We start from the raw sequence: 57671 nt of genomic DNA on the forward strand, positions 1-57671 counted from the left end.
CGACGTCCACTCCGTCGATCCGTACGGCCTCGTCTCCAAGGCCGGCACGTGGTACCTCGTCGCCGACCTGGCGGGGCACCCCCGGCTCTTCCGTACCGACCGGCTCAGCGGCGTCGCCGTCACCACGGAGCCGGTGCGCCACCGTGACGGTGTGGCACTCGTCGAGGTCTGGGAGGAACTGCGCCGGGAGGTCGAGTACCGCGGTGGAGGCGTCGTCGTCCGGGCCCGGGTACGCCGGCATCGCCTGGACATGCTCCGCCGGATCACCCGCCCGCACTTCCTCGGGGCGACCGGGGAGGGCCCGCTGGACGCGGAGGAACCGATGCCCGGTGAGAAGCCGGTGGCGGGCGAGGAACCACCGACCGATGGGGAGCCGGCGGTCCGGGGCGTACCGGCGGGAGAGCCGGTACGCACGGCGAACGGAGGGAACGGCAAGGGCGATGACGGCCGTGACGGCACGGCGGCCGATGACACATGGCTGACGGTCGAGCTGGAGTACCCGGTGCCGGCCGCGGTCTGCCAACTGCTGCAGTTCGGCACGGACGTCGAGGTGCTCGGACCGCCCGAGGCCGTCCAGGAGATCTCCCGTGCTGCCGCCGCTCTCGCCGCGCTCTACTCCCGCACCGGCTGAAGACTCCCCGCCGGCGCGTCGACGTGCTCCCGCAGGCCCGTCCGCGAGGCGACGCCGAAGCGTGGCAGCCGGGTGCGGGCGGGGGCGAGCGCCGCGCCCCGTACGCGAAGTGAGCGTACGGAGGCGGAGGGGAGTCGGTGCGCGCGCCGGGTCCCCTACGCGACCGGGCAGGGCAGTTCGGGGACCGCGCGGTTCGGGGAGCACGTCACCACGGCCAGGGAGAGGTACGAGGGGCGTTCGAGGTAGCAGCCGTACGACACGTCGGCGCCCGAGCGCAGGCGTTCGGCGGCGGCGTCCACCAGCCGGGCCAGGCGTGCGGTGTCCCGGTCGCACTCCGCCGCGAACCGCGGGGCGTACTCGGCCAGCCGCTCACCGAGCCAGGCCGCCGCCTCCTTCGCCTCGTCCCAGGTGCCCCGGACCAGTGAGCGGGGCTTGACGAGCCAGTACGCCGTCTCCAGGGGCGGGAGGTCCGACGTGTGGAACTCCGCGGCCACCTGGCGGTAGCGCTCGATCAGTTCCGGCCTGCTCCCGGCCGGGGGCGGGTCGGGGTGCGGGGGCCGCCGCAGGGCCTCGTCGTCGAAGCGCGCCTTCGGGCCGGTCCAGAGGTAGGCGTGGTGGTGCACGATCCGTTCCCGTTTCGAGGAGCGCCGACCGGACGCGGGGAGGGACCCGGTCCGGTCGGCGGTGGGAGGGGAGGGGGAGGAGGGTCAGGCGCCGAGGCCGAAGCGCGCCGGGTCGATACCGGCGGCGCCCAGTTCTTCGGTGGTGAACCGCAGCGGCTGCGCGTCCGGCCGCTTGCTGTCGCCCAGGGCCCAGGCGTCCTCGCCGATCCGGGCCAGGGTCACGCACCCCTCGGTGCAGGGGCCGCCGCACGCCTTCGTGAACGAGGCCCCGCTGATGTCGAGCGCGTAGAGGTTGGTTCCGTTCTGCATGACTGCACCTTCCAGCTCGTCTGACGCGGCCGGGTCCGGCCGCCGCCGCCCGTGGTGGGCGGGAGTCCACGGGAGGGGAGATGGCCGCCCGGGTGTTTCCGCAGGTGAGCGGTGGACGCGGACGGTTCCTCCTGGCTCTCCGTGATCTCAGAGTGGCGGTCGGACGGGGGCGGGGACGAGTGTGGCACCCCGTACGTTGAGTCAGCGTACGGACACGAAGAGTGGACGGTACGTCTGATGATCCGTCAGCCTGGAGGTGGAAGCGGGCGGCGTGAGGAGCCGTCGTGGTGCGCGGTACGGAGGAGAGGAAAGGGGCGGCGGATGGACGTGGTCGGGGTCGAGGGGGAGGCGGCCGGAGGCAGCGCCGGTGCGCGGGCGGTTCCGGCGGGGGAGTGGGAGCGGGAGCCGCATCCGTCGGACAGCCTGCGGACGTTCGGCGCCGTCGTCCAGGCACTGCGCGAGCACGCGGGACTCAGCCGGGTCGACCTCGGCGCCCGGGTCCAGTACTCCAAGCACACGGTGGAGTCGGTGGAGTTGGGGCGCCGGATGCCGGACGAGGCGTTCGTGGAGCGGGCGGAGGAGGCGCTGGGCAACACCGGTGCCCTGCGGAAGGCCGCGCGGCATCTGACGCGGGGGGAGGCGGGGCTGGCGGCATGGTTCCGACGGTGGGCTCGGCTGGAGCGGGAGGCGGTGAGCCTGTGCACGTATGAGTGCCGGTTGGTGCCGGGGTTGTTGCAGTCGGAAGCGTATGCGCGGGCCCTCTTCGAGAACCGGATTCCGCTGCTGACGGATGAGCAGTTGGAGGCACAGGTCGAGGCGAGGATGGAGCGGCAGCGGATGCTGTACGAGCGTCCGACAGTTCCGTTCCACTTCATCGTTGAGGAAGCGGTCCTGCGACGGAGACTGGGCGGTGCCGAGGTACGGCGCGATCAACTGAACCACGTTCTGGAGCACACGTCGCCTCGCAACGTGACGTTGCAGATCATGCCGTTGGAAGCCGAGTACCACTCGTGCATGGATGGGCCTCTGCGTCTACTGGAGACCCCAGAAGGGCGTCGACTCGCATACTCGGAGGGTCAGGAGAGCGGGCGGCTGATTGGCGACTCGAAAGAGGTGAGAGTCCTTCAGCAGCGCTATGACACACTGCGGTCGCAGGCCCTGCACCCCAAAGATTCCCGGGCCTTGCTGGAGCGACTGCGAGGAGAGACATGAGCACGACGGAACTCGCCTGGTTCAAGTCAAGCTATAGCGGTAGCTCGGGCGACGACTGCGTGGAGGTCGCGATCACCGAACAGGCCGTCCACGTACGGGACTCCAAGGATGTGACCCGCCCGACCTTCGCCGTCGGCCGCGAAGGCTGGGGGCAGTTCGTACGGTTCGCGTCGGAGCGTTGAGCGACTTGAGGGCGTGCCGTCCGCTACTCCTCCGGCGGACGGCACGCCCTCACTGCGTTCGGGAGCCCTTGGTCTCGTCCGTGGGGCCGTAGCCGAGGGCCGCGCGGTTGATGAAACGGTCACCGAGGTCGCGCACAGGCGCGGGCTTCGGCTGCTGGGCAGTGCTCTTCGCCGTGGACTTCTTCGGGGCAGACTGCTTGCCGCCCGCACGCTTGGCCGGTGTCGCCTTCGCCTGCTTGGCGTTCTTCGCGGCCGGCGTGTTGCGTGCCGCGTACCTCTTGCGTGCCGCTGAGAGTTTCTCGCGTTCTCGAATGGTCACGTCGGCGGGGAGGGCGTTGGCCAGGGCGCGGGTCCGGCTGAGCGCGTAGCGCGCTGCGGTCCAGTTCTTCTTGTCGATGGCCAGGTTGGCCAGCCTGGTGGCCTGCTGCAAGGCCTTGATCTTCGCGGGCTGCCGTTTGGGTATGGGGGCCTCGGCCCCGCTGCTCCGCCGCTGCCCGGCGGCACGGGTGCCCCAGTCCGTACCCGAGGTCAGGACGACGACCGAACGGGGGTTGCTGCTCTGGCTTCGACGTACCACGTGCGTTGTTCCTTGGCTGAGCGGTGGGGCATGCCCTGGGGTGGCCATCAGGTGGAGCCACCCCAGGGGTAGGTCAGTCGTGTCGGGGACCCTGACCGGGAGACGGGGTGAGGGCGGAGCGGTAGGTACCGGACTCGCCCTCGGTGAGCGGGGTCTCCGGGGTCGGACCGGCGGCGGCCATGCGATCGTACTCGGCGAGGATCAAGTCCTTGGTGCGGCACTCGCCGTGTGCCTTGTAGCAGGTCAGCTGGTGGGGAAGTTGTCGGCGGTGCTGATCCGGCTCTTGATCAGCGCCCCGGACTCGGTCAGCACACCGCTGCTGCTGTAATCGCTGCCGTTGCAGGTCCCGGGCCTGAACGCCGCGCTGCCCTCGTTGGCGTCGGAGTAGGTCCAGTTGGCATAGCTGATCTTCAGCCGGTCGAGCAGGTCCAGCCAGGCGATGCTGCTCGCCCGGTCCACCGCTCCACCACCGGTGGCGCTCACCGTACCGAATTCGGACACGAAAAGCGGCAGTTGCGAGGCCGCCCGGCTCACCGTGGTGCGGTAGTTGTCCTTGTGGCTCGCGGCGTAGAAGTGGAACGCGTACATGATGTTGGTGGCGTTCACGGGGTTGGCGACGATCTCGCTTTCGTCGGAGCCGTCCGAAACGCCGAGCGAGGACCAGCCGCGGGTGCCGACGATGACGACGGCGTCCGGATCGGCAGCCCGGATCACCGGGATGACCTGCTCGGCGTAGTTCTTGATGGCCGTCCAGCTCACGCCGTTGGGTTCGTTGGCGATTTCGTAGATGACGTTCTTCTTGTCCGCGTTGCGGGCGGCGACGGACGCGAAGAACGTCTTGGCGCGGTCGAGGTTGTAGTTCGGGTCGCCCGGCGTCAACGTGTGGAAGTCGATCACCGCGTACATGCCGCGTGCCTCGGCCATGTCGACCAGGCTGTTCACCCGACTGGTGAAGCCGGCCGGGTCGGTCTCGTAGCCCTGCTCCTGCACGTACATGGCGACCCGGAACAGGTCCGACTTCCAGTCCTCGGCCAGCGCGTCCAGGGATGCGTTGTTGTAGCACTTGCTGAACCACTGGATGCCGTGCGTGCTCATGCCCCGCAGTTGGATGGGGCGGTTGTACTGGTTGCACAGGTTCACGCCGCAGACGTGCAGTTGTCCGTTCACGCTCACGGGGGTGTTGGTGCCCGGGACGGGCGGGGGTTCCTCCCCGCCACCGTCGACGGAGCCCGTGCAGACGACGTCATTGAGCGTGAAGGCCGTGGGCTTCGGGTTGGAGCCCGTGAAGGAGCCCACGAATCCCAGGTCGGTGGATGCGCCGGTGGCCAGCGTGCGGTTCCAGTCGGCGCCGACGGCGGTGACCGTGGGGCCGGAGGACTGCGACCAGGTGGCGTTCCAGCCCTGGACGACCTTCTGCCCCGCGTCCGGCAGGGTGAATTTGAGCGTCCATCCGGTGATGGGGTCACCCAGATTGGTGATTTTCACTCCGGCCTGGAAGCCGCCCTGCCACTGGCTGGTGACCGTGTAGTCGACCCTGCAGCCGGTGGCGGCCGCCGCCTGGGGGCTGAACAGTGCCGTGAGGCCCAGAAGCATGGCGCAAGTCGCCAGTAAGGCGAAAAAGCGTTTCAAAGCGTTCCTCCTCGTGTGAAGCGGGAACAGCGTGATGGGAGCGCTCCCAAGGTCCATCGGCCCGAGACCGTACACCGGGGTGCCGATGTACGTATAGACATGCGATGGCCGGACCATGCGGCGGTACGGCCGACCGTCGCTCGGGCGGACGCTGCCGGGGCCCACCGGACACCCGTTCACGATGTCGAACGGCCCGACGGGCCCGGCTTCACCACCGGACTCCAGCCGTCGATCGTGCAGGGCGACTGCCAGGCGTACGCCCCCTCGACGAGCTGCACGCGGACCCGGCCTGCGCCGGGCGCCGGGCAACCGGGCGGCCTCGACGGCCGGCCCCGCCGTGGTGGCGGAACCGGTCGCCCGGTACGGGTCAGGCGCCGGTCAGCAGGCCGTGTTCCGCCACGGCCGCCAGGGACAGCGTCTTGTAGCCGACCTGCTCGAACAGCACCACGACGCGGTCCTCCTCGATGCACATGACCGTGCCCTCACCCCATTCGGCATGACGGACCCTGTCGTTCGGCTCGTAGGGCGCACGGTGCCCGGGGGCGCGGGCGGGCTCCCGGCGCGTGGTCCCGGTGCGGCCGTCATGGTCCCGGTGGCACAGGTCGCACTGCCCGCAGGGCCGGTCGAGCTGCTCGCCGAAGTAGCCCAGGAGGTACTGGCGGCGGCACGACTGTGTCTCCGCGTAGCCGCGCATCATCTCGATGCGCGAACGGTCCATCCGGCGGCGCCGCTCGAACACCTCCGCCGCTCCTTCGACGGCCTCGTCCGCCGTGCGACCGGAAGACGCCCGGACCGCGCGGCGCCTGCCTTCGCAGGTCACCGCTCCCGCCTCTTCCAGCAGGTTCAGCAGGTCCGTGGTCCTGCGGCGGGACAGTCCGGATAGCTGCGCCACCCGGGTACGGCTCTGCGGGGCGTTCCGGCCGAGCAGCACGTTCATGATCTTTTTCAGTTCTTCGGTGTCCAGCGCCCGGGCGGTGAGGAATTTCTGGAGTCCCAGGTCCTCGGGGCGGTAGAACAGCACCGCACGGGCGGGCTCCCCGTCCCGGCCGGCACGCCCGATCTCCTGGTAGTACGAGTCCAGGGACTCCGGGACGGATGCGTGGGCGACGAACCGTACGTCGGGTTTGTCGATGCCCATCCCGAACGCCGAGGTGGCCACCACCACGGCAGGACGACCGGCCATGAAACCGTCCTGGATCCGGCGCCTGTCCACTGCCTTCATCCCGGCGTGGTAGGCCTCGGCCGCAACCCCGTCCTGCCGCAGTCGCGCCGCATGGGTTTCGGCGTCCCTGCGGGTGGCCGTGTACAGGATGCCCGGGCCGTGCGCTCCGGCCGTCCAGTGCGCGACGGCGGCGCGTTTGCCGTCGTCGTCGGTGAAGGTGCGCACGTCCAGGTGAATGTTGGGTCGGTCGGTCCCCGTGCTCACGACCTCGGCGTCGCGCATGTGGAGGTGCTCGAGGATGTCGGCCCGGACCGGGGTCGCGGCCGTCGCCGTCAGCGCCAGCACCGGTGGGCGGCCCAGCCGTTCGGCGGCCTCCCCCAGGCTCAGGTAGTCGGGACGGAAGTCGTGCCCCCAGGAGGAGACGCAGTGGGCCTCGTCGACGACGAAGAGCGAGGGGTTCAGGCCACGCAGCCTCTTCAGGACGGTGTCCTTGGCGAGTTGCTCCGGTGACATGAACAGGTACTCGGCATCGCCCTCCCGGACCGCCCGCCAGCCCTCCTCGGTGGCCGACTCCGGCTGCGCGGAGTTCACGGCCACGGCGTCCGGCGCCGCGCTCCGCCGCAGTCCGGCGACCTGGTCGCGCTGCAGGGAGATCAGCGGCGACACCACGACGGCGGGACCGCCGAGCAGGACGGTCGGCACCTGATAGATCGCCGACTTGCCCGAACCGGTGGGCATGACCACCAGCACGTCGTGGCCGTCCAGCAGTGCACCCATCGCCTCCGTCTGCTCGGGAGCCAGATCGCTCCATCCGAAACGTTCCCGGGCGATGCGGCGCAGCTCGGCGATCCGGTGACGCGGGCTCGTGGGCGTCCGGGGCGACGTGCTCCCGGTGCGCCCGGTCACGGCACGTCCGTTCGGCCGGCCGTCCGCCGACGCGGTCCGCGCCGGCGGACGGCGGCGACCGCGGCTCTTGCGTGCAGGGTCACGAAGCCTCCTCACGGCGGGACCCCGAGACACTTCCGGGAGTCCTCCCGCCCGGGTACCCCCGGATCTCCGGTCATGCGTCCCCGGGTGACGGGTGCCGGCCGAACCGTCCGCGGCAGCCGCCGTACGACTGCCCGGAGCCCGGTGGTGCGTGGGTGCGGGCGCCGTCGGACCCGGGGACCACACGTGTGCCGAGCAGGTCCACTTCCTCCCTCACCCGGACACCCGTCGACTCGTCGTCCGGAACGCGGTGGGCACCTCTGCGACGACGCGTCCATTCCTCCGGCCGGGCGGATGGGGCGGCTCCGCCCGGTGAACCCCCGGAGGGGACGGGACGCCCTCTACTTCAGGTAGGGGCCGTCCTTGCCGATCTTCCCGGGGCCGTTGAGGACGTAGACGCGGAGATTTCCCTTTCCGGGCGCCCCGACGGTGAGCCTGCCGTCGGAGACGGTGCGGGTGTCGCCGGTGACGGCGTCCCGGTAGGTGCCGTCGGGGATGCCCGTGTACGTGGCGGAGCCGGACACGGTGAACGCCCCGTACGCGAAGTGAGCGTACGGAGACGGAGGGGAGTCGGTGCGCGCGCCGGGTCCCCTCCGCGACCGGGCAGGGCAGTTCGGGGGCCGCACGGTTCGGGGAGCACGTCACCACGGCCAGGGAGAGGTACGAGGGGCGTTCGAGGTGGCAGCCGTACGACACGCCGCAGCCGCAGGGCTTCCTGCGCCGACGGCGAGAGACGCCGCGCGTCCCGAGTGTGGGCCGGGACGGCCCGGGCCCCGGGAGCCCTGGATCAGTAACCGTAGATCATCTTGTAGGCGACCTCGGGGAGGAACTGTCCGGCGGAGGAGCCGGCTCCGACGCCGCAGTTGCCGTCGGACTCGCCCGGAACCTTGATCCACAAGAGCATCTCGGCGCCTCCGCCCAGCCGGGTGGGGGTGCCGATACGGCGGCCGGAGGGATTGCACCACTGGCCGTTGGAGCCGTTGCCGTTGCGGCTGGTGTCCACGACGAACGGCTTGGTGTAGCCGTAGCGGGCGTTCAGTTCGCTGTTGACGGCATTGCCGTAGGCGGTGTTCTCGGCGGTGGTGAAGTAGTTGGAGATGTTGAGTGAGAAGCCGTGGGCCTGCCGGAGGCCGGCCTCGTGAAGGCGCTGGGCCATGGTCGCCGGGCCGGCCCAGGCGGGGTTGCCGGCGTCGAGGTAGACCCAGGTGTTGGGGGCCTGGCGGTTGAACTGGGCGAGGGCTCCGGTGAGCATGCCCTGACGTTCCGCGATCTGAGCCGGCGTCATGCAGCCGTAGTCCCCGAGGGAGTCCGGTTCGAGGATCACGACGGCCGGGCGGTCGGCGATCCCGCCGGCGAACTGTGCGATCCAGGTCGCGTAGGCGGACGGCGAAGCGGCCCCGCCCGCGGAGTGCCCGCCGCAGTAGTCGCGGTTGTAGATGTTGTAGGCGACGAGGACGGGCAGTTTGTCCGCGCGGTCCGCCGCCCCCGCGTACGCACCCGTGGCAGTGCCGATGGCGCCGCTCCACGGGCCGAACCAGCGGGCCGTCGGGGTGTGGGCGATGGAGGTGTTGATCGCGGGTGCCCGGCCGTCGCCGGAGTTGGCGGCGACCCACCTCTTGGCGCTGGAGTCGGGGTCCGCGTAGAAGCCGTTGGTCATGGTGGTCGGGTCGGCGGCGTGGGCGGACGGTGCGACGGCGAGCGCCAGCGGCAGGGCGAGGAGCGCTGCCGTGAGGGCGCGGATTCTGCGGCGCATGACGGTACCTCGGTTTCCTGGTGGGGGTGCGTCGCACGCTCTCGTCCCGAGCGTGCGGCGCGCTGAGGAAGTGCGGTGGTACGACGTCCCCCTGTGCCGACGGTCTCTTCAGCGGGACGGCATGCTCGGAGGGCCGGAGGTGAGATCTGGGAGCGCTCCCATTGGAAGCGCTCCCAGGAGCACCGGGGGCCTTTGGGGGTGTGCTCGGTATCGTGTGGTCGGCTGCTGGAGCTGTCAAGAGACGTCGCGCGCTCACTCCCGGTATGGCGAGAACCGGACTCCGCGGTCCTGGAACTGGAAGCGCTTCCAGTTCCAGGTCGTCGAGGGCTCCGTGCCCGGCCTGCCTCACCCGTCGGGCGGGTGGCGGCGTCAGGGCCGGGGTGAGACGTTTCCCGTCCGGCCGAGAGGGAAGGATCGCGGTCCGTGGCAGAGAATGCGCCGCGTCGGCAACCGACGCTCGACGAGGTGGCCGAACGCGCCGGTGTCTCCCGCTCCGTGGCCTCCCGCGCCCTCAACAACGCCCCGCACGTCAGCCGCGCCAAACGCGAGGCGGTGGAACGGGCCGTCCGGCAGCTCGGTTACGTGCCCAACCCGACCGCCCGCGCTCTGGCCACCCGCCGGGCGGGAGCGGCCGCCCTGGTCGTCTCGGGGGAAGATCCGTCGATCTTCGCGGATCCGTTCTTCGCCCAGGTGATCGTGGGGGCGTCGGGCGCTCTGGAGGAGGCCGACCTGCACCTGATGCTGTGCCTGGCCGCCTCCGACCGGGGGCGCAAGCGGGTGGGGGAGCTCCTTCGCTCCAAGGGCGCCGACGGCGTCATGCTGATGGCGCTGCGCGAGGACGATCCACTGATCCGCATGGCCGAGGAGGCCGAGATGCCCGTCGTGTTCGGAGGGCGCCCGGTCGGTCCGGTGCCCCGGTGGTACGTGGACGTCGACAACGTCGGCGGAGCGCGCGAGGCGACCGAGTACCTGGTCTCGCGCGGTCGGACTCGGGTGGCCGCCATCTGCGGGCGTCTGGACACCGGGGCCGGGCGCGCCCGGTACCGCGGCTACCGGGACGCCATGCTGGCGGCCGGGCTCGATCCGTTCCCGCCGCAGGAGGGGGACTTCACCGAGCCCAGCGGAGCCGCAGCCATGGCCGTGCTGCTGGCGGAGCATCCCGACCTGGACGGGGTGTTCGCCGCCAACGACAACATGGGGGCGGGAGCGCTGCGCACGTTGCGCGAGGCCGGCCGGCCGGTCCCCGCCGACGTCGCCGTGGTCGGTTTCGACGACCTGGCCGTCGCCCGGATCGCCGACCCGCCGCTCACCACCGTCCATCAGCCCATAACGGCCTTCGGACGGGAGATGGCGCGCATGCTCGTCGCGCTCGTCAACGGCCAGGACCCCACCCCACTGATCCTGCCCACGCGCCTGGTCACCCGCTCCAGCGCCTGACGGGCCTGCCCCGAGCGGCATGACGTGCCGGGCGCCAGGGAGGAATCGGCCGGCTTTCCGCACGGGTTCCGTCCCCCGCCGTACGGCCCGGGGGTCGCCGGCGGGAACGCCGGAGCGAAGGGGGAGTGGGCCCGCACGAGCGGCGGGGCCCACGCTGCCGGCGGGTTGAGCCGGTCCGGGTGAGCGGGCTCGGCCGCCACGGCGGACTGTTGTGGTCGCCGCCCGCTGCGGACATCACCCACACCCGCCGGCGGGGACCGGGCAGGCTCCTGGCCGACGGGCACGGCCGGCGTTTTCGCCGATGTCGGTCACCGGGGCCTGGGCGCGCGAACCGGCGGCCGGGTGGTGAGACCGCCGCACCGCGAGTTCAGGAAGAACGCCCCGGTCCGGTACGAGGAGGTCTTCTTGGACCACGGCGTGGCGGGCTCGGCGGAAGGCCGAGCCCGCCACGCCGGCTCCCTACCGGGGCCGGACCCGTGTCATGCCGTCAGCGCTGCAGGGTCAGCAGACCCGGACGGTAGGGCAGGAGGCCGTAGTCGCCGCCGGAGTTGGGGCTGCGTCCCTGGTAGAGCAACTGCAGGTTGCAGGGATCGACGGTCATGGTCTGATCGGCGCTGGTGCGGATCAGTTCGCCATGGCTGATGTCGTTGGTCCAGGTGGCGCCACTGTTGGCCTTGCCGGCGAAGGGATTGCTCTCGGTCGCGGCCTGGGGTGTCCAGGAGCCGTTCAGACTGGTGGCCGTGAACGAGCGGAAGTACCGGCCCTGCGCGCCGATCGCCTCGACGATCATGAGGTAACGGTTCTGGCCCTGTAGCTTGTAGACCTGCGGGGCTTCGAACAGGTTGTTCGTCGTGTCGCTCATGATCACTGTCGAGGTCGAGCCGAAGCTGCCCGGGAAGTTCCCGATCGGCATGCTGGCCCGGTAGATCTTGCCGTTGTCGCCGGCGAAGAACAGGTACATGTTCGTGCCGTCACCGATGAGTGTCTGGTCGATGGGCCCTGTTCCGGAACCGGAGATGCTTCCGGAGAAGAGCACCTGCTCGGACGACCAGCCGTTCGGGTTGGTGGGGTCGCTCGACGTCCGGTAGGAGAAGGCGGTGCCACCCCACTGGTAGGCGAGCACCCAGATGTTCTTCGGCGCGAAGTAGAAGAGCGTGGGTGCGACGGTGGAACTGGACATCGTGTTCTGGCTGGCGGAGGCCATCTCCGACCAGTTGGTGAACAGGCCGAAGTTCATCGAACCCCACCTCGTCCCCGTGTCGTGCGTGGTCGCGTAGACGAGTTGTCTGCCGTTGTAGGGGGCGACGGTGAAGTCCTTGAGCGAGACCCACCCCTGCTTGGGCTGCGCCAGCGCGCCCGTCGATGTCCAGCGGTAGCTCGACGGGAGATCGCACGAGCCGGGGGTGTCGGCGCCGACCTTGACGAGCCGCCACTGCTGGTTGGTGCCGCCCCAGTCGTCGTACTGGACGATGTTCGCGTTGTCGGCGGTGGAGGCGCCCTGTACTTCGAGGGCCTTGTTGCTGTGGCGCGAGATGAGCCTCACGTGGCCGTCCGAGCTGTCGGCCAGGCGCCACTGCTGGTTGGTGCCGTTCAGGTCGGACCACTGGACGATCGAGCCGCCGTTCGCGGTGGACCAGTTGTGGACGTCCAGCACCTTGCCCGAGTGGCGGGACTTGATGCGGTAGTAGCCGTCCCCGGAGTCGACGAACTGCCACTGCTGCTGGTTCTGGTCGTTCCTGGTCCACTGGGTGATGCGGGCGCCGTCGCCGGTCGCCATGTTGTAGACGTCCAGGGCTTTGCCGCTGTTGCGGTTGACCAGCACGTACGAGGCGTTGGGGTCCACGGTCGCGGCCTCGGCGGGCTGGGCACCGAGGAAGGCGGCCACCAGCAGCAAGGGCGCAAGGACACCGAGTAAGCGTCTTGGGCGGACCGGGGACGGGTGGCGAAACCACATCAGAGGGCCTCCTTGGGGGCGGGGGCGGGGCGAGGTGCCGCCGGGGGGCGGGGTGAGGTGCCACCGATGAACCGCGGAGCGGCAGCCGCGCCGGGGCAGGGACGGGTTCGAAAGTTTCGAAGTGATCCCGGTTCTGTGACGCCACAAGCTAGGAAGGTAGGGCCCTCCGGTCAAGGTCTGTTGCCGATCTGCCCGCAAACGGTTTCTCCCTCCGGGTGTGGCGAGCTCTCGCGTCAACGGCGGAATCGCAGGTGGCTTGCGGTGTGACTCACCGGTCGAGGGGTCCACCCACCTCGACGCGGCATCGAAAGTTTCGAATTTAAAGCGGAAACTTTTTCCGTCACGAGGGTTGACGAGTCACCGTCAAGCCCTCAATCATCCTGTCTGGTAAACCGACCGTAGGACGAAATTTCGAACAGCGCTGGTCCCGGGCAGACCGTGCCGCACCGCAGAACCGTGCACAGCTGCACGACGGATCCGCGCACCAACGCACCTGCGCCACCCCGTTTTTCGTCCCGGTGAGGCTCGCACCGACGCATCCCGACCCTCCGTGCCGGCGGGGAGGCGTGCGACGCCGCGTGACGGCCTCCCGGCTGAGCCGCGATGGAGTACCCCCGTGCCTGTGTCGAAAGACCGCTGCCGCCCGGCGTACGTCACTCGGCGGCCGACCGGGCCCGTCCCTGCCGGTTGAGATCCTCCCGGGTCCCATGACCGCGGTGTCCGGTGATCCCGTCATTCCTACCTTGGAGGCACAGCCATGGGCTTGTCCGCCCTTCCCAGACCCGTCGTCCGGCGGAAGATCCGCGTTCTGCTGTTGGCGCTGGTCGCCGGCGTCCTCGGTGTGGTCGCCGCACTGGTCGCGCCGCCGCCCGCTCAGGCCGCCGAGAGCACGCTCGGCGCCGCGGCGGCGCAGAGCGGCCGCTACTTCGGCGTCGCCATCGCCGCGAACAGGCTGAGCGACTCGACGTACGCGACGATCGCGGCCCGGGAGTTCAACTCGGTGACGGCCGAGAACGAGATGAAGATCGACGCCACCCAGCCGCAGCGGGGCCAGTTCAACTTCACCGCCGCCGACCGCGTCTACAACTGGGCGGTGCAGAACGGCAAGCAGGTGCGCGGCCACACCCTGGCCTGGCACTCCCAGCAGCCCGGCTGGATGCAGAGCCTCAGCGGCAGCGCGCTGCGCCAGGCGATGATCGACCACATCAACGGCGTGATGAGCCACTACAAGGGCAAGATCGCGCAGTGGGACGTCGTGAACGAGGCCTTCGCCGACGGAAGTTCGGGGGCCCGGCGCGACTCCAACCTGCAGCGCACCGGCAACGACTGGATCGAGGTCGCCTTCCGCACCGCGCGCGCCGCCGACCCGTCCGCCAAGCTCTGCTACAACGACTACAACGTCGAGGACTGGACCTGGGCCAAGACCCAGGCCATGTACGCCATGGTGCGGGACTTCAAGCAGCGCGGCGTGCCGATCGACTGCGTCGGCTTCCAGTCGCACTTCAACAGCGGCAGCCCCTACAACAGCAACTTCCGCACCACCCTGCAGAACTTCGCCGCCCTCGGCGTCGACGTGGCCATCACCGAACTCGACATCCAGGGTGCCTCGGCCACGACCTACGCCAACGTGGTCAACGACTGCCTGGCCGTCTCGCGCTGCCTCGGCATCACCGTCTGGGGCGTGCGCGACAGCGACTCCTGGCGATCGGAGCACACGCCGCTGCTGTTCAACAACGACGGCAGCAAGAAGCCCGCGTACACCGCCGTCCTCAACGCGCTCAACGGCGGCTCCACCACACCGCCCGCGGACGGCGCAACGATCAAGGGCGTCGGTTCGGGCCGCTGCCTGGACGTGCCCAGCAGCAGCACCACCGACGGCACCCAGGTCCAGCTGTGGGACTGCCACAACGGGACCAACCAGCAGTGGACGTACACCGACGCCGGTGAGCTGAGGGTCTACGGCAACAAGTGCCTGGACGCCTCCGGCACCGGCAACGGCGCCAAGGTCCAGATCTACAGCTGCTGGGGCGGCGACAACCAGAAGTGGCGCCTGAACTCCAACGGATCCATCGTCGGAGTCCAGTCCGGCCTCTGCCTCGACGCCGTCGGGGCCGGCACCGCCAACGGCACCCTGATCCAGCTCTACTCCTGCTCGAACGGCAACAACCAACGCTGGACCCGCGCCTGACAAGGCCTGCCCCGGAGGGATCGCTGATGAGCGCGAGGGCCGCCGCCGTGATGGCGGCGACCCTCGCGCTCGGCGCGGCCCGGTGGGCCGCCCGGGTCAGCGAACGGTCGGCATCGGGCGTGGAGGCGTCGTGGCTCACCGACCGCGTGAACGCCGAGGCACAGCAGCGCCGCCAGGCCGAGACAGCGTGACGGCGGTGGTGCCGACGGGGTCGACACCAGTCGCGGTCACCTCCTCACCCCACCGCTCGCTCCCGGGCTGGTGGTTCGAGGACCGGCCTTCGGGGACGGGTCGTGGTCCCGGACGTAGACGGTGACTCGTGCCCCGTTGACGTGCGTTGTTCCGTGCGCGCGGAAGTGGCGTCGCAGGGTGCTTGTTTTCGCTTGCTCCCGCGGGTCGGTCAGCGAGTGCGCACCCGTCGCGCGGACCGCGACGATCCGGTCGAAGTCCAGCATGCGTGCCGCGATCTCCCGGGCGGGAAGCTCGACGCCTGCAAGTGTGTTCGAGGAAACGGGGTCCTGTGCCAGGGCCAGATCCGTCAGGAAACGGGTGTCCTCGGGGTTGGCCGCGGTCAAGATCCGGTGTCGGCCGGAGAGATGGAGCAGGCCGTCGCCGGGCCGGCCTGCCGTGCGTACGGCGGCGCCGATGGCGGTGACGTCATCGCTTCGGCTCTCGGGCGTCCTCAGCGACAGGCTCGACGGGACGAGCGCGGCCAGTACGGCAACCGCCGCGATCCACACGTAGCGGGAGGACTGCTGCTTCCGGTGGAAGTGATCCATCAAGGCGCCCAGCAGCAAGGCGATCCCGATATTGCTGTACAGCACGTACCGGTCGACGAAAAGGGGTTTGACCAGTGAGGCGATCAGCAGCAGAAGGCCCGGAAGCACAAGGATCGGCACAGCCAGCACGGAGAGCCGTACGGGCCCCCTGCCCCCCAGGGGTGCTCGGGCACACGCCAGGCCCAGGACCGCCACGACCAGGAAATACTGAAGCCGCACCGGTCCGCCGATCCAGGACACCTGCTCCGCCTGCCCCGCACTGCGGATCGCCAGTGGCAGCAGCCCGGCCACGACGCCCGCCGCAGTCACGCTCCACGCCCTCATCACCGGTCGTGGAACACGGGAGAGGCCCAGTGTGACGCCGTGCGCGACGAGGGCGAGGACCGCGAACTCATGGAGCAGACAGGCCAGCAGCATGGTGGAGCCGTAGACCGCCCACCGCCACCGGGCGCGATGCGGGACGCTGACCACGAGCGCATAGGTGGCCCAGGCGACCAGGGCACAGACCATGGCGTACGAGCGGCCTTCCTGTGCGTACTTCTGCACCTGGGGAAGGACCGGGAACACCAGCCCGGCCAGCAGCCCGGCCCGGGGCCCCGCCAGGCGCAGCGCCAGAAGCCCGACTCCGCTCGCCGCCACGGACATGGCCAGCACGGACGGCAGCCGCAACGTCACCAGCCCTCCGCCGAAGAGACCGAACACCTCGTGCATCACGGCGTAGTAGAGGGCATGGACCAGATCAACGTGCTGGGCGGTGTGCCATATCTGCGAAAGGTCGCGGTGCGCGAGCTGATAGGTGACGGACTCGTCCCCCCACATGGTGTTCTTCCTGCGGATGCCCCAGAGCCCCAGAGCGATGGTCAGCAACAAGGGCGCGATGACGACAACGGCTTCGGCCGGGCTCGGTGATGGTCGACGGGCGGGTACGGGAGGGGAGACCGTCCCGGTCGCGGTGGGGGCGCGTTCATCAAGGGACATCGGCGGCAGGGCCTTTCAGCAGTGGCGAAGAAACTCCGCCAGCGTGCCCGGACCTCATTGACCGGCTGCTGACCCAACCTGACCGGCCGATCAGGAAGGCGGGCCGGCACTGTGCCAGGCTGCACCCCATGCGCATCCTGGTGGTCGAAGACGAAGTGGACCTTGCCCACACCCTGCACACCGGTCTGACCGCCGAGGGCTACAGCGTCGACGTCGCCCATGACGGCCGCCAGGGACTGTGGATGGCCCGGACCGGCGAATACGCCCTCGTCGTACTGGACCTGATGCTGCCCGGACTCAACGGCTACAAGGTCTGCGCCCAGTTGCGCCGGGAGGGCAACGCGGTCCCCATCCTGGTACTCACCGCCAAGGACGGGGAGTGGGACCAGGCGGAGGCCCTCGACACGGGGGCCGACGACTACCTGGCCAAACCCTTCTCCTACCTGGTGCTCGTCGCACGGCTGCGGGCCCTGGTCAGACGAGCCGCCACGGCCGCCCCGCCCGTCCTCGCCGTGGGCGACCTCTCGTTGGATGTCGCCGGCCGGGTCTGCCGCCGGGCCGGGGTCCGGGTGGAACTCACACCCCGGGAGTTCGCCGTGCTGGAACTGCTGGCCCGCCGGGCGGGCCAGGCGGTCTCCAAGACGGATCTGCTCTACCACGCGTGGCCCGACGAGGCCCAGGATCCCAACCTGGTGGAGGCGCGCGTCAGCGCCCTCCGCAAGAAGGTGGACGCCGCGTTCCACCGGAAGTCCCTGCAGACCGTACGGGGTACCGGCTACCGGCTGGTGGACGACCGTGAACGCGACTGAGCCGCGATGCCGCTGGTGGCCGCGTTCGGTACGAGCCCGCGCGGCCCTGGCCGCCGCCTCGGCCGCCGCCGTCATCCTGGTCGGCATCGGCTGGTGGGTACACCACGACGTCTACCGCCAGAGCACGCAGATCGCCGAAGAACAGGCCCGGGAAAACCTCCTCGCCCTCGTCGATCAGCTGAAGGAGGGGGTGGTTCCCAGCGGCAGAAGCGCCGTGCCGTACGAGGTCGTCGCGACCGGCCGACGCACCGCTGTCGCTTCCGGCGGAGGCATGGAGGACTTCGATCCCGGCGCCCGCCATGTGCTGCCCACCCCCTCCGCGCTCTTCGCCCCGCCACCGAACGACGGTGCCGAATGGGGCTATACGATCCGTCCCCTCCGCATACCGGTGCGCCACGACCACCACCCCGGGAACGGACTCGACCTGGCCGGCCGGACCTACCCGGTCCTGTACGCCGATGTCCGGGCCGGTGAACTGGGCAGCGACAAGGCCGCCGCTCTGGGCGTCACCGCCGACGCCACGCTGCGGGCCTATGTGGTGCTGCTTCCGGACACGGCCGAGGCGATCACCAGCACCACCGACGGCCTGCTGCTGCGGGCCGGGCTCGTCGGCCTCGTCCTGATCGCCGCCGCCGCCTACTTCACCGTCCGCATCGCGTTGCGACCGGTCGAAGCCATCCGCGCCCTCACCGCCTCGGTCACCGCGAGCGACCCCCGCGAACGCGTCACCGTCCCCGCCACGGGACACGAGATCACCGCCCTGGCCACCACCATCAACACCACCCTCCAACGCCTCGACGACGCCGCCGCCCGGCAGCGCCGCTTCGTCGCGGACGCCGCCCACGAACTGCGCAGCCCCCTCACCACCCTGCTGGCCAGCCTGGAGGTCGCCCTCGCCTACCCGGAACGCACCGACTGGCCCGCCACGGCCACCACCGCCGCACGACAGACCCGCCGCCTCCACTCCCTCGCCGAAGACCTGCTGCTCCTCGCCCGCCTCGACACCCGCGCCCCCGCAGCCGACCCGGAAACCGTCGACCTGACAGCCCTCGCCTCCCGGCTGGCCGAGCAGTACCCCCTCACCGAACGACCGCTGACCCTCACCTGCGACAGCACCGCCCCCGCATACGCACGCGGAAACCCCGACGCATACGAACGGCTGCTGCGCAACCTCATCGACAACGCCGCCCGCCACGCCGCACACCGCATCCAGATCACCGTCCGGAACCAGGACGCCTGGGTCGTCCTCACGGTGCACGACGACGGACCGGGCGTGCCCACCGAGGACGCCGAGCGCATCTTCGAACGCTTCGTCCGTCTCGACGACGCCCGCTCCCGCGACCGCGGCGGCACCGGCCTGGGCCTCGCCATCGCCCGCGACCTGGCCCACCGCCACCGAGGCACCCTCACGCTCGCCCCCCGGACGCTCGGAGCGTGCTTCGAGCTACGCGTTCCCCGAGCCTCCGCCCCGGACGAGGAATGACGCGCTCCACGACGGTAGCCCTGCAGCCCGCGCAGGTACGGCTCGCCCTTCGCCCGCTGGTCCCGCCGGCTCGGTGAGCCCGGCGTTCCGGGCCGCGAACGCCTCCGGACGCGGCCGGGCCTGTTCCCTCCCCTCAGGTGTCACACCGGAAGACCTCACGGACGCGCCCTGCCCCGGACCCGGTCCCGCGGGTTCCGGGGCTGGTCCCCGGACCGGCGGGGCACACGCGGACCCCGGCGGTGTCAGCGGACGGCGGTTTCGAGCTCCTCGGCCAGCGCCTGCGACAGTTTGCCTATCGTGGGGTGGTCCCAGATCAGCGTCACTTCGACGGGCAGACCGAAGTGGTCCTCGATGTCGGCACACACCGTGGTCGCCGAGATCGAGTCGAGGCCGTAATCGGACAGCGGCACGTCCGGATCGATCTCCGCCGGATCGCACCTGACGTAGTCGGCCACCGTGCGGGTGAGCCAGTCGCCGAGTTCGGCGGCCGTTCGGGGAGTCTGTGCTGCTTCCATGATGATCTCTCCTGTTCCAGTTGAAGCGGGACGCGCCTGTCACGCCCCGTACAGGCGACGGCCCAGCAGGCCGAAGCTGCGGTTTTCCGTCAATCGCGCCGACATCTGCGCGAACAGGCCGTCCTCCACCGACGGAGAGGCCACGACGTGCTGGTTCCAGCCGGTCCGCAGTCGGCCCAGCGCCGCGTGCAGCCAGAGCGGTTCCGCGAGGAACCCGTCGTCACCGTCCCGGTTGTGCCGCCACACCTGCAGGCAGCCGACGGCGACCAGCACGTTGACGTAGCGCTCGACGAGGTCGTAGGAGTCCGCGTCCGCGGTGAAGGTGAGTTCGTGCGGTGCGAGGCCGCCGGCCTTCTCCCGGATCTCCCGCAGCTCGGCGCGCAGGTGGGCCACGTGTTCGCGCACCGTCCGGTCACCGCCCTCCCCGGCCAACGCGTCCGAGAGCTCGTCGAGCGACGACCCCAGCGGGTCCCTGCCCCGGGAACTGACCGCGAGCGCGTCGAAGGCGGGGGGCACGAGGTCCGCGTCGATCCGGAACAGAGCGGTGGGCGGGGTGGCCGGCGAGCCGGGGCGGCGGGACAGGACGCCCAGCTGCGGCAGGATCGTCGTCTGGCAGGCGGCGCGCGCGGCGTGGCCGAAGCCGACGGGTTTCAGGTCCCGCAGGAGCTTCTGGAAGATCGCCTGCCGGCCGTCGCGGCGGAAGAACTCCGCACCCATCACGGAGGCCAGCCGGTCCGTGGCACGGAGCAGACCCCCCGCGACCGCGTACTTGGCCGCCGCGGAGTAGAGGCTGGAGGCCGAGGGCAGCAGGTGGATCGCCCTGACCGCCACCAGGCTGAACGCCTCGCAGATCAACAGGTCGGTGAACGCCCCGGTGAGGATCGAGCGGACGTGCGGAAGGTCGCCGGCCCTCCCGCCGTACAGCGTGCGGCCCGTGACGTGGAGCATGGTGGCGCGCAGGGCGGAGTCGAGGATGCCCGTCATCATCGCGGGCAGCGTGGCCCGGGTGATCTGGAAGGACCTCATGGCCGTCTCCAGCCCCTGCCCCTGCCGCCCGATCAGAGCGCCCGACTCCACAGGGCAGTCGCGGAAGACCGCGCCACCCAGCTGGACACCCCGCATCCCGACGGTCCGGTACCGGGGCAGGTAGTCGATGCGCCCGGCCGGAACGTGCGACTTCTCGACGAAGATCTGAGAGTGGTTCCGGCTTCCGTTGCCCGGTCCGGTCCGGGTGAACAGCACCATGGCGTCCGCACGCCGGATGTTGGTGACGACCTCCTTGCGGCCGTTCAGGCACCAGCCCCCGGCCGTGGGCACGGCGTTCATCTCGGTACCCGCCATGTCGTTGCCGTGGGCGAGCTCGTGGTAGGCCGCGGCGACCTTGCCGTTCCGCAGCAACAGGTCCGCCACCTGACGGCGCTGCTCGTGGTTCCCGGCGGTCCAGACGTTCACCGACGAGATCAGGGAGCTCGCCCCGTAGCCGAGGCCGAGACTGGGATCGCGCCGGTAGACCGCGCGCATGACCTCGACGAGATCGTCGAGCCGGGACAGGCGGCCGCCGTACTCGACCGGAACGAACTCGGCGTTCAGGCGGAAGTCGTCCAGCAGCGCCTCTCCGTCACCGAACATCTCGGCGCGGTCGTCGGCTTCGAGGAGCGGTGCGTAGCCGACCGGGTTCCCCTCGTCATAGGGGTCCCCGAACAGGCGTTCCAGCTCATCGGCCGAAGAAGCGCTCCGCGGGCTGTCCCCCGCCGCGAGCTTCCCGCCGCTCATATGCCCGACAGCAACGTCATGCCGCGTCCTTCCGTGCGTACCAGTTCCTCCACCAGGGCGTCGGCCACATCGGGTTCCCGGTCCACGGGCCCGCCCAGTGCCCGCAGGACGCGGTTCAGGCAGGCCCGGACCCAGCGGGCATCGGCCCACACCGGCGAACCGTCCCCCACAGCGGACTCGTTGTGGACCCAGAGGTGAACCGCGCAGGCTCCCGCGAAGCAGAGCTCGTAGCGCCGGGCCAGGTCGAAGTCGGCTGCCGCCCCGGCGCCCGCCGTGGGCCGGTGCGCGGCGAGTTCCTCCTGGAGCGCCGCCGCCGAGTCGAGAAGCGCCCCGGCGAGCCGTTCGAGGCCGGCGGGCGCCGTGCCCGCGCGGACCAGGGAACGGATCCGCTCGACGGCATCGGGCAGACCTCCCAGGACCGAACAGCCGCCGTGTCCGGCGAGGACGAGCTGCCCGGGATCGAGCGGGTCCACCGGGGCGTCGAGCGCGGCGGCGGCCGCGAGGCCCTTCAGGGCGTGGCCACCGCGCGCGCTCGCCCTGGCCAGCAGCGGGAACTGCTTGATGAGCGCGTGCCGGTTCACCGCCGTGCTGCCGTCGAATATCGCGGTGATCCGGTGGTCACGCTCCAGCTTGGCGAACGCGCCCTCCGCGTGGGCGTCGGTGAAGAAGGCGCGCACTCCGAGGATCTCGCCGAGCTCCGCGATCATCGCGTCGCCCGTGCTCGGAACGAACGCCTTGGTCACCGCGGAGACCACGGCCATCTCCGCAGTCAGCGCGTGGACGGCACGCCCGGCCAGCGTGGACACCGACTCCATGAGCAGCAGGTCCGCGACCGCGTCGGCGAGGATCCGCCGGACGCGGGGAAGTTCCACGAGCAGCTTCCCGTAGAGCCTGCGTTCCCGCACGAACGCGGTGGTGAGCCGCAGCGCGTGGTCGCAGGCGCCGAGTGACAGCCCCGCGCACACGGTCCGGGTGAGCTGAAGCGCCTTCAGCACGATCTCCAGACCGGCGCCGTCAGCGCCCACCCGGGCGGATGCGGGGACGGCCGCGTCGGTGAATCCGATGCCGCTGATGTCCGCGCCCCGGATGCCGTGCGTCGGGATCTTCGGCAGGTGTGCGGAACCGCCGGGTGGGAGACGGTCCTTGTCCACCAGGAAGAGGCTGAATCCGCGTGCGTCCCCGGCTTCGCCGGTACGGGCCAGCAGGCAGATCCGATGGGCGCGAGTGGCATTGTTGATCAGCCACTTCTCCCCGTTCAGCGTCCAGCCCTCCCGGGTCCGCTCCGCGGTGACCTCGCCGGCGAGGAGGTCCGCGCCGTGTCCCCGTTCGGTCAGGGCCCAGGACACCACGTGCCCCTCGCGGACCTGCCGGGCGAGGCGGTCGGCCTGTTCGCGGTCCCCGGCCACCCAGACCGAGACGGCGCCGAGGAAGGTCTTCGCATGGGCGACGGCCACCGTGAGGTCGTGGCGCGCGACGCCGCGGACGAGCCGGATCAGTTCGCCGAAGTCGGTGAGCTTCCCGCCGTGCGCGGCGGGTACGTAGTGATCGGCCAGCCCGAACTCGTCGAGGACCCGGCACGCCCGTGCGGGAAAGGCCTCGGCCTGGTCCAGTTCGCGAAGCGCGGCGGGACAGAAGGGGCCGCCCGGGCGCGCCTGCTCGTCCAGCAGCGTGCCGAGCAGGCGGTGCGGCGCCGTCGTCTCAGGGCTCATACCGTGGACTCCTCGGCCAGGCTCTGCGCCGAGCTGCTCCCGTGGACCGCGGCGCGCTGCCTCGGCATGTGCCAGTGCGTGTGAAGGGGCTTCAGCTCGCCGTCCCGGAACAGCTTCCGCATCGCGTCGCGCTGGATCTTGCCGCTCGTCGTCCGGCGTACCGTCCCGCGGCGCAGGAGCACCACGCACGACGCCGTCATGCCCATCTCGCGGGCCACCGTCTGCTTCATGTCCCGGGCCAGCGCCTCCAGTGCGTCCGCACCGAGGCCCGCCCGGACCTCGTGGGACACGACCAGGACCGGGTCGGGGCCCGTGTCCGAGAGGGCGAAGACGGCGCCGACGCAGCCGGCGAGTTCCTGGTGGGCGGCGCGCAGTTCCTGCTCGACGTCCTGCGGGTAGACGTTCCTCCCGTGCACGGTGATCATTTCCTTGATCCGGCCCGTGACGTACAGCTCCCCGTCGTACAGCGCGCCGAGGTCACCGGTCCGCAGGTAGCGGCCCTCCACCCCGTCGATGACGGCGCTGAAGGTCTCGGCGGACGCCGCGGGGTTGTCCCAGTAGCCGACGGCGACGCTGCCTCCCCGCAGCCAGATCTCCCCGACCGCGCCGTCCGGCAGCGGGTCCCCGGTCCGCGGGTCGACGATCCGGAGGTCGACGTCCGCCGGCGCGCCGCAGCTCACCAGCGAGCGGTGCGGCCGTCCCGGTACGGCCTCGCCGAGCCGGTGGTCCTCCAGCGACTGGGCGTCGACCGCGGTGATCCGGGCGGAGGGACCGCCGGAGACGTAGACCGTCGACTCGGCGAGGCCGTAGCACGGGGACAGCGACTCGGCGCGGAACCCGGCGGCGGCGAACCGCTCGGCGAAGGCGGTGATGGTGCCGGCGTGGATGGGTTCCGAGCCGTTGCCCGCGTAGCGCCAGCGCGAGAGGTCGAGGCTGCCGAGCTGCTCGTCGGTGACTCGTCGGCAGCACAGTTCGTAGGCGAAATCGGGGGCCGCCGACCACGCGACGTCGAAGTCGTCGATCATCTTCAGCCAGGTGTGCGGTCGGCGGATGAAGGCGGACGGGCTCATCAGCACGCACCTGCTGCGCAGGAAGAGGGAGGGCAGCAGCAGCCCGATCAGGCCCATGTCGTGGAAATGGGGGATCCAGCCGCCGAAGTGGGTGTGCTCGTCGAGGCCGAACGCACGGCTCAGCGCGGTGACGTTCCGCAGCAGGTTCCCGTGCGTCACCATCACGCCCTTCGGCTCGCCCGTGGAGCCGGAGGTGTACTGGAGCATGGCGAGCGTCTCGCGTCCGAGGTCCGCGGCCGGGGTGAAGGCACCGGGCTCCTCGGCGGACCAGTCGGTGGCGATGAGGGGGAGGCCGTCCAGGCCCTCCTCGCGCATCCACTCGCCGACCTCCGCGGAGCTCGCGTCGTCGGTGAGCACCGCGACGGCGCCGCTGTCGTGGGCGATGCTCAGCACCCGTCTGCGTTCATGGCGGTATCTGCCGGGCAGCGGCGCGGGAACGGCCACCATGCCGGCGTAGAGGCAGGCGAGGAAGCCCACGATGAAGTCCGGGCCGAAGGAGTGCAGGAGCAGCAGCCGGTCGCCCGCCTCGAAGCTCCGGGAGAGGCGCCGTGCCACGGCGGCGGCAGCGCGGTCCACTTCCCGGTAGGTGAGCGGGGTCCCGTCCGTCCCCGTGGTGTCGCGCAGGTAGCGCAGCGCCTCCCGGTCGGGTGCCGAACTCGCGTGATGCCGCAGGAGTTCGGGGACACTCCGCGCTTCACTGACGTTGACCATACGAATCCGAGCCTCCAGGTGACGGGAAGGGGAGTCGGCAGCGATCCCTCGCCGGCGGGCCGGCGGGACGTCCGGTGCCGTCCCGCCGGTGAAGTGCCCGCGCGAGAACCAGGAGCCCCGTCTTGAATCCTGGTGCGCCGGGTTTTCAGAAAGTGAGCGGTTGTCTCGCTGGGCGCGCGACGGGAAACGGCCTCGTACCATGATTCGGCCGGTCCGTTCCGAAGTCGCGGGAAACTCTGGGAATCCTTGTGAGGTGCGCGGTGGGGAACTGCTTTGCCGTGCCTTTCAGTGAAGTGGGAAATCCTTCCGAAAGGTGGCGGACCGTATACCCCGCTCACATGTCGAAAGCTCCCCCTTGAAATGGGAGAAGAAAGCAGGCGGCGGCCGCCGGAAGCGTAGCCACGATATCCGTACGATGTCAATGCCTCATTTCTGGAAAGCCCCGCCGATTCCTTTTCGGCAAGCCGTGGCCGCGTGGACACGCCCCCGGAAACGGCCGTTCATCCGCTTTCCCCTTCGTGTTCCGCCGCGGGCGTCCGGGGAACGGCTTTCCGCCGTCCGCGCTCGCCGCCGGACGGGAAGCGCCGGCCCCCTCCGGACGGGTCACGGAACGTGCGGGCCGGGAGGGCGGGGGCCGGGCAGCCGGGGGGCCAGCGCCTCCAGGACGGGCCGTTCGTCGGTGAGGTAGAAGTGGTCGCCGGGAAACGTCCGGGTGTCGAAGTCGCCGCCCGCGCAGGCACGCCACTCCCTCAACTCCTCGGGGCTGACGTCCGGGTCCCCGGTACCGCCGAACACGAGCAGCGGGGCGCGCACGGGCACGGCCGGCGTGCGCCGGTAGAGCGAGACGAGCCGGAAGTCCGCGCGGATCGACGGCAGGACGAGGTCGAGGAGTTCGGGGACGGCGAGCAGGTCGTCGAAGGAGTCGTCGAGGCGGCGCAGTTCCTCGACGAGTTCGGCGTCGTCCAGTTCGTGGCGGTCCTCCTCCTCACGGCGGTGCGGGGCGCAGGACCCGGAGACGGTCAGCAGGTCGACGACCCGCCCGTGCCGCCGCTCGAGTTCCAGGGTGACCTCGTACGCCACGGAGGCGCCCATGCTGTGGCCGAACAGCGCGAGCGGCTCGCCGACGAAGGGTGCCAGCGCGTCGGCGATGGGCCGGACCAGGTCGTCCATGGTGCCGGCGGGCGGCTCCGCCAGCCGGTCCTGGCGGCCGGGGTACTGCACCGCCAGGACCTCGACGTCGTCGGGCAGGGCCGCCGGCCACGACCGGTAGGCGTGAGCGGTGCCGCCCGCGTGCGGCGCGCACACCAGCCGGGACCGCGGCCGGGTGACCCGGTTGCAGGCCCGGAGCCACGAGGACTGTGAGCGGGTACGCGCAGTGGTCACCGTCCCCGCCTCCCGTCGCGTCCGCCGACGGGCGGGGGAACGGCACCGAGCGGTGTCCGCGGGGCGCTGTCGCGCCGTCCGGCTGTCGTGTTCTTCACCGTGTGTTCCTTCTCGTTCTGCCGGCCGGTACCGAGGCCGGCGAGCCTTTCACCCGCCGGGTGCCGGCGCGGTGCGGGACCGGCCCCCGGCGACGCGATGATTCCGCCGTGCGCCCGAGTCCTGTCCGGCGCAGGAGGGGAACCGATGTCCCCCATCACCCTGTCCTTTCGGGGTACCCGCCTGTGCGGGACTTCCCGGCGCCCGGTGGGACGCCCGTGTGCCGGAATTCCCGGCGGAATGCCGGCGCCGGGAACGGACCGCGCACGGGCGCCGAACGACCGCCGCGGCGCCCGGGAATTCTCTGTTACGGTCGGGCGCACCCGCGTCCTCACCTCCGGCGGGCGCATTCGATGGGAGCGCGTACGAGCGATGTCCTGGTTGAAAGAAGTTCTGGAGACGTCGTCCTCCGCTCCGCTTCCGGTCACATTGGTCTTGTCCGGGGCGTTCGCCGCCGCCGAGTCGGGTCTCGGGATCGGGATCGCCGTGCCGGGCGAGACGGTCGTGCTCGTGCTCGCGGCGTCGCTGGACAACCCGGCGGCGCTCATGAGCCTCTTCGTGACCGTCACGTTCGCCAGCAGCGCCGGGGACCACGTCGGCTACGTCCTCGGCAGGAGGTACGGAGACCGGCTGCGGGACGTCCCCTTGGTGCGCAGGATGGGCAGGGACCACTGGGACCGGGCCGTGCGGTCGTTCCACCGGTACGGCGCCTGGTCCGTCTTCCTGACCAGGCTCCTGCCCGTCGTACGGACGCTCACCCCGGCCACGGCGGGGGTGGCCGGCGTCCGGTACCGCAGGTTCCTTCCGGCGTCCCTGGCGGGAGCGGCCCTGTGGTCGGCGCTCTACGTGGTGTCAGGGGCCCTGGTCCGCGCGTCCGTCGACGAGATCGGCGCGTTCATCAGCCGGGTCGGCTGGGGGGTGCTGGTCTGCCTGGTCGCGGCCACCTGCCTGCTCCTTCTCTTCCGCCGGCGACGCGGTGCCGCGCGAGCGCCGGAATAGGGGTCTTCTCGTTTCGTTCGGGGGGCGCCTGAACCCGCGGAGCGCGGCCACGCACATCACCGCGCAGAGCACGGCGCCGCTGAGCAGCGCGCCGATGATCGAGCCTCCGGCCTCCCAGCCGAGCGCGAGGTTCCGCGACGCGTCGACGGCGTAGGTCAGCGGGTTCACCGCGGCGACGGCACGCACCCAGCCGGGCAGCGCCTCGAGGGGCACGAAGGCGCTGGAGGCGAACATCAGCGGGGACAGCACGAAGAAGCCGATGCTCCCCAGCACCTCGACGCTCCGCAGCCAGGCGGCCAGCGCCAGGAAGACCCAGATCAGTGACCAGCACACGAACACCGACAGCAGGAACGCCGCCGCCATCCCCCCGAGGCCGCCGGCCGGGTCGAAGTCCAGTACGAAGTACGCGCACAGCAGCAGCGCCGCCAACTGGACCGCCACCCGGGCGAGATCGCCCACCGAACGCGCGACGAGCACGTACAGGGGGCGCACGGGCAGGAAGCGCAGGCGCTGCTCGATGCCGGACTCCGCGTCCCGGACGAATCCGACACCCGCGACCTGGGCCGTGCCGATGCCCGTCGTGATGAGCAGCGCCGGCACCAGGTAGTCGGTGTAGGCGACGCCGTCGGGGAACAGGTCGGGGTTGGCCATCCGGCCGAAGATCTGCGTGAAGAGCAGCAGCATGACGAGCGGCTGCACGATCGACAGTGCCACGATGCGCGGGTCGCCGCAGATCACCCTCAGCTGGCGGGCGGTCAGCGTCCACAACTGGGCCGGTTCACGCGGCCGTACCGTGACCGGGGCGAACCGGTCGTCGTGCTCGTCCATGAGGCGCCCGTCTCCCGGCCGTGTCCGTACCCGCGTCATGACGCACCCACCGGTGCGTGCGGTGAGGAGCCCGGTTCCGCCGCCGTCGCCGAACCGGGCGAGGTCAGTGCGAGGTACACGTCGTCCAATGTCGGTTCCGACAGGGCCAGACCGTCGATCGGCACCTCGGCGGCGACCAGGATCTGCACGATGACCGCCAGTTCGGCCGAGGCGTCCACACCGACGACCAGGTCCGTTCCCCCCTGTCCCGCCGTGGGGTGGTACCCGTGCGGGCGCAGTGCCGCGGCCGCCCGTTCCCGCCTGTCCCGTCCGACGGACAGGTGCACAAAGCGGCGGCCCGTCTGCGACTTGAGTTCGGCCGTCGTGCCGGAGGCCACCACCCGTCCCTTGCTGAGCACGGTGATCCGGTCCGCCAGGCGGTCGGCCTCGTGCAGGTCCTGGGTGGTGAGCAGCACGGTGGTGCCCTGCCGCACCAGAGCCTCCACGGTCTCCCACAGGTTGACGCGGCTCACCGGGTCGAGCCCGGTGGTCGGCTCGTCGAGGAAGAGCACGACCGGGTCGGCCACCAGACTCATGGCCAGGTCGAGGCGGCGGCGCATACCGCCGGAGTAGGAACCGGCCGGCCGGTTCGCCGCGGCGGTGAGGCCGAACGCCTCGACGAGCTGTGCCGCCCTGCGGCGTGCCGTCCGGGGCCGCGCGCCCAGCAGGCGCGCGACCAGCACCAGGTTGGCGGTGCCCGACAGCCGGTGGTCCACCGCCGTGTGCTGGGCGGTCACACCGATCCGCCTGCGGATCTGCGCACCCTGCGTCCTGACGTCGAACCCGGCCACGGTCGCGCTTCCCGTGGAGGGCTGCGACAGCGTCGAGAGGATGTGGACCAGGGTCGTCTTGCCGGCGCCGTTGTGCCCGAGCAGGCCGAGGACCGTCCCGGCGCGCGCCTCGACGTCCACGGCGTCGAGCGCCGTCACCTCGCCGAACCTCTTGCCGAGCCCCCTGGTGCGGATCGTCACCTCGCTCACGGCCGGGTCCTTCCGGCCGGCGGGCGCTCCCGGTGGTGCCCCGGCTCCCGCGCCGGCCGGCCGGGGCCGCCGCGGGCCGGGCGTGGACCCGTGTTCACGCGTTCTGCTGACTCATCGCGTCGATCAGACTCTTGGGCCGCATGTCGGTCCAGTTCTTCTCGACGTACTCCAGGCACGCCTCGCGCGTGTCCTCCTGGTGAACGATCGTCCAGCCGCTGGGGACGTCGACGAACGAGGGCCACAGGGAGTGCTGCCCCTCATCGTTGACCAGGACCAGAAAACGACCGTTTTCATCATCGAACGGATTACTCACAGAAGTGCCCTCCGCTAAAGTCCGGCGGTCGCACCGGATCCCCGACGCGCCGCGGACTGCTGCCCGTAAACACAATGGTGCGGGTTCGCATTCCACGGCCGGCTTCGGAAGCCGAAAAATGAGGTCGTGGATGTGCAGTCACGCAAATTACCCGGCCCCGTGCCGGGAGTCAACACGCACTCGGGGTGGCGGATCGCGGCCGGAGATAGGGGTTGACGCATCGTCTACCAACAGGGACAAGCCCCAGCTCGGGGCATCAACTGGGGTGCCCTGGGTAGGGGTTGACACGTGATCATCCCGGTTACTAGCCTCCGGTCCGGTAGCTATTCGAGTATTCCGTCAGTAGTCCATGAGCGTCATATGGCGCGTCATGGAATTCCCGTTCTCGGTCGTCCTGCGATGTGGGGGAGATGGTAATGCGCGGCCTGTTTCGATGAAGCGGGGAGCCGGAGAACCGGAAAGAGGAAATAACGTACGGAGTCCCGCCGGACTTCTGCGTCACCGCGCGCCCGCAGAACCGGTTCACCGCTTTTCGTCCGTCCGCGCCCCGACACCCCACCGCGATGCGGCACACCCCCTGAGCCCGACCTGAACCGCACCGCGGCCGTCGAAGGTCTCCGGTCAGCCCGGCCGAGCCCCGCTCCTCCCTCCGGGGGCCGCGGCCGGGCCGCCCGGCCGCGCCACCGCCGGCGCGGCGGTCGTCCCGGTGCGAAGGCGGACCTGGAAACGGCCCCGCCACCGGATTCCCGTCCGCTTCGCCCCGCCGGGACGAACGGCGGCGACGAAGCCGCCGGGACGCACCCCCGCGGCCCGGACGGACTCCGGGAAGCTACCGCCCGCCCGGCGCGACGCGGCCGCACGAAGCCGCGTCCGCCGCGGTGTTCCCCCGTCCCGGGCCGCACCACGGCCCAGAGCTGATCATGACCCGCCCGGTTCAGCAGGCGTCCCGGCCCGGACGCGCTGAGCAGGAATCCCCGACCCGGTCCGTCGAGGTCAGTGGAGCCGATGTCCGCGTCGGGTGCCGGCCTGTGAGGCCCGCGCCGGCACCGCAAAGTTTGGAGTGTGTGATGGCTGAAGGGCGTTCGGTGCGTCATGGGGTGCTGGCCGCGCAGCGAGAGGTCTGGGTGGCCCAGCAACTGCGGCCGCTCAGCCCTCGGTTCAACTGCGGCGTTTTCCTGGACGTCGGCGAGGCCCTCGACGCCGCCGTGCTCCGCCGCGCCGTGACCCGTGCCCTGGAGGAGACGGAGACGCTGCGCTCACTGTTCGCCGAACAGGACGGCGACGGCGAGATCATCCGGACCACGCGGCCGGCCCCCGACGACTGCGTGACGACAATCGACGTGCGCGACGCGGACGACCCGGTCACCGCGGCACGGCGGTGGATGGACGCCGACCTGGCCGAGCCGGTCGACCTGCGGCACGACCCGAGCTACCGGCACGTGCTGTTCCGGATCGGCGAGCGGCGCTCCATCTTCTACTTCCGCTACCACCACATCACGCTCGACGGTTTCGGGCAGACCCTGTACCTGAACCGGGTGGCCGACCTCTACACGGCCCTGGCCACCGCCACCGAGCCGGACGCGGCCCCGTTCGGCGGCCTGGACCGCCTGCTGGACGAGGAACGGCAGTACGAGGACTCCGCCAGGTGCGCCGAGGACCGGGCCCACTGGCACACCACCGCCCGGTCCCTCGCCGAGGGACGCGGCAGCGGCCCGGCGGCCGCCTCGGACCAGGTGCTCCGCGACACGGTGCGGCTGCCGCGGGAACTGACCGACGCGGTGTGCGCCCACGCGCGGTCGCACGGTTCGCGCTGGACCGCGGTGATGCTGGGTGCCGTGGCGGCCTGTGCCCGGCGGCGGCAGGGCGACGACGCGGTCGTGATCGACCTGCCGGTGACCGCCCGCACGACCCGGGCCGCGCTGACGACGCCCGGCATGATGTCGAACGTGCTGCCGCTGCGGCTGGAGGTCGCGCGCGACGCGGACCTGCGCGCCCTCACGGAGGAGGTGTCCCGGGCACTGCCGGCGACACTCCGGCACCAGCGCTTCCGCGGCGAGGAGCTGTACCGCGAGCTCGGCGCGGGCGGCGCGCGGGGACACCTCTCGGTGAACGTGATGCCGTTCGACCACCAGGTGCGGTTCGGCACCGCGCCGGCGACCCTGCACCAACTGGCCAACGGCCAGGTGCACGAGGTGGCGATCGACGTGTACGGGACCCCCGACAAGGGCGGCGACATCCACGTCACCGTGCACGCCAACGCCCGGACGCACACCGTCGAGGACGTCCGGCAGTGGCACCGGGAGCTGCGCCGCATGCTCGTCCACCTCCTCGGCGGACCGGGCCGCACGGTCGGCGAGGCCGAACTGCTCGACGAGGCCACCCTCCACCGGGTGCTGCGGGAGTGGAACGACACCGCCGCGGAACTCCCCGCCGGCACGGTCGTCGACTGGTTCGAGGCCCGGGCGGCCGCGGACGGCGACGCCGTGGCGGTGACCGACGCGTCCACCGCACTGCGCTACGACGAGCTGAACGCCCGGGCGAACCGGCTCGCACGCGTGCTGATCGAGCGGGGCGCCGGAGCCGAGGACCTCGTCGCCGTCGTGCTGCCGCGCTCCACGGAACTGCTGGTGGCCCTGCTGGCGGTGTGGAAGACCGGCGCGGCGTACGTGCCGATCGACCCGGAGTACCCCACCGAGCGCGTCGCGCACATCCTCGACGACGCCCGGCCGGTCGTGACCCTCACCTGCTCCGGCCTGGCGCACCTGATACCGGACGGTGCGCCCTCCCTCGAACTGGACTCACCCGCCCTCGCGGCCGAGTGGGAGTCCCGCGCGGACGGCGACATCACCCCCGATGAGCGGCCGCGCCCGCTGACGCCGGACCGTGCGGCGTATGTGATCTACACGTCGGGGTCGACGGGGCGGCCGAAGGGGGTGGTGGTGGATCAGGGGAATCTGGCGTCGTACGTGTGGTTCGCGGGGCGGGCGTATCCGGGGCTGGCGGGTCGGTCGGTGGTGCATACGTCGATCGCTTTCGATCTGACGGTGACGGGTGTGTTCGTGCCGTTGACGTTGGGTGGGTGTGTGTGGTTCACGGGGCTGGACGAGGCGGGGTGGTTGCCGGAGGGGTTCGAGGCGTCGTTCTCGAAGGTGACGCCGGCGCATGTGGGGTTGCTGGCGGAGTTGCCGGTGGGGTTGTCGGCCACGGAGCAGGTGGTGGTCGGTGGGGAGCAGCTGCCGGGGGGTGCGGTGGCGGTTCTGCGGCGGCTGCGTCCCGGGGTGTCGGTGGTGAACGAGTACGGGCCGACCGAGGCGACGGTGGGTTGTTCGGTGTTCGTGGTGGGGCCGGGGGAGGTGGTGCCGGGGGGTGCGGTGCCGATCGGGCGGCCGGTGGCGAATGCGCGGCTGTATGTGCTGGACGGGTGTCTGCGTCCGGTGGCGCCGGGGGTGGGGGGTGAGTTGTATGTGGCCGGTGCGGGGGTGGCGCGGGGGTACTGGGGGCGGGCCGGGCTGACGGCGGGGCGGTTCGTGGCGGATCCGTTCGGGGGTCCGGGGGCGCGGATGTATCGCACGGGTGATGTGGTGCGGTGGTCCTGGGGCGGGCAGTTGGAGTTCCTGGGGCGGGTCGACGACCAGGTGAAGGTGCGGGGTTTCCGCATCGAACCCGGCGAGATCGAAGCCACCCTCGTACGGCATCCGGCGGTGTCGCAGACGGCCGTCCTCGTCCGCGAGGACCGCCCCGGGGACCAACGGCTGGTCGCCTACGTGGTGTGCGCCGGAACCGGCGACGAGCCGGGGCACGGCGGCGGTTCCGCGGCCGCGGAGCTGCGCGCGTTCCTGCAGGACCGGCTGCCCGCCCACATGGTCCCCTCCGAGTTCGTCCCGATGGCGGCGCTGCCGCTGACGGTCAACGGCAAGGTCGACCGCGCGGCGCTCCCCGTGCCGGACGCCGGCACGGACGTGCCGGCGCCACCCGGGAGCGGCCAGGACCCCCGGACCGAGATCCTGTGCCACCTGTTCGCCGACGTGCTGGCGGTCCCCGCGGTCGGCGCCGACGACGACTTCTTCGCGCTGGGCGGGCACTCCCTGCTGGCCACCCGCCTGGTCGCCCGCGTCCGTTCCGCCCTGGGCGCCGAACTCTCCCTCCGGGACCTGTTCGACCACCCCACGGCCGGACGCCTGGCGACGCTGCTGGACACCGCACGCGAGACGCGGCCGGCCCTCCGGACGGAGAGCAGACCCGAGTGGGTGCCGGCGTCGTTCGCGCAGCAGCGGATGTACTTCCTGAGCCGGCTGGAAGGGCCGAGCGCGCTCTACAACTACTCGCTGGCGGTGCGTTTCTCCGGACCGCTGGAGCCGGCCGCGCTGCGTGCCGCGCTCGGCGACGTGACCGCCCGGCACGAGGCGCTGCGCACCACCCTCACCGAGCACGACGGCGTGCCGTGCCAGGTCGTGCACCCGGCGACGGAGCCGGACCTTCCGGTGCGGCCGCTGGCCCGGCGGGACCTGGACGCCGAACTCGGGCGGCTGGCCCGCGGGGCGTTCGACCTGTCCGGCGAACTCCCCTTCCGCTCCCGGCTCTACCGGATCGACGATTCCGGCGACCCCGGCACCGAGTGGGTGCTGGCGATGGTGGTGCACCACGTCGCGGGAGACGGGTGGTCCGTCGGCCCGATCCTGCGGGACCTGGCCACCGCGTACGGCGCCCGGCTGGAGGGCCGCGCCCCCGCCTGGCCGGAACTGCCGGCCCGGTACGCGGACTACGCGGTGTGGCAGCGCCGCCTGCTGGGGTCGCAGGGCGACCCGGACAGCGTCCTCGCCGGCCAGCTCGCCCACTGGCGCGAGCACCTCGCCGGACTGCCCGAGGAACTGCCGCTGCCGACGGACCGCCCCCGCCCGGTGGACGCGTCCCACACGGCCGGCCAGGTGCCGTTCCAGGTGCCGGCGGAGGTGTACTCGGGACTGCGGGAACTGGCGCGTGAGCGGGGCTGCACCCTGTTCATGGTGGTGCACGCCGCACTGACCGCCCTGCTGTCGCGGTTCGGCGCGGGTTCCGACATCGCGGTGGGCACCCCCGTCGCGGGCCGTACCGACGAAGCCCTCGCCGATCTGGTCGGCTTCTTCGTGAACACGCTCGTCCTGCGGGTCGACGTCTCGGGCGAGCCGGCGTTCACGGAACTGCTCGACCGCGTACGCGAGGCGGACCTGGCGGCGTACGCGCACCAGGACGTGCCCTTCGAGCACCTGGTGGAGGTGCTGAACCCGCCCCGCGCTGCCGGACGGCACCCGCTGGTCCAGACGATGCTGTCGTTCGCCAACGCCGACCAGGGCGTGACGGCGCAGGCACTGACGCGGTTCCCGGACCTCGAGGCGAGCGTGTCGGAGGTCGACACCGCAGCGGCCAGGTTCGACCTGGAGTTCTCGCTCGCCGACGGCCTCCAGGAGGCGTCGGCGTGGCACGGCACGCTGCGGTACAGCACCGCCCTGTTCGACGCCGGGACCGCCGAGGCGCTCGCGTCCGGCCTGGTACGGGTGCTGGAGCAGGTGGCCGCCTCCCCCGGGCACCCGGTGGAGACGCTGGACGTGCTCGGCCGGTCCGGGCGCGAGCGGCTGCTGGTCGAGAGGAACGACACGGCCGCTCCGGTCCCCGCGGCGACGGTCACCGAACTGTTCGACCGGCAGGCGGCGGCCGCCCCGCAGGCGATCGCCGTCCGCTCGGGCGCCGTGACGCTGACGTACGCGGAGCTGGACGCCCGGGCCGAGCGGCTCGCACGCGTGCTGGTGAGCCGCGGCGTCGGGGTGGAGTCGCGGGTGGCCGTGGCGATGCGGCGGTCCGCCGACGTCCCGGTGGCCCTGCTGGCCGTCATGAAGGCCGGCGCGACGTACGTGCCGGTGCGCGTCACCGACCCGGCCCCCTGGGTGCGGGACGTCCTCACCTCCGTCGGCGCCGAACTGGTGCTCACCGACCACACCGACGAGGCCGCGGCCTGGGGCCTGCCCGTGATCGAACCCGGCCGGTCCGCCGGCACCGGGGACACGGACGCCACCGGGAACACCGCGCTGCCCGCGGCCCGCCCCGACACCCTGGCCTACATCGTCTTCACCTCCGGCTCCACCGGCACCCCCAAGGGCGTCGCCATCCCGCAGCGCGCGATCGTCGAGTTCGTCTCCGATCCGCGCTGGGCCGAGGACGAGGCCCACCGCCGCGTCCTGGCCCACTCGCCGCTGGCGTTCGACGCCTCGACGTACGAGACGTGGGTCCCCCTGCTGCGGGGCGGCACCATCGTCATGGCTCCCCCCGGGGACCTCGACGTGCCCGCCCTGCGCCGGGCCCTGGCCGAGGGCGAGGTCACCGCCGCCTTCTTCACCACGGCGCTGTTCCGGGTCGTGGCCGAGGAGGACCCGCAGAGCCTCGCGACCCTGCGGCAGGTGTGGACCGGCGGCGAGGCGGTACCGCCGGACGCGGTCGCACGGGTGCGCTCGGCGTGCCCGGGACTCACGGTGTTCAACGTCTACGGGCCCACCGAGACCACGACGTTCGCCCTGCGCCACCCGGCCACGGACGCCGACGCGGCACGCACGATCCTCCCGATCGGCCGCCCGCTGGCCAACACCCGCGTCTACGTCCTGGACCAGCTGCTGCGGCCGGTGCCCTCCGGCGTCGCGGGCGAGCTGTACATCGCCGGGGCCGGACAGGCACGGGGCTACTGGAACCGCCCGGACCTCACCGCGGACCGGTTCGTGGCCGACCCGTTCGGCGCGCCCGGCACGCGGATGTACCGCACCGGGGACATCGTGCGCTGGAACGGCGGGGGGGACGTCGAGTTCCTCGGCCGTGCCGACACGCAGGTCAAGCTGCGCGGCTTCCGCATCGAACTGGGCGCCGTCGAAACCGTCCTCGGCCGGCACCCGCACGTCGCGCAGGCGGCCGTGTTCGTCCGCGAGGACGGACCGGACCGGCGGCACCTGGTGGCCTACGTCATCCCGGCCGCGCCCACCTCCGAGGCCGACCTCCTCACCCACATGAGGCGGCGGCTGCCGGAGTACATGGTCCCCTCCGCCGTCCTCACCGTCGACCACTTCCCCCTGACCCCCAACGGGAAGATCGACCAGAAGGCGCTGCCGGCCCCCGACCCGGCCTCCCGGCCCTCGTCACGGCCCGCCCGCAACCCCCGCGAGGAGATCCTGTGCGGGCTGTTCGCCGACGTCCTCGGCGTCGACGAGGTCGGCATCGACGACGGGTTCTTCGACCTCGGCGGCCACTCGCTGCTGGCGACCCGGCTGGTGTCGCGGCTGCGTGCGGCACTGGGCGAGGAGGTGGCGATCCGGGACGTCTTCGACCACCCGACCGTCGCCGAGCTGTCCGACGCGATCGGCGTGCGGGCGGCGAAGCGGCCGCCGCTGACCGCGGCGGTGCCGCGCCCGGAGTCCGTGCCGGCGTCCTACGCCCAGCAGCGCCTGTGGTTCACCCACCACGTCGAGGGACCGAGCCCCACCTACAACATCCCCCTGGTCCTGCGCCTGACCGGCGCCCTGGACGTCGCGGCGCTGCGGGCGGCCCTGGCCGACGTGGTCGCCCGGCACGAGAGCCTGCGCACCGTCTTCACCGACACCGAGCAGGGCGCCCGCCAGGTGGTGCGGGACGCGGTCCCGGAACTGGTGGTGGAACGCACCGGCCCCGCCCGGGCCGCCGAGCGGATCGACGAGGCCGCCCGGCACGTGTTCGACCTGAGCACCGACCTGCCCTTCAAGGCATGGCTGTTCGAGACCGAGCCCGGCACGGCGTGGGCCCTGACCCTGGTCGTGCACCACATCGCCGCGGACGGCTGGTCCCTGGCACCCCTGGTCCGGGACCTCGCCCACGCCTACTCCGCACGGACGGAGGGCCTCGCACCGCGGTGGGAACCGCTGCCGGTGCAGTACGCCGACTACACCCTGTGGCAGCGGCAGCTCCTGGGCGCGGAGGACGACCCGGCCGGCCTGCAGTCGAGGCAGCTCGCGTACTGGCGCGACCAGCTCGCGGAACTCCCGCAGGAGCTGGACCTGCCCACCGACCGTCCCCGCCCCGCGGTGGCCTCCCACCGGGGCGCGGCCGTGGCGTTCCCCGTCGACGCCGCCGTGCACGAGGGGCTGGCCGAGCTGGCCCGCACGACCGGCACCACGGTGTTCATGGTGGTGCAGGCGGCGTTCGCCGCACTGCTGACCCGGCTGGGCGCCGGCACCGACATCCCCCTGGGCACCCCCGTGTCCGGCCGCGACGAGGAAGCCACCCACGACCTGGTGGGCTTCTTCGCCAACACGCTCGTCCTGCGCACCGACACCTCCGGCAACCCCGCCTTCCGCGAGCTGCTGGACCGTGTCCGCGCCACCGACCTGGACGCCTACGGCAACCAGGACGTGCCCTTCGAGCGGATCGTCGAACTCGTCAGCCCCGCCCGGTCACTGGCGTACAACCCGCTGTTCCAGGTCGCCGTCACCGTGCGGCCCAAGGAGAGCTTCGGCACCACCCTGGCCGGCCTCACGCTCGACGTGCACGAGGTCGACACCGGGCGGGCCAAGTTCGACCTGCTGCTCAGTCTGGAGGAACACCGTGACGCCCGGCGCGACTGCGCCGGCATGGACGGCGTGCTGCAGTACGCCACCGACCTGTTCGACGAGCCCACCGCCGACATGATCGCCCGGGCGCTGTGCCGGGTGCTGGAGCAGGTCGTCGCCCGCCCGCAAACACGCCTGGGCGACATCGACGTCCTCGGCGCGACGGAACTGCGGGACCTCACCGTCACCCGGAACGACACCGGGGACGCCCCCGCCCCCCGCACCTTCCCGGACCTCTTCGCCGAACAGGTCCGGCGCGCACCGGACGCGACCGCGGTGACCGACGACCACCGCAGCCTCAGCTACGCCGAACTCGACGCGGCCGCCAACCGCCTCGCGCACCACCTGATCGGCCGCGGCATCGGAGCCGAGGACCTGGTGGCGATCGCGATGCCCCGCTCGGCCGACATGGTCACGGCGCTGCTGGCCGTGCACAAGGCGGGCGCCGCCTACCTCCCGGTCGACCCCGCCTACCCCGCCGAACGCATCGCGTACATGCTGGGCGACGCCGCCCCCGCGCTCCTCGTCACCACCGGTGCCACCGCGGCGGACCTGCCGCCCGGCGAAGTACCCCGGGTGCTCTTCGAGGACCTGCCCGCCGGCCCCGGTGACGACGGGCCGTCCCACGCGCCGACCGACGACGACCGGGTCGGACCGCTGCGGTCGGACCACCCGGCCTACGTGATCTACACCTCCGGCTCCACCGGCCTGCCCAAGGGCGTCACGGTCACCCACCGCGGCCTGGCGGGCCTGGCCCACACGCACGCCACCCGTCTCGGAGCGGGCCCGGGCAGCAGCGTCCTCCAGTTCGCCTCGCTGAGCTTCGACGCGGCGGCCTGGGAGATCTGCATGGCCCTGCTGACGGGAGGCCGGCTCGTCCTCGCCTCACCGGACCGGCTCATGCCCGGGGAACCGCTGGCGGAACTCGTCGCGGAACACGGCATCACCCACGCCACCCTCCCGCCGTCCGCCCTTCCGGTGCTCGCCGACGACGCCCTGCCCGCCGGCATGGTCCTGGTGGTCGCCGGTGAGGCGACCAGGCCGGACCAGGTGGCGAGGTTCTCCCCGGGCCGCCGCATGATCAACGCCTACGGGCCGACCGAGACCACCGTCTGCGCGACGATGAGCGAGCCCCTGTCGGGCCGGCTGCACCCGCCGCTCGGCCGTCCCGTCACCGGCGCGCGGGTCTACGTCCTGGACGAGTTCCTGCGTCCGGTACCGCCCGGCGTCGCGGGACAGCTGTACGTGTCCGGCCCCGGGCTCGCGCGGGGGTACCTGGGGCGGGCGGCGCTGACCGCCACCCGCTTCGTCGCGAACCCCTTCGACGCCCCGGGCTCCCGCATGTACGGCACCGGAGACCTGGTGCGCTGGACCCGCGACGGCGAACTGGTCTTCGTGGGCCGTGCCGACGACCAGGTCAAGCTCCGCGGCTTCCGCATCGAACTCGGCGAGGTCGAGGCCGTCCTGACCCGGCACGCCGCGGTGGCGCAGGCGGTGGCCGTGGTCCGGGAGGACCGGCCTGGCGACCAGCGCCTGGTCGCCTACGTGGTGAGCGACGGCGACTGCACCGAACGCGAGATCCTCGCGCACACGCGGGAGTGGTTGCCGGAGTACATGGTGCCGGCGGCGGTGGTGGTGCTGGAGGCGCTGCCGTTGACGGTGAACGGGAAGGTGGATCGCCGGGCGTTGCCGGTTCCGGAGTGGGAGCGGGGCGGTGAGGTGTTCCGGGGGCCGCGGGATGCGCGGGAGGAGTTGTTGTGCGGGCTGTTCGCCGAGGTGCTGGGTGTGGCGTCGGTGGGCATCGACGACGGGTTCTTCGAGCTGGGTGGGGACAGCATTCTGTCGATCCAGTTGGTGTCGCGGGCGCGTCGGGCGGGGGTGGTGCTGTCGGTGCGGGACGTGTTCGAGCAGCAGAGCGTGGCCGGGCTGGTGGGGGTGGCGGACTGGTCGGGTGAGGAGCGTGGCCGTGGGGCCGGTGGGGTGGATGAGCCGGTGGGGGTGTTCGCGGGGCTGCCGATCGTGTCGTGGCTGGCGGAGCGGGGCGGTGAGTGGCGGGGGTTCAACCAGTCGCAGGTGGTGCGGACGCCGGCCGGGCTGAGCGAGGCGGCGCTGCGTGCCGGGTGGCGGGCGGTGCTGGAGCACCATGACGGTCTGCGGTTGCGGGTGGTGGACGCGGCGGCTGTGCCGGTGGGGGTGGAGGTGCTGCCGGCCGGCGAGGTGCGGGCCGGGGGGTGCCTGGTGCGGGTGGATGCGGCGGGGTGTGCGGGGGAGGGGGCCTGGCGGGCGCTGGTGGAGTGGGAGGCGGTGCGGGCGCGGGAGGCGCTGGATCCGGTGGCCGGGGCGGTGGTGCGGCTGGTGTGGCTGGACCGGGGGCCGGCGGAGTGGGGGGCGCTGGTGATCGTGGCGCATCACCTGGTGGTGGACGGGGTGTCGTGGCGGGTGCTGCTGCCGGACCTGGCCGAGGCGGTGACCGCCGCCGCCGGTGCCGAGACCGCCGCCGACGGTGCCGACGCCGAGGCCGGTGCCGATGCCGGGGTGGTGCTGGCGCCGGTGGGGACGTCGGTGCGGCGCTGGTCGGCGGAGGTGGCGCGGCAGGCGCGGACGCCCGAGCGGGTGGCGGAGCTGCCGTGGTGGCGGTCGGTGCTGGCGGAGCGGACCGCGGTGGCCGACGGCGACCTCGACCCCACCCGGGACACGCACGGGACCGCGGGGTCGTATGCGGTGGCGCTGCCCGCGGAGGTGTCGCGGGTGGTGCTGACCCGGGCCGCGGGGCTGTTCAACGCGGGCGTCGACGACGTGCTGCTGACCGCTCTGGCGCTGGCCCTGTCGCGGTGGACGGCCCGCGGGGACGGGGCCGCCCGGGACGCCCGGGGCGGCGGGGGCGGCTGGGTGCTGGACCTGGAGAGCCACGGCCGGGACGAGGAGCTGCTGGCGGGGGCGGATCTGTCGCGCACGGTGGGCTGGTTCACCTCGATGTATCCGGTCCGGGTGGACGCCGGTCCCGCGGCGTGGCGGGAGGTGACCGCCGGCGGTCCGGTGGTCGGGGCGGCGATCAAGCGGGTGAAGGAGCAGCTGCGGGCCACCCCGGGGCGCGGGAGCGGGTTCGGCATGCTGCGCTATCTCAACCCGGAGACCGCCGCGGCGCTGCGCGGGCAGCTCCCGCCCCAGATCGGGTTCAACTATCTGGGCCGGTTCACGACCGCCACGGGCGAGGAGCCCACCACCACCACCGCCAGCGGTGGCGGTGGCGCCGACTGGGGGGTGCTGGCCGCGGGGGTGGCCGGGCAGTGCGGGCGGACGCCGCTGGGGCATGTGCTGGAGGTCAACGCGGTGGCGCAGCAGGACCGGGCCGGTGGTCTGGTGCTGCGGGCCACCTGGTCGTGGGCGTCCCGGCTGCTGGACGGCGAGGCGGTGCGGGAGCTGGCCGGCCTGTGGGCCGAGGCGCTGACCGGCATCGCCCGGCACACCACCGACCCCGGCGCCGGCGGACTCACCCCCACCGACGTCGCGGACCCGGCGCTGACGCAGGCCGAGCTGGAGGAGCTGGAGGCCGAGACACCCGGTCTGGAGGACGTCCTGCCCCTCGCGCCGCTCCAGCGCGGGATGATCTTCCACAGCGTCTACGACGACGCCGGTCCCGACGTCTACACCGCACAGCTGGTGTTCGACCTCGAGGGCGACGTCGACGGTGCGCGCCTGCGGGAGGCGGCCTCCGTGCTGCTGCGCCGGCACGCGAACCTGCGGGCCGCGTTCGTCCAGCGGAAGTCGGGCGAGTGGTCGCAGGTCGTGGCGCGGTCGGTGACGGTGCCGTGGCGCGACGAGGACGTCTCGGGCGCCGGTGACGTCGAGGCGGCGGCCGCGAAGCTGGTGGAGGCGGACCGGTGGGCGCGCTTCGACCTGCGCCGTCCGCCCCTGGTGCGGTTCCTGCTGATCCGCCTGGCCGAGGGCCGGTTCCGGTTCGTGATGACCAACCACCACATCCTCTGGGACGGCTGGTCCACCCCCGTCCTGCTGCGCGAACTGCTGGCGCTGTACCGGCAGGGCGGCGACGACCGGGGACTGCCCCGGGTGCGCCCGTACCGCGACTACCTGCGCTGGCTGTCCGCCCGCGACCGGACCGAGTCCGAACGGGCCTGGCGAGGTGCCCTGGACGGTCTGGCCGAGCCCACCCTGCTGGCACCCGACCGCAGCCGCACGACCTCGGTTCCCGAGCAGGTCTTCGCCGGCCTGGACAAGGACACGACGGCGGCGCTCGACCGGTGCGCGCGGGAGTGGGGCGTCACCCTGAACACCCTGGTGCAGGCGGCGTGGGGACTGGTGCTGTCGTGGACGACCGGCCGCCGCGACGTGGTCTTCGGCACCACGGTGTCAGGCCGCTCGGCGGACCTGCCGGGTGTGGAGTCGATGGTGGGACTGTTCGTCAACACCGTCCCGGTACGGGTGACGGTGGATCCGGCCGAACCGCTGCGCGACCTGGTGGAGCGCATCCAGCGGGAGCAGTCCCGGCTCGTCGAGCACCAGCACGTCGGCCTCGCCGACATCCAGCGCTGGGCCGGACACGGCGAACTCTTCGACACCGCCACCGTCTTCGAGAACTACCCGGTCGACGCCGAGACGCTGTCCCCGCCCGAGGGCAGCGGATTCCGCATCACCGACGTCGGGGGACATGACGCGACGCACTACTCGCTGGGCCTGGCCGTCGCGCCGGGGGAGGAACTGGCGCTGCGGCTCGACCACCAGCCGGACGTGGTCGGCGTCGACGAGGCGAACGCGACGATGAGGCGGCTCGTCACCACGCTCACGCGCATCGCGGACGCCTCCAGCCGGCCCGCCGGAAGCCTGGACCTGCTCGACGCCGGGGAACGGCACAAGGTCCTCGAGGAGTGGAACGACACCGCGGCGGAGATCCGGCCCGGTGAGGTACGTGACTGGTTCCGGGAGCAGGTCGCGCTGACACCGGACGCGGTCGCGGTCGTGGACCCGTCCGAACAACTCACCTACGCCCAGCTCGACGCACGCGCCGGCCGCCTCGCCCGCATCCTGCGCGGCCACGGCGTCGGCCCGGAGGGCCGTGTGGCCGTGCTCCTGCCCCGCGGCGTCGACCTGGTGGCCACGCTGCTGGCGGTGTGGAAGACCGGCGCGGCGTACGTGCCGATCGACCCGGAGTACCCCGCCGAGCGCGTCGACTACCTCGTTACCGATTCCCGCCCGGCCGTCACGGTCACCACGAGCGACCTGCTCGACCGGACCCCGGAAGACACTGCCCGCCTGGTGCTCGACGACCCCGCGGTGGCGGCGGACCTCGCGTCCCTGGACACGGACGGTCCGGACGCTCCGACGGCCGTGGAGGACGCCTGCCCGGCGAGCCGTGCGGCGTATGTGATCTACACGTCGGGGTCGACGGGGCGGCCGAAGGGGGTGGTGGTGGATCAGGGGAATCTGGCGTCGTACGTGTGGTTCGCGGGGCGGGCGTATCCGGGGCTGGCGGGTCGGTCGGTGGTGCATACGTCGATCGCTTTCGATCTGACGGTGACGGGTGTGTTCGTGCCGTTGACGTTGGGTGGGTGTGTGTGGTTCACGGGGCTGGACGAGGCGGGGTGGTTGCCGGAGGGGTTCGAGGCGTCGTTCTCGAAGGTGACGCCGGCGCATGTGGGGTTGCTGGCGGAGTTGCCGGTGGGGTTGTCGGCCACGGAGCAGGTGGTGGTCGGTGGGGAGCAGCTGCCGGGGGGTGCGGTGGCGGTTCTGCGGCGGCTGCGTCCCGGGGTGTCGGTGGTGAACGAGTACGGGCCGACCGAGGCGACGGTGGGTTGTTCGGTGTTCGTGGTGGGGCCGGGGGAGGTGGTGCCGGGGGGTGCGGTGCCGATCGGGCGGCCGGTGGCGAATGCGCGGCTGTATGTGCTGGACGGGTGTCTGCGTCCGGTGGCGCCGGGGGTGGGGGGTGAGTTGTATGTGGCCGGTGCGGGGGTGGCGCGTGGGTACTGGGGGCGGGCCGGGCTGACGGCGGGGCGGTTCGTGGCGGATCCGTTCGGGGGTCCGGGGGCGCGGATGTATCGCACGGGTGATGTGGTGCGGTGGTCCTGGGGCGGGCAGTTGGAGTTCCTGGGGCGGGTCGACGACCAGGTGAAGGTGCGGGGTTTCCGCATCGAACCCGGCGAGATCGAAGCCGTACTGGCCGAGCACCCCGATGTGCGCCGTGCCGTGGTGGTGGCCCGGGAGGACCGGCCGGGCGTCCAGACATTGGTCGCCTACGTCGTCCCCGCCCAGGACACCGGGGCCCCCGCACCGGATCTCCGCGCCTACGTGCGCACCCGGCTCCCCGAGCACATGGTCCCCGCGGCCGTCGTCCCGCTCACCGAACTCCCCCTCACCACCAACGGCAAGATCGACCGGGCCCGGCTGCCCGCACCGGACCACGAGCACACGGGCGGGTCCCGCCCCGCCCGGGGACCGCGGGAGGCACTGCTGTGCCGGCTGTTCGCGGAGACCCTGGGAGTCGAGGACATCGGCATCGACGACTCGTTCTTCGCGCTGGGCGGGGACAGCATCATGTCCATCCAGCTCGTGGGCCGCGCACGCCGGTCGGGCTCCCGCTTCTCGGTGCGCACCCTGTTCGAGAACCCCACGGTCGCGGAGCTGGCGCGCGTCGCCGACTGGACCGACGGGGACCACGAGGAAGAGGACGGTGCCGAGGCCGCCCGGGGAATGGGGGTCTTCCCGGCGCTGCCGATCTCGCGCTCCCTGCTGGAACGCGGTGGCGACTGGGCCGCCTACCACCACACCCAGGTGCTGCGGGTGCCCGCGGGACTGACCTGGCCGGACCTGCTCACCGGCGTGCAGGCGGTGCTCGACCGCCACGACGTGCTCCGTTCCCGTGTGCGCCACGACGAGGAACACGGACCGGTCATGGACGTGTCCGCCCCGGGAACACAGACCGCCGAGACGGTCCTGACCCGCGTGGACGTGCGCGGCCGGGACGGAGCCGGGATACGCGAGGAGACGGACGCACGGGCCGCGGCGGCGGGACACGCGCTGGACCCGGCCGCCGGAATCATGCTGCGGCTGGTCTGGCTGGACGCCGGAGCGCGGGAACCCGGGACGCTGGTCGTCGTCGCCCACCACATGGTCGTGGACGGCGTCTCCTGGAGAGTGCTCCTGCCGGACCTGGCGGAAGCCGTGGAGAGCGCCCGCTCGGGCGGCGCGGCCGAGGCACCGGCCCCCGTCGGCACCTCCCTGCGGGCCTGGTCGCTGGAGATGGCGCGGCAGGCGGTGAGCGAACGGCGCGAGTCGGAACTGGACCGGTGGACCTCCGTCCTGTCCCGGCGAACCCCCGTGGCCGACGGTGAACTGGACCCCGAACGCGACCAGTACAGCTCGATGGGGCTGTTCTCGGAGACCGTGCCACCGGACGTGTCGGAGATCGTGCTGACGCGCACCGCGGACCTCTACAACGCGGGCGTCGAGGACGTCCTGCTGACGGCGTTCACGCTGGCGCTGGCACGCTGGCGCCAGACCCCCGACGGATCCCCGCAACCGGGATGCCTCGTGGAACTCGAAAGCCACGGCCGGCACGAGGAACTGATGCCCGGAGCCGACCTGTCGCGGACGATGGGCTGGTTCACCACGGTGTACCCGGTGTGGCTCGACCCGGGACGGGTCCGGTGGTCGGAGACGGGCGGACCGGACGTCGGCGAGGCGATCAAACGGATCAAGGAACAGCTGCGCGCGGTCCCCGACCGCGGCGTCGGCTACGGCCTGCTGCGCCACCTCAACCCCGCGACCGCCGGCGTACTCGGCCGGTACCCCGCACCCCAGGTCGGCTTCAACTACCTCGGGCGCATGCGCACCGCGGCGGGCGAGGAACACGACTGGGGCCTGCTGCCCGGAACCGGGCACGGCACCGGACCGGCCGTCCCGCTCAGCCACGTGGTCGAACTCAACGCGGTCGCCGAGGAACAGGACGGGCTCCTCCGGCTCCGGGCCAACTGGAGCTGGGCACCGCGGTTGCTGTCGGAGGACGACGTGCGCGCCCTGGCCGGGCTGTGGGTCTCCGCGCTCACCGGCATCGCCGAACACACCAAGGATCCCGACGCCGGAGGGATCACCCCGACCGACTTCTCGCTTTCCACCCTGAGTCAGAGCGAGATCGACCTTCTTGAAGCTGACTGGGAGATTTTCGAATGAGCACGCAGAGGCGCAACATCGCGGACATCCTCCCCCTGTCGCCGCTTCAGGAGGGCATGCTGTTCCACAGCATCCGCGACGAGGGCCCGACCGATCTCTACGTCCGTCAGCTCGCGTTCGACCTCGACGGCGAGGTGGACCGGGACCGGCTGCACGCGGCGGCGGAGGCGCTGCTGCGCAGACACGCCAACCTCCGGGTCGGCTTCCGCCACGAAGGCCTGGCGCAGCCGGTCCAGGTGGTGGCGCGGTCGGTGACGGTGCCGTGGCGCGACGAGGACGTCTCCGGCGCCGACGACGTCGAGGCGGCCGCCGCGGAGCTCGTCGAGGCGGACCGGTGGGCGCGCTTCGACCTGCGGCGCCCGCCCCTGGTGCGGTTCACGCTGATCCGCCTCGGCGGCGGCCGCTCACGTTTCCTGATGACCCACCACCACATCCTGTGGGACGGCTGGTCGTCCTCCGTGCTCCTCCGTGAGCTGCTGTGGCTGTACAGGGAGGGCGGCGACGACCGGGGCCTTCCGCAGGTGCGTCCCTTCAAGGACTACCTGGGGTGGCTCGCCGACCGTGACCGGGACGAGTCCCGGCGCGTCTGGCGGGACGCCCTCGCCGGGGTGGAGAGCCCGACACTGGTCGGGCCGGCGGGAGGAAGCCACACCGCCGTCGTCCCCGAGTCGGTCACCGTCACGCTGGACGCGGACACCACCCGGGAGCTCGGCCGGTGCGCGCGGGAGTGGGGCGTCACCCTGAACACGGTGGTGCAGGCCGCGTGGGGGCTCATGCTGTCGTGGACGACCGGTCGCACCGACGTGGTGTTCGGCGCGACGGTGTCCGGGCGTCCCGCCGAGCTGGCGGGCGTGGAGTCGATGGTCGGGCTGTTCATCAACACCCTGCCGGTACGCGTGAGCGTCGACCCCGCCGAATCGCTCAAGGACCTCGTCACCCGGCTCCAGCGGGAACAGGCCCAGCTCGCCGACCACCACTACGCGGGCCTGGCGGACGTCCAGCGCTGGGCGGGACACGGTGAACTCTTCGACACGGTCACCGTGTTCGAGAACTACCCGTTCGACGCCGAGAGCCTCGAAAGCCTCTTCGACGACGTACGAGTCGCCGGTGTGGAGGCGCAGAGCGCGACGCACTACCCGGTCTACCTGCTCGCGATCCCGGGCGCGGAGCTGACGCTGTGCGTCAAGTACCAGCCGCACGTGATCGACCCCGAGGACGCTCACCGGTACACGGACGCCCTGCAGCGGATCCTCACCGCGATCACCCGCGCACCGGACGGCCCGGTCGGCCGGGTCGACCTGCTGGGCGCGGACGAACGGAAGCGGATCACGCAGGGGTGGAACGACACCGGGGCGGTGCCGGTGGTGGACGGGTTCCTGGTCGATCGTTTCGTGCGGCAGGCGGGGGAGACGCCGGACGCGGTGGCGGTGGTGTGCGGGGACGCGGAGGTCACGTATGCGGAGCTGAACGCGCGGGCGAACCGGCTGGCCCGGGTGCTGGTGGAACGCGGCGTGGGCCCGGACTGCTTCGTGGGGGTGGTGCTGCCGCGGTCGGTGGAGCTGGTGGTGGCGCTGCTGGCGGTGTGGAAGGCCGGCGGCGCGTATGTGCCGGTGGATCCGGAGTATCCGGCGGAGCGGATCGGCTATGTGCTGGCCGACGCGGCGCCGGCGGTCACGGTGACCACGCGTGCGCTGGCGGGGGCGCTGCCGGCGGGTCTGTCGGTGCTGGTGGTGGATGACGCGGGCACGGTGGAGGAGTGTGCCCGGCGGGACTCCGCTGATCTTGTGGTGGGGGTGCCGGGGGCGGGGGCGGCGTATGTGATCTATACGTCGGGGTCGACGGGGCGGCCGAAGGGGGTGGTGGTGTCGCGGTCGAGTGTGGCTGCGTATGTGGGTTATGCGGCGGGGGCGTATGCGGACATGGCGGGGGTGTCGCTGGTCGGGACGTCGGTGGCGTTCGACCTGACGGTGACGGGGTTGTTCGCGCCGCTGGTGTGTGGGGGGTGTGTGTGGCTGGCGGAGTGGGCGTCGGAGGTGCGGGTGCCTGCCGCGGTGGTGGCTGCGGGGGGTGTGTCGATCGCGAAGGTGACGCCGAGTCATCTGTCGTTGGGGTCGGGTCCGGCCGGGGGGGTGTGGCCGTCGGGCACGCTGGTGACGGGTGGGGAGGCGTTGCGGGGGCCGGTGCTGGAGCGGTGGCGGGCCGAGCATCCCGGGGTGCGGGTGGTCAATGCGTACGGTCCCACGGAGGGGACCGTGAACTGCTGTGACTTCGTGGTGGAGGCGGGGGAGGCCGTCGGGTCGGGTGCGGTGCCGATCGGGCGTCCGTTCCCGCATGCGCGGGTGTATGTGCTGGATGCGGGGTTGCGTCCGGTGCCGCCGGGGGTGGCGGGGGAGCTGTACATCGCCGGTGCGGGGGTGGCGCGCGGGTATCTGGGCCGGCCCGGGCTGAGCGCGCAGCGGTTCGTGGCCGATCCGTTCGGGGGGGCGGGGACGCGGATGTACCGCACCGGGGACCTGGCCCGCTGGACCCGGGACGGGGACCTGGTGTACGTCGGCCGGGTCGATGACCAGGTCAAGCTGCGGGGTTTCCGGATCGAGCTGGGCGAGGTGGAGGCGGTGCTGGCCCGGTGTGCCGGGGTGGCGCAGGCGGTGGCCGTGGTGCGCGAGGACCGGCCCGGCGACCAGCGCCTGGTCGCCTACGTGGTGAGCGGCGGCGACTGCACCGAGCGCGAGATCCTCGCACACGCGCGGGAGTGGCTGCCGGAGTACATGGTGCCGGCGGCGGTGGTGGTGCTTCGGGAGCTGCCGCTGACGCCGAACGGGAAGGTGGACCGGCGGGCGCTGCCGGCGCCGGACTGGGACGGCGGGCGCGGGGCGTCGCGGGCGCCGCGGGGCCCGCGCGAGGAGCTGGTGTGCGGGCTGTTCGCCGAGGTCCTGGGCGTGGCCTCGGTGGGGATCGACGACGGGTTCTTCGCGCTGGGCGGGCACTCGCTGCTGGCCACGCGGCTGGTGTCGCGGATCCGTTCCGTGCTCGGGGTGGAGATCGCGGTGCGGGAGGTGTTCGAGCATGCCACGCCGGCCGGGCTGGTGCGGGTCCTGGACGGCCGGGCGGGCCTGGCCCGCCCGGCGCTGACCGCGCGGGAGCGCCCGGAGCGGCTGCCGGTCTCCTACGCCCAGCAGCGGCTGTGGTTCCTGCACAAGCTGGAGGGCCCGAGCCCGACCTACAACATTCCCCTGCCGCTGCGTCTGACCGGCGCCCTGGACACCGCGGCGCTGCGGGCGGCCCTGGGCGACGTGGTGGCCCGGCACGAGAGCCTGCGCACCGTCTTCACCGACACCGAGGACGGCGCCTGCCAGGTCATCCTGGAGACGGCCACGCCGGAGCTGGTGGTGGAGGAGGTCGCCGAGGAGGAGTTGCCGGCCGCGCTGGCCCGGGCCGGGGCGTATGCGTTCGATCTCGCGGGTGAGATCCCGGTGCGGGGGTGGCTGTTCCGGCTCGCCCCGGACGAGTGGGTGCTGGTGCTGGTGGTGCACCACATCGCCGCCGACGGGTGGTCGCTGGCGCCGCTGGCGCGGGACCTGACCCGCGCCTACGGCGCGCGGGCGCGGGGCCGTGCCCCCGGGTGGGAGGCGCTGGCGGTGCAGTACGCCGACTACGCGCTGTGGCAGCGCGAGGTGCTCGGCACGGCCGACGACGCCGGCAGCGTGCTGGCCGGGCAGCTGGAGTACTGGCGCCGGCAGCTGGCGGACCTGCCCGAGGAGCTGGCCCTGCCGGTGGACCGGCCCCGTCCCGCGGTGGCCTCCCACCGCGGCGCGCGGGTGTCCTTCGAGATCCCGGCGGAGGTGCACGGCGGGCTCCGGCAGCTGGCCCGGGCCCACGGGTGCAGCATGTTCATGGTGGCGCACGCCGCGCTGGCCGCGCTGCTGTCGCGGTTCGGCGCCGGCCACGACATCCCCATCGGCTCGCCCATCGCCGGGCGTCTGGACGACGGCCTCACCGACCTGGTCGGCTTCTTCGTCAACACCCTGGTGCTGCGCACCGACCTGACCGGCGACCCGTCCTTCGCCGAGCTGCTGGCCCGGGTCCGGGAGACCGACCTGGCCGCCTACGCCCACCAGGACGTGCCCTTCGAACAGCTCGTCGAGGCCCTCAACCCCGCCCGCTCCCTCTCCCGCCACCCCCTCTTCCAGACCGCCCTGGCCTTCAACAATCCGAACGACCGACCGGAAACGGTGACACTGCCCGGGCTGCTCGCGGAACCCGAGGCGATGGAGGCGTCGACAGCACGGTTCGACCTGACCTTCACGCTTACGGAAAGCTCCACCCCGCAGGGCGACGGAACGTATATGAGGGGCGCCCTGGAGTACAACACCGACCTCTTCGACCGTGGCACGGCGGAGGAGTTGGTTGTCGGTCTGCGACTGCTGCTGGGGCAGGTGGCGGAGGATCCGCGGGTTGCGTTGTCGGCGCTGGAGGTGGTGGTTCCCGAGCGGCGGCGTCAGATGGTGGTGGACTGGAACTCGCCGGTGGTGGACGCGGGTTCGGGTGTGCTGCCGGTGCTGGTGGAGGCGCAGGCCCGGGCGGTGCCGGACGCGGTGGCGGTTTCGGACGGCGTGGAGACGCTGACGTATGCGGAGCTGAACGCGCGGGCGAACCGGCTGGCCCGGGTGCTGGTGGAGCGCGGCGTGGGCCCGGAGTCGTTCGTGGGGGTGGTGCTGCCGCGGTCGGTGGAGCTGGTGGTGGCGCTGCTGGCGGTGTGGAAGGCCGGCGGCGCCTATGTGCCGGTGGATCCGGAGTATCCGGCGGAGCGGATCGGCTATGTGCTGGGTGATGCGGCGCCGGCGGTCACGGTGACCACGCGCGCGCTGGCCGGGGTGCTGCCGGCGGATGTTCCGGTGCTGGTGCTGGACGGTGCGGAGACGGTGCGGGCGTGTGCGGCGGCGGGTGCGGGGGATGTGTCGGACGGTGAGCGTCGGGGGCGGCTGCTGCCGGGGCACGCGGCGTACATGATCTACACCTCGGGGTCGACGGGGCGGCCCAAGGGGGTGGTGGTGGAGCACCGCAGTGTGGTGCGTCTGTTCGCGGCGACCGAGGGCTGGTTCGGGTTCGGCCGGGAGGATGTGTGGACGCTCTTCCATTCCTATGCGTTCGACTTCTCGGTGTGGGAGATCGGCGGGGCGCTGCTGCACGGGGGCCGGCTGGTGGTGGTCTCGCCGGAGGAGCGGACGTCGCCGGAGGCGTTGCTGCGGCTCTTGGTGCGGGAGCGGGTGACGGTGCTCAGCCAGACGCCGTCGGCGTTCTATCAGCTGATGCAGGCCGATGCGGAGCATCCCCGGCTGGGGGAGGGGCTGGTGCTGCGGCGGGTCGTCTTCGGCGGGGAGCCGTTGGATCCGGGCCGGCTGGAGGGCTGGTACCGGCGGCATGCGCCGGATGCTCCGGTGCTGGTGAACATGTACGGGATCACCGAGACGACGGTGCACGTCACCTACCGGGAGCTGGATCCGGTGCTGGCCGCGGGGGCGGCGGGCAGTGTGATCGGGGAGCGGATCCCGGACCTGCGGCTGTATGTGCTGGACGCGGGGTTGCGTCCGGTGCCGCCGGGGGTGGCGGGGGAGTTGTATGTGGCCGGCAGCGGGGTGGCGCGTGGGTACTGGGCGCGGGCCGGGCTGACGGCGGGCCGGTTCGTGGCGGATCCGTTCGCGGTGGGCGGGCGGATGTACCGCTCGGGCGATGTGGTGCGCTGGACCCGCGACGGTGAGCTGGTCTTCGTGGGGCGTGCGGATGGTCAGGTGAAGGTCCGCGGGTACCGGATCGAGGTCGGTGAGGTGGAGTCGGCGCTGCTGCGGCATCCCGCGGTGGCGCAGGCGGCGGTGACGGTGCGGGAGGACCGGCCCGGTGACCGGCGGCTGGTGGCGTATGTGGTGCCGGGTGCGGGGCATGCGGGGGTGCCGGGGCTGCGGGAGTGGCTGGGGGGTTTCCTGCCGGGGTACATGGTGCCGGCGGCGCAGGTCACGCTGGAGCGGCTGCCGCTGACGGCGAACGGCAAGCTCGACCGGCGGGCGCTGCCGGCGCCCTCCTCGGAGCAGTCGGCTGCCGGGGGCCGGCGTCCCCGCGGGCCCCGGGAGGAGATCCTGTGCGCGCTGTTCGCCCAGGTCCTCGGCGTCGACGAGGTCGGCATCGACGACGGATTCTTCGAACTCGGCGGCCACTCGCTGCTGGCGACCCGGCTCGTGAGCCGGATCCGTTCGGTCCTCGGTGTCGAGGTGGCGATCCGCGACCTGTTCGAGTCGCCGACCGTCGCGGGACTGAGTTCTCTCCTCGACTCGATGGCCGACGCGCGCACCGCGCTGCACAGGGCCGAGCCACGTCCCGAGCACGTACCGGTCTCGTTCGCCCAGCAGCGGCTGTGGTTCCTGCACAAGCTCGAAGGACCGAGCCCCACCTACAACATCCCGCTCGGCGTGCGTCTGCACGGTGAACTGGACGTGGAGGCGTTGCGGGCCGCGTTCCGCGACGTGGTGGTCCGGCACGAGAGCCTGCGCACCGTCTTCGCCGACGGTGACGACGGCACCAGCCAGGTCGTGCTCGACGCCGACCGGGTCACCCCCGTGCTCGAGGTCGTGGACGTCGACGAGGACCAGGTGGCCCGGGAGGTCGCCCGCGTCGCGCAGCACTGCTTCGACCTCGCCACCGAGATCCCGATCCGCGGCTGGCTGTTCCGTCTCGACCCCGAGGGCACCGACTGGGTCCTGCAGGTCATGCTGCACCACATCGCCGGGGACGGATGGTCGCTCGGGCCCATCGCACGCGACATGGCCACCGCGTACGGCGCCCGTCTGGAGGGCCGCGCCCCCGCATGGCTGGAACTGCCGGTCCAGTACGCGGACTACGCCCTGTGGCAGCGAGAGGCCCTGGGCTCGGAGGAGGACCCGGACAGCGTGGTCTCCGGGCAGCTCGCCTACTGGACGGAGAAGCTCGCCGACCTCCCCGAGGAACTCGCCCTGCCCTTCGACCGGCCCCGCCGCGCGACCGCCTCGTACGAGGGCCGACGGGTGCCGTTCACGATCCCCGGGGAGATCCACGCCGGGCTGGCCGAGCTGGCCAGGGAGCACGGATGCAGCACCTTCATGGTGATGCACGCCGCCGTGGCGACCCTGCTGTCGAGACTGGGAGCCGGCACCGACATCCCCCTCGGCTCGCCCATCGCCGGCCGCACCGACGACGCGCTCAACGACCTCGTCGGGTTCTTCGTCAACACGCTCGTCCTGCGCACCGACCTGACCGGGAACCCGACCTTCCCCGAGCTGCTGGCCCGGGTCCGGGAGACCGACCTGTCCGCCTACGCCCACCAGGACCTTCCCTTCGAGCGGCTGGTCGAGGTGCTCAACCCGAGCCGGTCGCTGGCGCGCCACCCGCTGTTCCAGACGCTGATCGCCTTCCAGAACACCGACCAGGCCATGGCCGAGGCCGCCCTGGCCGACTTCCCCGGAGTCCGGGTCGCGCCCACCGAGATCGAGACGACGAGTTCCAAGTTCGACCTCGCGTTCTTCTTCGTCGAAGGCAAGGGCGACAGCGCCACCCCCGGCTTCCAGTGCGTTCTGGAGTACAGCTCCGACGTCTTCGACCGGGAGACGGCGGACGGATTCACCGCGGGCCTGCTCCGCGTGCTGGAGCAGATCGTCGCCCGACCCGACGTACGCGTCGACGACGTCGAGATCCTGGACGCCGAACAGCGCACCCGCACGCTGACGACGTGGAACGACACCGCCGTCCCCCTGCCCGACGTCTCGCTGCCGCAGGCGTTCGAGGCACGCGTGCGGCGGACACCCGACGCCGTGGCGGTCACGTGCGGCGACGAGCAGCTCACCTACGCCCGCGTGCACGAACTGTCCGACCGGCTCGCCCGCGACCTCGCCGAGCACGGCGTGGGAGCCGAGTCGCCGGTGGTCGTGGCGATGGACCGCGGCGTGCACGTGCCGGTCGTCCTGCTGGCCGTCCTCAAGGCGGGCGGCTCCTACGTACCGGTCCGCCCCTCCGATCCCGTCGAGCGGATCCGGCACGTGGTCGGCGACGTGTCGGCCGTACTGGCCGTCGTGGACGACGCGTACGCCGACGCCGCTCAGGCGTGGGGCGTGCCGGTCCTCGAACCGGGCCGGGCCCTGCGCCGGGAGCCGGCCGACGCCGCCGCGGAGACGGCTCCCGGCACCCCGGCCGCAGCCGCACCGTGCGGCGCCCGGCTCGCCTACGTGATGTACACGTCGGGGTCCTCCGGCACACCGAAGGGCGTCGCGGTCACGCACCGGGACGTCCTGGCCCTGGCCCTGGACCCCCGGTGGGAGACCGGCCAGGACCGGGTGCTCGCCCACTCGCCGATGGCCTTCGACGCCTCGACCTACGAGATGTGGGTCCCCCTGCTCCGCGGCGGACAGGTCGTGTTCGCGCCTCCCGGCGACGTGGACGTGGCGGTGCTGGCCGAGGTGGTCGACCGGCACGCGGTGACCGGACTGTGGCTGACCGCCGGCCTCTTCCGCGTGGTGGCGGAGGAACAGCCGACGGCACTGACCGGCGTGCAACGGGTGTGGACCGGCGGCGACGTGGTGTCGCCGGCAGCGGTGGAACGAGTACGGGCCGCCTGCCCGGAAATCACCGTGGTCAACGGATACGGTCCCACGGAGACCACCACCTTCGCCCTCAGCCACGAGATCGACGCCGACCGTCCGCTGGGAGCGAGCGTGCCCATCGGGCGCCCGCTGGCGAACATGGCCGTGTACGTCCTCGACGACCGGCTGCGGCCGGTTCCGCCCGGCGTGGGCGGTGAGCTGTACATCGCGGGCAGCGGCGTGGCACGCGGCTACTTCAGGCGGCCGGGGCTGAGCGCGCAGCGGTTCGTCGCCGACCCGTTCGGCGGCGCGGGCGCGCGCATGTACCGCACGGGAGACCTCGTGCGGTGGACGCGGGACGGAGTGATCGAGTTCCTCGGCCGTGCCGACGACCAGATCAAGCTCCGCGGCTTCCGCATCGAACTCGGCGAGGTCGAGGCCGTTCTGGCACGCCATCCCGCCGTGGCCCACGCCGCCGCCGTCGTCCGGGAGGACCGGCCGGGCGACCGCCGGCTGGTGTCCTACGTCGTACCGGCGCGGCACGTCGAGGTCGACGAGTCCGCCTCGGGCGAGGTCGTCGGCGACTGGCACTCCGTCTACGAGGACCTGTACCGGCCGGAGCTGGAATCACCGGAGTTCGGCAGGGACTTCCGCGGCTGGCACTCCAGCTACGACGGCGACGTGATCCCGGTCGAGGAGATGGAGCAGTGGCGCCGGGCGACGGTCGACCGCATCCTCGAACTGGAGCCGCGCCGGGTGCTCGAGATCGGCGTCGGCAGCGGCCTGCTCCTGTCGCAGATCGCACCGGAGTGCGACAGCTACTGGGGCACGGACTTCTCCGAACCGGCGATCACCCGGCTCTCCGGCGAAGTCAAGCAGGTGCCGGGACTGTCCGAGCGGGTGACCCTGCGCGTGCAGGCCGCCGACGACGTGTCCGGACTGCCCGGCGGCTTCTTCGACACGATCGTCGTCAACTCCGTGGTGCAGTACTTCCCGAGCGAGGCCTACCTGTCGGCGGTCCTCGACAAGGCACTCGACCTGCTGGCCCCCGGCGGCGCGATCCTCATCGGCGACGTCCGGAACTACCGTCTCGGAACGCTGTTCCACACCGCTGTGCAGGTCGCCCAGGCCGACAGCGACGTACCGGTGTCGGCGCTGCGCCCGGTGATCGACCGCGCGGCGGTGTTCGACAACGAACTCCAGCTGGACCCGGACTACTTCGCCGCCTGGGCGCGGCGCGATCCCCGCGTCGGTTTCGCGGACGTACGCGTCAAACGGGGTGCCTACCACAACGAGCTGAGCCGGTACCGCTACGACGCCGTCCTGCACACGCGCGCCGTGGAGCCGGCGGGTGAACCGCGGAGCCTGGAGTGGGGCGAGGACGTCAAGGACCTGGACACCGCCGGCACGCTGCTGAAGGAAGCCGCGCGGGAGGGAACCAGGCTGCGGATCCGTGGGGTACCCGGTGACCGGATGGCTCCGGACCAGAGCCTGCGGCTCGCCGTCGAGCAGGCGAAGCCGGCCGACACGGTGGCCGACGTCCTCACCGCGGCGCGGGCCGGCCGGCACGGAGTGGACGTGGAGGCGCTTGCCGCGCTGGGCGAGCAGCACGGTCTCGTGACCGCGCTCACCTGGTCGGCGGGAAGCGACGAGGGACACGTCGACGTCCTCTGCCAACCCGCCGACCACGGCAGGCACTTCCCGGACGCCTACGTGCCCGACACCCTCCTCCCCGAAACGCGGCACGCGAACGACCCGATGAGCGCCCGGGACGTGAAGTCGTCACTGGCGCACCTCGACCCGTACCTGCGGGAGTGGTTGCCGGAGTACATGGTGCCGGCGGCGGTGGTGGTGCTGGAGGCGCTGCCGTTGACGGTGAACGGGAAGGTGGATCGCCGGGCGTTGCCGGTTCCGGAGTGGGAGCGGGGCGGTGAGGTGTTCCGGGGGCCGCGGGATGCGCGGGAGGAGTTGTTGTGCGGGCTGTTCGCCGAGGTGCTGGGTGTGGCGTCGGTGGGCATCGACGACGGGTTCTTCGAGCTGGGTGGGGACAGCATTCTGTCGATCCAGTTGGTGTCGCGGGCGCGTCGGGCGGGGGTGGTGCTGTCGGTGCGGGACGTGTTCGAGCAGCAGAGCGTGGCGGGGCTGGTGGGGGTGGCGGACTGGTCGGGTGAGGAGCGTGGCCGTGGGGCCGGTGGGGTGGATGAGCCGGTGGGGGTGTTCGCGGGGCTGCCGATCGTGTCGTGGCTGGCGGAGCGGGGCGGTGAGTGGCGGGGGTTCAACCAGTCGCAGGTGGTGCGGACGCCGGCCGGGCTGAGCGAGGCGGCGCTGCGTGCCGGGTGGCGGGCGGTGCTGGAGCACCATGACGGTCTGCGGTTGCGGGTGGTGGACGCGGCGGCTGTGCCGGTGGGGGTGGAGGTGCTGCCGGCCGGCGAGGTGCGGGCCGGGGGGTGCCTGGTGCGGGTGGATGCGGCGGGGTGTGCGGGGGAGGGGGCCTGGCGGGCGCTGGTGGAGCGGGAGGCGGTGCGGGCGCGGGAGGCGCTGGATCCGGTGGCCGGGGTGGTGGTGCGGCTGGTGTGGCTGGACCGGGGGCCGGCGGAGTGGGGGGCGCTGGTGATCGTGGCGCATCACCTGGTGGTGGACGGGGTGTCGTGGCGGGTGCTGCTGCCGGACCTGGCCGAGGCGGTGACCGCCGCCGCCGCCGAGACCGCCGAGGCCGGTGCCGAGGCCGGGGTGGTGCTGGCGCCGGTGGGGACGTCGGTGCGGCGGTGGTCGGCGGAGGTGGCGCGGCAGGCGCGGACGCCCGAGCGGGTGGCGGAGCTGCCGTGGTGGCGGTCGGTGCTGGCGGAGCGGACCGCGGTGGCCGACGGCGACCTCGACCCGGTGCGGGACACGCACGGGACCGCGGGGTCGTATGCGGTGGCGCTGCCCGCGGAGGTGTCGCGGGTGGTGCTGACCCGGGCCGCGGGGCTGTTCAACGCGGGCGTCGACGACGTGCTGCTGACCGCTCTGGCGCTGGCCCTGTCGCGGTGGGCCCGCGGGGACGGGGCCGCCCGGGACGCCCGGGGCGGTGGGGGCGGCTGGGTGCTGGACCTGGAGAGCCACGGCCGGGACGAGGAGCTGCTGGCGGGGGCGGATCTGTCGCGCACGGTGGGCTGGTTCACCTCGATGTATCCGGTCCGGGTGGACG

At 72.2% G+C, this 57671-nt stretch carries 26 protein-coding genes and 2 pseudogenes (2 of these 28 only partly in view); 11 read left to right on the forward strand and 17 right to left on the reverse strand.

Features of this window, described 5'->3' with window-relative positions; all coding sequences use genetic code 11:
- Nucleotides 1-631, forward strand: partial view of a helix-turn-helix transcriptional regulator gene (locus CP969_RS32860; protein WP_016823581.1) — the 3' portion only. Its footprint begins 497 nt before the window's first position; the window shows 631 of its 1128 coding nt (coding positions 498-1128); its start codon lies beyond the left edge, outside the window; the stop codon is at nt 629-631.
- A gap of 155 nt (nt 632-786) precedes the next feature.
- Here the strand turns inward: CP969_RS32860 and CP969_RS32865 are convergent, their stop codons facing one another.
- Nucleotides 787-1254 carry a hypothetical protein gene (locus CP969_RS32865; RefSeq protein WP_016823580.1) on the reverse strand — a complete coding sequence of 156 codons (468 nt, stop codon included), beginning with the start codon at nt 1252-1254 and terminating at the stop codon, nt 787-789.
- Nucleotides 1255-1338: 84 nt separating this feature from the next.
- Nucleotides 1339-1563 carry a hypothetical protein gene (locus CP969_RS32870; RefSeq protein ID WP_016823579.1) on the reverse strand — a complete coding sequence of 75 codons (225 nt, stop codon included), beginning with the start codon at nt 1561-1563 and terminating at the stop codon, nt 1339-1341.
- Between the two features lie 321 nt (nt 1564-1884).
- Between CP969_RS32870 and CP969_RS32875 the strand changes: the two genes are divergently transcribed.
- Both CP969_RS32875 and CP969_RS32880 read left to right on the forward strand, forming a co-directional pair.
- On the forward strand, nt 1885-2775 hold the full coding sequence (locus tag CP969_RS32875) for a helix-turn-helix domain-containing protein (protein WP_016823578.1): 891 nt from the start codon (nt 1885-1887) through the stop codon (nt 2773-2775).
- Nucleotides 2772-2957 carry a DUF397 domain-containing protein gene (locus CP969_RS32880; RefSeq protein WP_016823577.1) on the forward strand — a complete coding sequence of 62 codons (186 nt, stop codon included), beginning with the start codon at nt 2772-2774 and terminating at the stop codon, nt 2955-2957. The genes CP969_RS32875 and CP969_RS32880 overlap by 4 nt, the downstream gene beginning before the upstream one ends.
- A gap of 49 nt (nt 2958-3006) precedes the next feature.
- On the opposite strand, the gene CP969_RS32885 is transcribed toward CP969_RS32880, so the two are convergent.
- From CP969_RS32885 to CP969_RS32905, 5 genes and pseudogenes are all read right to left on the reverse strand, one after another.
- Entirely contained in the window at nt 3007-3534 is a 528-nt protein-coding gene (locus tag CP969_RS32885) for a hypothetical protein (RefSeq protein WP_016823576.1), read from the reverse strand.
- Between the two features lie 243 nt (nt 3535-3777).
- Nucleotides 3778-5127, reverse strand: coding sequence for a cellulase family glycosylhydrolase (locus CP969_RS32890; protein ID WP_016823575.1), 1350 nt, complete (start codon nt 5125-5127; stop codon nt 3778-3780).
- A 403-nt stretch (nt 5128-5530) separates the two neighbouring features.
- Entirely contained in the window at nt 5531-7231 is a 1701-nt protein-coding gene (locus CP969_RS32895; RefSeq protein WP_016823574.1) for a RecQ family ATP-dependent DNA helicase, read from the reverse strand.
- Nucleotides 7232-7653: 422 nt separating this feature from the next.
- Nucleotides 7654-7842, reverse strand: a pseudogene (locus CP969_RS32900) (hypothetical protein); the annotation flags it as partial.
- Between the two features lie 257 nt (nt 7843-8099).
- The gene (locus CP969_RS32905; RefSeq protein ID WP_016823573.1) at nt 8100-9065 is read right to left on the reverse strand and encodes a glycoside hydrolase family 6 protein; all 966 of its coding nucleotides are present in this window, start codon (nt 9063-9065) and stop codon (nt 8100-8102) included.
- Nucleotides 9066-9488: 423 nt separating this feature from the next.
- On the opposite strand from CP969_RS32905, the gene CP969_RS32910 reads away from it, so the two are divergent.
- Nucleotides 9489-10502 (forward strand): LacI family DNA-binding transcriptional regulator, encoded by a 1014-nt coding sequence (locus CP969_RS32910; RefSeq protein WP_004979947.1) that lies wholly within the window; start codon nt 9489-9491, stop codon nt 10500-10502.
- A 487-nt stretch (nt 10503-10989) separates the two neighbouring features.
- Here CP969_RS32910 and CP969_RS32915 read toward each other — a convergent pair whose 3' ends face one another.
- The gene (locus CP969_RS32915) at nt 10990-12456 is read right to left on the reverse strand and encodes a non-reducing end alpha-L-arabinofuranosidase family hydrolase (protein WP_026084683.1); all 1467 of its coding nucleotides are present in this window, start codon (nt 12454-12456) and stop codon (nt 10990-10992) included.
- A gap of 757 nt (nt 12457-13213) precedes the next feature.
- Here CP969_RS32915 and CP969_RS32920 point away from each other — a divergent pair.
- Complete coding sequence (locus tag CP969_RS32920) at nt 13214-14644, forward strand: endo-1,4-beta-xylanase (protein WP_016823570.1); 1431 nt, start codon at nt 13214-13216, stop codon at nt 14642-14644.
- 26 nt (nt 14645-14670) lie between these two features.
- Nucleotides 14671-14835 carry a hypothetical protein gene (locus CP969_RS33365; RefSeq protein WP_016823569.1) on the forward strand — a complete coding sequence of 55 codons (165 nt, stop codon included), beginning with the start codon at nt 14671-14673 and terminating at the stop codon, nt 14833-14835.
- Between the two features lie 36 nt (nt 14836-14871).
- Here CP969_RS33365 and CP969_RS32925 read toward each other — a convergent pair whose 3' ends face one another.
- Nucleotides 14872-16401, reverse strand: a complete 1530-nt coding sequence (locus CP969_RS32925) for a glycosyltransferase family 39 protein (protein ID WP_039830590.1) — start codon at nt 16399-16401, stop codon at nt 14872-14874.
- Between the two features lie 128 nt (nt 16402-16529).
- On the opposite strand from CP969_RS32925, the gene CP969_RS32930 reads away from it, so the two are divergent.
- Both CP969_RS32930 and CP969_RS32935 read left to right on the forward strand, forming a co-directional pair.
- A complete protein-coding gene (locus tag CP969_RS32930; RefSeq protein WP_016823567.1) occupies nt 16530-17210 on the forward strand; it encodes a response regulator transcription factor in 681 nt (226 codons plus the stop codon).
- Entirely contained in the window at nt 17197-18693 is a 1497-nt protein-coding gene (locus CP969_RS32935) for a sensor histidine kinase (protein ID WP_016823566.1), read from the forward strand. Before CP969_RS32930 ends, CP969_RS32935 begins: the two co-directional genes overlap by 14 nt.
- A 242-nt stretch (nt 18694-18935) precedes the next feature.
- Here the strand turns inward: CP969_RS32935 and CP969_RS32940 are convergent, their stop codons facing one another.
- The 5 genes from CP969_RS32940 to CP969_RS32960 form a co-directional block, all read right to left on the reverse strand.
- On the reverse strand, nt 18936-19208 hold the full coding sequence (locus CP969_RS32940; RefSeq protein ID WP_004979934.1) for an acyl carrier protein: 273 nt from the start codon (nt 19206-19208) through the stop codon (nt 18936-18938).
- A 39-nt stretch (nt 19209-19247) separates the two neighbouring features.
- Entirely contained in the window at nt 19248-20981 is a 1734-nt protein-coding gene (locus CP969_RS32945) for an acyl-CoA dehydrogenase family protein (protein ID WP_016823565.1), read from the reverse strand.
- Nucleotides 20978-22690: an acyl-CoA dehydrogenase family protein gene (locus tag CP969_RS32950; protein ID WP_016823564.1), complete on the reverse strand. Its 1713-nt coding sequence runs from the start codon at nt 22688-22690 to the stop codon at nt 20978-20980. Before CP969_RS32950 ends, CP969_RS32945 begins: the two co-directional genes overlap by 4 nt.
- On the reverse strand, nt 22687-24471 hold the full coding sequence (locus CP969_RS32955; protein WP_016823563.1) for a fatty acyl-AMP ligase: 1785 nt from the start codon (nt 24469-24471) through the stop codon (nt 22687-22689). Before CP969_RS32955 ends, CP969_RS32950 begins: the two co-directional genes overlap by 4 nt.
- A 603-nt stretch (nt 24472-25074) precedes the next feature.
- Nucleotides 25075-25854 carry a thioesterase II family protein gene (locus CP969_RS32960; RefSeq protein WP_016823562.1) on the reverse strand — a complete coding sequence of 260 codons (780 nt, stop codon included), beginning with the start codon at nt 25852-25854 and terminating at the stop codon, nt 25075-25077.
- Nucleotides 25855-26496: 642 nt separating this feature from the next.
- Here CP969_RS32960 and CP969_RS34355 point away from each other — a divergent pair.
- Nucleotides 26497-26751 (forward strand): annotated as a pseudogene (locus CP969_RS34355) (DedA family protein); the annotation flags it as partial.
- 51 nt (nt 26752-26802) lie between these two features.
- On the opposite strand, the gene CP969_RS32970 reads toward CP969_RS34355, so the two are convergent.
- The 3 genes from CP969_RS32970 to CP969_RS32980 all read right to left on the reverse strand — a co-directional run bounded on the left by CP969_RS32970 (nt 26803) and on the right by CP969_RS32980 (nt 29109).
- Nucleotides 26803-27777, reverse strand: coding sequence for an ABC transporter permease (locus tag CP969_RS32970; protein ID WP_004979920.1), 975 nt, complete (start codon nt 27775-27777; stop codon nt 26803-26805).
- A 35-nt stretch (nt 27778-27812) separates the two neighbouring features.
- On the reverse strand, nt 27813-28796 hold the full coding sequence (locus CP969_RS32975) for an ABC transporter ATP-binding protein (protein WP_004979919.1): 984 nt from the start codon (nt 28794-28796) through the stop codon (nt 27813-27815).
- Between the two features lie 94 nt (nt 28797-28890).
- The gene (locus CP969_RS32980; RefSeq protein ID WP_004979910.1) at nt 28891-29109 is read right to left on the reverse strand and encodes an MbtH family protein; all 219 of its coding nucleotides are present in this window, start codon (nt 29107-29109) and stop codon (nt 28891-28893) included.
- 1067 nt (nt 29110-30176) lie between these two features.
- On the opposite strand from CP969_RS32980, the gene CP969_RS34360 reads away from it, so the two are divergent.
- Nucleotides 30177-45884, forward strand: a complete 15708-nt coding sequence (locus CP969_RS34360; protein ID WP_191093705.1) for a non-ribosomal peptide synthetase — start codon at nt 30177-30179, stop codon at nt 45882-45884.
- A protein-coding gene (locus CP969_RS32990; RefSeq protein WP_150474996.1) for a non-ribosomal peptide synthetase crosses the window boundary here: on the forward strand, nt 45881-57671 show its 5' portion. It continues 584 nt past the right edge of the window; 11791 of the gene's 12375 nt are visible here — the first part of the coding sequence; the start codon lies at nt 45881-45883; its stop codon lies off the right edge, out of view. Before CP969_RS34360 ends, CP969_RS32990 begins: the two co-directional genes overlap by 4 nt.

This window comes from Streptomyces viridosporus T7A (assembly GCF_008704515.1).
GTDB lineage: Bacteria > Actinomycetota > Actinomycetes > Streptomycetales > Streptomycetaceae > Streptomyces > Streptomyces viridosporus.

What these genes read in the sequence shown, in the direction of transcription:
- CP969_RS32915 (WP_026084683.1), bottom strand. Translation starts at nt 12,456, where the DNA reads ATGTGGTTTCGCCACCCGTCCCCGGTCCGCCCAAGACGCTTACTCGGT.
- CP969_RS32925 (WP_039830590.1), bottom strand. Translation starts at nt 16,401, where the DNA reads ATGTCCCTTGATGAACGCGCCCCCACCGCGACCGGGACGGTCTCCCCT.
- CP969_RS32920 (WP_016823570.1), top strand. Translation starts at nt 13,214, where the DNA reads ATGGGCTTGTCCGCCCTTCCCAGACCCGTCGTCCGGCGGAAGATCCGC.
- CP969_RS32905 (WP_016823573.1), bottom strand. Translation starts at nt 9,065, where the DNA reads ATGCGCCGCAGAATCCGCGCCCTCACGGCAGCGCTCCTCGCCCTGCCG.
- CP969_RS32955 (WP_016823563.1), bottom strand. Translation starts at nt 24,471, where the DNA reads ATGGTCAACGTCAGTGAAGCGCGGAGTGTCCCCGAACTCCTGCGGCAT.
- CP969_RS32970 (WP_004979920.1), bottom strand. Translation starts at nt 27,777, where the DNA reads ATGGACGAGCACGACGACCGGTTCGCCCCGGTCACGGTACGGCCGCGT.
- CP969_RS32890 (WP_016823575.1), bottom strand. Translation starts at nt 5,127, where the DNA reads ATGCTTCTGGGCCTCACGGCACTGTTCAGCCCCCAGGCGGCGGCCGCC.
- CP969_RS33365 (WP_016823569.1), top strand. Translation starts at nt 14,671, where the DNA reads ATGAGCGCGAGGGCCGCCGCCGTGATGGCGGCGACCCTCGCGCTCGGC.
- CP969_RS32875 (WP_016823578.1), top strand. Translation starts at nt 1,885, where the DNA reads ATGGACGTGGTCGGGGTCGAGGGGGAGGCGGCCGGAGGCAGCGCCGGT.
- CP969_RS32950 (WP_016823564.1), bottom strand. Translation starts at nt 22,690, where the DNA reads ATGAGCCCTGAGACGACGGCGCCGCACCGCCTGCTCGGCACGCTGCTG.
- CP969_RS32880 (WP_016823577.1), top strand. Translation starts at nt 2,772, where the DNA reads ATGAGCACGACGGAACTCGCCTGGTTCAAGTCAAGCTATAGCGGTAGC.
- CP969_RS32945 (WP_016823565.1), bottom strand. Translation starts at nt 20,981, where the DNA reads ATGAGCGGCGGGAAGCTCGCGGCGGGGGACAGCCCGCGGAGCGCTTCT.
- CP969_RS32930 (WP_016823567.1), top strand. Translation starts at nt 16,530, where the DNA reads ATGCGCATCCTGGTGGTCGAAGACGAAGTGGACCTTGCCCACACCCTG.
- CP969_RS34360 (WP_191093705.1), top strand. Translation starts at nt 30,177, where the DNA reads ATGGCTGAAGGGCGTTCGGTGCGTCATGGGGTGCTGGCCGCGCAGCGA.
- CP969_RS32870 (WP_016823579.1), bottom strand. Translation starts at nt 1,563, where the DNA reads ATGCAGAACGGAACCAACCTCTACGCGCTCGACATCAGCGGGGCCTCG.
- CP969_RS32940 (WP_004979934.1), bottom strand. Translation starts at nt 19,208, where the DNA reads ATGGAAGCAGCACAGACTCCCCGAACGGCCGCCGAACTCGGCGACTGG.